The organism is Companilactobacillus suantsaicola, assembly GCF_004745525.1.
In the GTDB taxonomy this organism is placed as follows: domain Bacteria; phylum Bacillota; class Bacilli; order Lactobacillales; family Lactobacillaceae; genus Companilactobacillus; species Companilactobacillus suantsaicola.
On sequence record NZ_RKLY01000003.1, the window covers coordinates 57136 to 114806 of the forward strand.

The window sequence follows — 57671 nt, forward strand, 5'->3', positions numbered from 1 at the left end:
TGAGTGGGATATAAGTTCTATTCAAAGCTTAGTTAAAACTGATTTATAGTCTGGATACGTAATGGTAATTTGAATTTTTATTAGTAAAATTTTATAAAGAGATAGAAGATATTACTAGAGATGTAGAGGATTGAAGCAAACTAGTGACGTCTTCTTTTTTATACTTTTTATATTTCTATTTTGAATAGGGGAAGCAATTCAACTATAAAAACATCAAGCACTATATATGAATAGAATTGGTATTCCTAAATGAATGGAAAGCAAATATAAAATAGATCCATTATTCAGTCCGGAATAGCAAAGAAAATTGGCTCAGATGTGAAATTTTTGTTAATGCTTTAGCATTTACAAAAAGGCCAATCTTGGAAATGCCGCGTACTTTGCGGTAGTTTCAAGTTGTGCCCAGCACGTTGCCGCCAAATTTTCTTTGCTATGGAGGACGGCATACTTCCACCCACCATAAAAAAAGAATTTTCTACAAAAACCTTTTTATTTCAAAAATTATTCCATTTGTTATATTATTTTTGCGAGCGTTTATAAATGAGGGTATAAATATGGAAAAATTTTCGTTATTAATTGTTTTGTTTGCTGCTTTAGCCACACCGCTAATTACAGCCAAATTTCACTTGACCAGAATGCCAACGGCAATCTCTGAAATTTTGATGGGGATAGTAATTGGGAAGACTGGTTTGAATATCGTTCAACCAGATTCTAGTTTGCAATATGTGGCTAATCTGGGTGTGATCATGCTGATTTTCTTAGGAGGAATGGAGATTGATTTCTCCCTGTTGGAACCTAAAAAGGATCAATTCTCGCCATTAGGAACATCACTAGCAGGATTTGGCTCGATTCTTTTCATGTCCTTGATTCTAGGAGTAATAGTCTATAAAACAGGAATCTTTAATGAGTTTATCTTGGCAGTGATCCTGTTCAGTACAATTGCCATGGGAGTGATTATTTCCTTACTAAAAGAGGTTGGACTACTTGAGACGAATTACGGCCAGACGATTCTGTTGACTTCGGCTATGGGTGAATTTATTCCGCTGTTGGCTTTGACCGTTTATGCGGCGGTTAAACGTCAAAACTACTTGTCTGTTTTTGGTTTGCCAGTGATTTTTCTTATTGCCATAATCTTATTACGTCGTTTTAATCGGATTTATGTTTTCTTTGATAAGATTGACAAATCAACGACCCAATTGGACATTCGTTTAGCCTTTTTCTTAATTTTTACTTTGGTAACTTTTGCCGAACAAATTGGAGCCGAGAATATCTTGGGAGCATTCTTAGCCGGAGCCGTTATGAAATTATTGCGGCCAAAGGAAGACACTGAGGAAAAGCTCAGCTCAATGGGCTATGGATTCTTCATACCGGTTTTCTTTATTACTACTGGCGTTAAATTGGATTTGCGAACATTGTTGACTAACAAACAAGCTTTAATGTTGATTCCAGTTTTCTTTATCGCTTTTATCTTGAGTAAGACGATCGTCTATCTGGTATTCAATAAGAAGTTTGGTAAACGCTATTCAGTTGCGGCTGCGGTTTTAACTTCAACAACAATTACCCTAGTCTTGCCGATCTTGGAAGTAGGGCGTAATTTGAAATTGATCACTACGGCGCAGTCAGGTGCCATCACTTTGGCCGCAATTATCACTTGTCTGATTTGTCCGATCTTGTTCAATAAAATCCTCAATCATGAACCAGAAATAGAAGAATAATGATATTTTTTAGAATAAAATTGTGTATTTTTTTATAAAAAGCGTTACACTATACCTGTTAAACAAAAAGTAACAGATAGAGGATGATCTGATGAAAAAATATGAAGCAAGTACTGAAGAAAAACACATTGAGATCGTAAACATCGCTGGACTTGAAAAACGTGTTCGTGACCACATGAGCAATGAGAAAGGTGCTTTTGGCTACATTCGTGGCGGTTCTGAAGATGAATGGACGATGAAGCAAAACACTGAAGCCTTTAATAAGAAGAAAATAATGCCCCGTGTCTTGCAAGGTATCAATCACGCAGACTTGAGTACAAAATTATGGGATATTGATTTAAAAACTCCAATCATTGAAGCTCCATCAGCTGCTCATGGTTTAGCTCACGCTAAAGGTGAAGTCGACACTGCTAAAGGTGTAGCAGATGCAGGAACTATTTTTTCAATGAGTACTTACGGTAGTACTAGTTTAGAAGATGGTGCAGCCGCAGCTCCTGGTGCCCCACAATTTTTCCAATTGTACATGAGTAAAGATGATAAATTTAATGAATTTCTAATCAAAAAAGCAGTTAAAGCTGGCGTCAAAGCAATTGTTTTGACAGTTGATTCCACGCTGGGTGGTTATCGTGAAGAAGACGTCATTAGTAAGTTCCAATTCCCATTACCAATGCCAAATTTGGCAGCTTATTCAAACGGTGATGGTGAAGGTAAGGGAATTTCTGAAATTTACGCAGCTGCCAAACAAGGCATCGTGCCTTCAGATATTCAAAAGATCAAAGATTTGTCAGGTTTGCCAGTCTTTGTCAAAGGTATTCAATCACCTGATGACGCTGAACTCGCAATTGACTTTGGAGCTGACGGAATTTGGATTTCTAATCATGGTGGTCGTCAACTTGATGGTGGACCAGCATCATTTGATGTCTTACCAGCAATTGCTAGTGTCGTTGATAAGCGAGTTCCAATTGTCTTTGATAGTGGCGTTCGTCGTGGCGAACATGTTTTCAAAGCTTTAGCTAGTGGAGCTGATTTGGTTGCTATCGGTCGTCCGATTATTTATGGATTAAATCTTGGTGGTGCACAAGGTGTAACTGATGTGATCGAACATCTCAACATGGAATTATCAATTACGATGCAATTAGCAGGTACTAAGACAATTAATGATGTAAAAAACACCCAATTATTAGATTAATTTTTGTCAAACAGTTTAAAAAACATTAAATTAGCGGTATTCTTATTTAATTATGAGAATATCGCTAATTTTTGTAATTTTATTAGAAAAAATACAAGAAAGTTATTAACGTTTGACCTCGAGTGAACTTTAGGGTGTAAGCTATTAGTAATGCGTTATTTTTAATACAGTATTTTAGGATTTGAAGGTGAGATAAATATGGGGATTTTTTCTCGTTTAAAGTGGTTCTTTAAAAACCAATGGAAGCAATATTTAGTTGGTGTCCTGGCACTAGTTGTCGTAGCTATCTTCAACGTTATTCCACCAAGAATTATTGGGGATGTGGTTGATGCCGTTAGTAAGAAAAATATGACTGCTCGTTTCTTAGTCATCAGTATGTCAATTTTCTTAGTGACAGCGATTGCACAATATTTGTTGCGTTATTTATGGCGGAAGATGATTTTCGGCAGTTCTTTTGTTTTGGAACGTGAACTGAGAAGTCGACTGTATCGTCAATTTATGAAGATGGACGCAACTTTTTATAAAAAATGGCGGACTGGTGATTTGATGGCGCATGCTACCAATGATATCGATGCCGTTCGTGAAGTAGCTGGACCAGGTATTTTGACCTTGGCCGACTCAATTATTACTGGTACGTCAACCGTTCTAGCTATGGGTTTGATGATCAGTTGGAAATTGACGCTGTTTGCTGTTTTGCCACTTCTACTATTAGGTATTATGGCAAATATTTTGGGTGGAAAAGTTCACGATGCTTTTTCACGTTCACAAGCTGAGTTTTCAAATATTAATAACAAGACTCAGGAAAGTATCGTCGGTATTAAAGTTCTCAAGGCGCTAGGTCAAGAGCGTGAAGACGAAGAGGATTTTGATAAGTATGTGGCCGACAATATTACTGCTAATAAACGATCATATCGACTAGATTCACTGTTTGATCCACTAACAACTTTGATCATGGGGATTTCTTATGTGATCACAATTATTTTCGGTGGTTTGTCAGTTTTACATAATCAAATCACAATTGGTCAATTAGTTTCCTTCATTACATATATGACTCAATTGACTTGGCCAATGTATGCGGTCGGTAGCTTGTTCAACGTTTTGGAACGTGGTTCAGCTAGTTACGATCGAATCAGTGAATTGTTAGGCGAAAAATCTTCTTTAGTTCATCCAAAACACGAAGTGGAAGAGATTCCTGATGGAACACTCGACTTTAATATTCATTCATTCCACTATCCAGATGATGATCAGGCTACAGCTTTACAAGATGTGCATTTTCAGTTAAAGGAAGGGCAGACTTTAGGAATTGTTGGCCCTACTGGTGGTGGAAAATCAACTATCATCAGTCTTTTGATGCGTGATTTCGATCATTATGACGGCTCTATTAAAGTTGGCCAATATGATATTCGAAAATATAATCTTGATAATTATTTGAATACGATCGGTTACGTTCCGCAGACTAACTTCTTGTTTTCAACTGATATTCGTGACAATGTACGATTTGCCAATATCGAAGCTAGCCAAGAAGCCGTTGAAGCAGCTAGTCGTGTCGCCGATTTGGATGCTGATATTGAGAAGATGCCTAATGGTTACGATACCGAAGTTGGTGAACTTGGGGTCTCGCTTTCAGGTGGACAAAAACAAAGATTGGCGATTGCTCGGGCTATTTTGAGTAATCCTAAATTGCTGATTTTGGATGATTCCTTGTCAGCGGTTGATTTTAAGACTGAACGTAATATTGAACAACGGATTGCCCATAATCGAAAAGAGGCAACGACAATCATTGCGGCCAGTCGGTTGAGTTCGGTTGAAAATGCCAATCAAATTTTAGTCATCGACCACGGAACAATTATTGAAAAAGGTACTCATAAAGAATTATTGGCTCAAAAAGGTTGGTACTACAATACCTTCCATCTTCAAGAGAAGACAGCTGAGTTAGAGGGGAGGCTAAATAATGGATAATCATGAGCAAGAGAATATACTTAAAAAAGTTCGATCCCTATCACGCAAAGACCGTAATAACATTTTGAAATGGCTCTTTAGTTTTGCATGGGAGTTCAAGATTCAATTTGCAATTGCAATTGGATTTGCCTTGGTTTTAAGTGTAATCAACATCTTTTTACCAAGAATGTTGCAATACTACATGGATAATTATTTGACCGACCAAAGTACTGGTTTGAAATTAATCGTTGGCTTTGCAATTTTGTATGCTTTTGGAACGATCATTCAGGCGATTGTTCAATTCGTGCAAAACTTCTTCTTTGCGATGGGTGCTGAACGGACACTGGAAAGAATTAGAAGTAAATTATTTCACAAACTTCACACATTAGGCTTGAAGTATTTTGACGTCACGCCGGCTGGATCAATCGTGTCAAGAGTTACTAATGATACCAAGACTTTGTACAATTTTTGGACGTTGTTCTTGATGATCATTGTGGCCTTTTTCTCGATGATCTCAGCGTTTATTGCTATGGCTTCGGTTCACATTTGGTTAGCCGTTGTAACAGCATTATTTGTCGTCTTATTGTATTTGGTAGTTTGGGTTTATCAACACATTAGTTCGAAAATCTATCAACGTTTGCGTGAATACTTGAGTCAAATCAACACCAAATTGAATGAATCCTTAATGGGGATTAGTATTATTCAGCAGTTTGGTCAACAAGGTAGAAAGACTTCAGAATTTGAAAACAAGAATAACGCGTACTATCAAATGCGTCGACAAATGATCAACGTCAATTCATTCTTGTTGAATCCGATGATCAATTTGATGTTTACCTTGGCTGAATTGATTGCGTTGTTAGGCTTTGGTTTACAAAGTATGAATACTTTTGTGGCTGCTGGTGTGATTTATGCGTTTATTTCTTACCAACAAAACTTCTTTAATCCACTGGGAAATGTCATGAATTACATGTCATTTTTCCAAGATGGTTTAGTTGCTGGTTACCGAATTATGCGCATGTTCAATAATGAAACTTTGGCTCCAAAACAAAATGAGGATAGCACAGCTAAAATTACTGAAGGAAAAATTGAATTCCGTCACGTTACCTTTGGTTACAATCCCGATGAACCAGTTTTGAAGGATATTTCCTTTGTCGTTGAACCTGGTGAAAACATCGCCTTTGTCGGTCACACGGGTAGTGGTAAGAGTTCAATTATCAACATCATGTTGCGTTTTTACGAATTTGGTCAGGGGGAAATCTTGATTGATGACCATGATATTCGTGACTTTTCGACCCAAGAATTACGTCAAAAACTCGGATTGGTAATTCAAGAGCCATACTTATTCTATGGTGATATTGCCAAGAATATTCGAATGTTTGATGATTCAATTACCGATGAACAAGTTGAACAAGCGGGAAAATTTGTTGATGCCGATGAATTCATTCAGAAACTTCCCGCCAAATATCACTCTCCGGTAACGGAACGTGGTGGCAGTTTTTCAACTGGTCAACGTCAATTGATTTCTTTTGCCAGAACAATTGTTAGAAATCCGAAAGTCTTAATTTTGGATGAGGCAACTGCCAATATCGATCCGCAAACGGAACAAAGCATTACTAAAAGTTTGAAAAAAATGCGTGATGACCGAACAACAATTTCTATTGCGCATCGGCTTTCTACAGTTCAAGATGCTGATCAGATCTTAGTTTTAAGTGCTGGTCAAATTGTTGAACGAGGAACGCATGAAGAATTACTTGCTCTAGGTGGTAAGTATGCTGAATTGTATGCTTTACAATCAGTTGAAAATAATTAACTATAACTTATATGCATGAGAGGGTATTCAAAATAAGTATTTAACATATCAAGCAATTTAGTTAACAATAATATTTGTAAATAAAACAAAAAGGTTTGGTATTTAATGAAAAAACAAATAAATGAAGGATATTTTGATGGCGAACGCCCACTCTTTAAGGAACACGACGCTCAAATTTCCGATACAACTTTTGGTGAAGGAGAATCACCTTTAAAAGAAGCTCGTAATATTGATTTGAAAGATGTCGTTTTCAAATGGAAATATCCACTGTGGTATGCCAAGCACGTCGTAGTTGATAATACAATTTTTGAAACGATGTCACGTTCTGGTATTTGGTATACCGAGGATATTGAAATCAACAATTCGGCTTTGCAGGCTCCTAAGTTGTTCCGCCGTGCTAGTGACATTACTTTGAATAATGTTCACTTTGCTGATGCAGAGGAAACAATGTGGACTTGTAAAAATATCAAAATGAACAACGTTCAAGTCAACGGAAATTATTTTGGTAAAGATAGTGAAAACATTTATGCTGAGAACTTAAATGTTGTTGGGAACTATGTCTTCGACGGAGCTAAGAATATTGAAGTTCACAATTCTACTTTCGTCTCAAAAGATGCCTTTTGGAATTGTGAGAATGTAACAATTTATGACTCAAAAATCAGTGGTGAATATCTAGCTTGGAATACCAAGAATTTAACTTTGGTTAACTGTACGATTGAAAGTGACCAAGGACTTTGTTACTTAGATGGCTTGAAAATGATTAACTGTAAGCTCTTGAGAACTGATTTGGCCTTTGAATATTGTTCAAATATTGATGCCGAAATCACAACCAATGTCATGAGTATCAAGAATCCAATCAGCGGTTCAATCAAAGTTAAGTCTGTTGATAAGATTATCTTTGATGACCCAGAAATTGATCAGAATAAAACTATTATTAGTTATTAGTGTGTCACAAAAAGTTTAATGGAGGAAAATAATAATGAAGTATGATTTTGAAACTCTGAACAAATCACGTGCGGGAAATTCAGCCAAGTGGGATGTTGGTCCAAATGAATTACCAATGACGATTGCTGATATGGATTTCAAGACCGCTCCAGAGATTATTTCAGCACTCCAAAAAAAAATCGATATGGGTCTTTTCGGTTATGAAGAAATTCCTGACGACTATAAAGAAGCAGTCGCCAGTTGGTATGAGCGTGAACACCACGTTCGCCCCCAAACGGATTGGATGATTTTTGCCACCGGGGTAGTGCCTTCAATTTCTTCGGCCGTTCGTCGCTTAACTTCTTTAGGTGACAATGTTTTAGTGCAAGCCCCAGTTTACAACATCTTTTACAACTCAATCGTCAATTCTGGTCGTCACGTCGTTTCGAATGATTTAGTATACGACCAAACTGACCGCACTTATTCAATCGATTTCACTGATCTGGAAAAGAAATTGAGTGATCCATTGACGAATATGATGATCTTGTGCAATCCTCACAATCCTGTCGGCAAAATTTGGACGGTTCAAGAACTGACCAAAATTGCCCAATTGTGTTTACAATATGACGTTAAGTTGTTTAGTGATGAGATTCATGGTGATATTACTTTCAACGAAGCAGGTTATAACCCAATTTTTGGCTTACCAAAAGAGTTATTGAAAAATGTCGTAGTTGCGGTATCACCAAGTAAAACTTTCAACGTGGCCGCTTTGCATGCTTCAACAGTGATTGTCCCCGATGAAAATTTACGTGGACAAGTCAGCCGTGGTCTCAATAGTGAAGAACTAGCGGAACCAAATATAGTAGCAATCCCAGGAACAATTGCCGCTTACACACAAGGTAGCTCCTGGTTAAAAGCTTTAAAAGAAAAGCTATTAGCCAATAGAAAATTAGTTTTAGATTACTTGGCTACTAATGTGCCAGAATTCAAGTGGGTCAAAGGCGAAGCCACCTATCTATTGTGGTTTGACGTATCAGAATTAACCGAAAATGTAACAGAATTAACCAACTTCATTCGAAAAGATACCGGCTTGATCTTAACTCCCGGCAGTGTCTATCGTGGTGACGGCTATCACTTTGTTAGAATGAACATTGCAAGCCCAACAGAAATGATTCAAGATGGCTTGAGTCGTTTGCAAAAGGGTGTAAGTGATTATAAGAAATAGTGATGGTTCTTTTGTTTGAGTGGTGGTTAGATGCCGTCTTCCGCAACAACTCTGGGAAACGCTGGAACGCGGTGGGCAGACTTGGAGCCAATTCCAAAACCGGGAATTGTCTTCAAGCTCCACCTTTGACTAGGCGCTAAAGCGCCAAGACAAATATCGCAGCTGAATTTCCCCGAGCTGTTACTCCAGACTAGATTTCAGTTATTTGCAGTTATTTCTGTAAATTTTGAGTGGGATATAAGTTCTATTCAAATTTAGATAAAACTGATTTATGGTCTGGATACGTTATGATGTTTCACTGTTTTAATTAATTTAAACTGATATTAAAAAAGAGAATCTTACTCGAACAACAGGAATTTGCTGTATTTGATAAGATTCTCTTTTTTTGATTTTTTAATTATTACTTCTATTTAAAAAAGGAGGTAACACAATAACGAATTAAAATATTTAACTCCATTTTTGAATAGAATTGGTATTCCTGAATGAATGGAAAGCAAATATAAAATAGATCCGTTATTCAGTCCGGAATAGCAAAGAAAATTGGCTCAGATGTGAAATTTTTGTTAATGCTTTAGCATTTACAAAAAGGCCAATCTTGGAAATGCCGCGCACTTTGCGGTAGTTTCAAGTTGTGCCCACATCGTTCCAGCCAAATTTTCTTTGCTATGGAGGACGGAATATTACACCAACAATAAAAAAAGAAGCATGCCATTTCTGACATGCAACCTCTAATTCCCAATTTTAAAACTATTCAATTCGTTTAGGCTTGTAGTTTTCCGACAAAATCAAAGTGTAAGAGTTAACCCCGAAGAAAGCGACAATTACCATTAAACCAGTCATAAAGAAACCTAAAAACATAAACCCTAATCCAAGTGCCAAACCAAAAATAGCAAAACAGCACATTAAGATTTTTGAAACACTAACCAAACTATACTCAGATTTGAAAACATAGTGATAGAGTGTATCGATTTTTCTAATCTTTTCATTAGCCACTTCAGGTTGGTGCAATTCCAAAATGATACCGTAAGGTTCAACACCATCGACAATGATATCCTTGTCAAAGTCAGTTGGCACTACTTTTTTGAATCTACCACCCATAATGCGTACAGTAGGATAGGCACCTTGAGCAATGATTCGTTTCAAGTAACGGTTGATTGGATAAGTGCCAATTTTAACTGCGGACTGTCTGGGAAAGTCGGCATAGATTTCCAAATTTTTATTGGTTGTCTTGATGCTGAGATTAGCTGAATCTAAGTTAGCCAATTGGTGAATTTTAAAAATGAATTTATTTTTTAGAATTTGTTTATTTTTTTTACCCTCAAATAAATCTTGTGGGTTGATTGTATGAATGTAGTGGATATACTTTTCAAAAAATGCTGGAGCATCCTCACTCAGCATAATTTTTTTATCGAATAATATAGTCATGATTCCCCCAAAAATGTAACGACTAACGACAGTATACCAAAAATGTATGCGCTTTTGTGGAAATTATTGAAAACGCTTTAAATTATTTTTTAATTTCACGATTTAACCAATTTATTAAAAGTCTACTTACAATATTTTGCTGTTGACGATTGCTGATGGTTGCAGAATTGTCACCCTTTTGCTTACCGTAGCTTCCAAAGCCAGCGTGATTACCACCGGAGATCTGTTCATAAACTGTATTACTTGGCAGTAGTTTTTTGGCATTTTTGTAGTTTTTCCACTTCAAAACTCCATCTTTTGAAGCAGTAATTGATAAAACGGGGACGTTTGTTTTCCGTAAATCACCCTTAGTTTCTGGATAACTTGCTAAGAAAAAGACACCCTTTAAATTTTTTTGGTGGTTGTGCGCATAACGGCTGGCCATGGTTCCACCGAGGGAGTGACCACCAATTACATAACCGGGAGTTTTATCTACTTTGTCCGCGATGTTTGTTTTCAATACAGCCAGATCAAGTGGAAATCTGACGATGTAGACGTTGAAACCTGCTTGGGCAACTTTTTTGGCCCAGATGCTGTAACTCTTTGGTTCAACGAGTGCTCCGGGATAAAAAATTACATTTGGATTAGCATTATTTCCAGAAAATTTCGTAATGTTGTTAGTAGTAGTTGAGACTTTGCTTGCGGTCATCGCACTAGTACTTGGTTGATATTCTTTACCTTTGATCACAAAAAATGAGCCAGCGCAGATTACTAGTAGCGTGATCAGGATTGCGATTAACCATTTATATATTTTTTTCATACGTTTCCTCCTAAGTCTACCTATATTTTACTTTACAAAATGGCTAATTCTATGCTACATTTAAGAAAATTAAAATATCTAAAGATATTAAAAAGAAGGAGTACTGGATACTTTATCCACAGGGAGTTAAGGTGAGTGAAAACTTAACGTGTCGGTATGCAGGAAAAACATCTTTGTTTCTCTAGCTGAAATTTTTAAGAGTAGGACTAGACGTGACCAATACGTTACCATTGGAGAGTATATTTAATGTACTTTTGAGGTGTTTTTTAACAAAAAAACTTGGGTGGTACCGCGGAAAGATCTTTCGTCCCTTTTATTAGGGATGGAGGATCTTTTTTTGTTTACAGTATTCCGGAAGAGGAGAAAGTTATGCAAGAAGTTTTAGTTAAAGATTTATACAAAAAAGAATTTGCTGACGGTGACAAAATCACTGTTTCTGGCTGGATTCGTACTATTAGAGGTTCAAAACGAGTAGGTTTTATCGAATTAAATGACGGTTCATTTTTCAAGAACGTACAAGTAGTTATCACAAGCGACATGGAAAACTATGCCGAAGTAGTTAAGTACCCAATCAGTACAACAATCAAAGTTGTCGGTGAGTTGGCACTTACTCCTAAAGCTCAACAACCATTTGAAATCCATGCAACTGAAATTGTCGAAGAAGGTTCATCAGACGCCGATTATCCATTGCAAAAGAAAGCTCACTCATATGAATTTATGAGAACAGTAGCTCACTTGCGTCCAAGAACTAACACATTTTATTCAGTTTTCAGAATTCGTTCACTAGCAGCTTTTGCTATTCATGAATATCTCCAACACAACGACTTTGTTTACGTTCACACACCAATCATCACTAGCTCAGATGCCGAAGGTGCCGGTGAAATGTTTGAAGTTACTACTTTAGACATGAACAACGTACCAAAGACAGACGATGGCAAAGTTGATTACAGTCAAGACTTCTTCAAGAAAGAAACTAACCTAACAGTTTCTGGACAACTAGAAGTTGAACCATTCGCCTTAGCCTTTAGAAATGTTTATACTTTTGGACCAACTTTTAGAGCTGAAAACTCTCATACTGGACGTCACGCTTCCGAATTCTGGATGATTGAACCAGAACTTGCATTCGCTGACTTAAAGGATGAAATGGACTGTTCTGAAGAATTATTGAAATACGTTATTAACTACGTGATGGATCACGCCAAAGAAGAATTAGATTTCTTGAACGAAAACGTTGATAATACTCTGATCGACCGCCTGAAAGCAACTGCTGGTGAAGAATTTGCCCATGTTACTTACACAGAAGCAATCGATATTCTTGAAAAAGCTGACGTTGATTTTGAGGTTAAGCCTTATTGGGGATTAGATCTTGAATCAGAACATGAACGTTATCTATCAGAAAAAATTTATAAGAAGCCAGTCTTTATCACAGATTACCCTAAGGAATTCAAGGCTTTCTATATGCGTGCTAATGACGACGGCAAGACCGTTGCAGCAGCTGACTTGTTAGTTCCCGAAATTGGTGAATTGATTGGTGGTTCACAACGTGAGGAACGTTTGGACAAACTAGAAGCTAGAATGGCTGAACTTGATATGAACGAAGACGACTACAAATGGTACTTAGAATTGCGTAAGTACGGTGGTACAGTTCACTCAGGCTTCGGTATTGGTTTTGAAAGACTGGTAATGTATATCACAGGTATGGAAAATATCAGAGATGTCATCGCTTATCCAAGAACACCAGGAAACGCTGAATTTTAATACAGAGAGTGAAACAAGAGCGGTCAGCTCCCGGAGGATAACGTAATTTCAGGAATTGCTCGTCGCACTTTGCGAGTGATTCCTGAAATTTTGTTATCTCGGAGGGAGTTGCTCTTGTGTAGCTCGTTTCAATAAGAGAGTGAAACAAGCCTCTTTGTTCAAATTTATGATTAATCAAAATAAACGATAATCATCGTTAAACTAAAAAGAAGCTGAACTAATGCTATATGCATTAATTCAGCTTCTTTATTTGCTTTTAGAATTAAATAGAATTTATTATTTGTATACTTGTTAATTATATAGTAACATGTACTTGAAAGTTGAGGTAATTAAGATGAAATATATTATTACTGGAGCAACTGGTCACTTGGGTGGTCATATTTTTCAAGAGTTAGATAAACTAGTTCCTAGCAGCGACATAACGGCTGCCGTTCATACAGTATCAAAGGCAAAACACCTTGAGGAAACTGGAGCCAAAGTTGTTGGCATCGATTTTTTTAGTGAAGATTCATTAGTTTCTGCTTTTAGAGATCAGGATGTTTTAATCTATGTACCTAGTAAGAGTCACGATAGTTTTAGCCGGGTCAGCGAGTTGGAAAACGTCATTAACGCCGCTCAAAAGGCTCAAGTGGGGCATATTTTGGCGATGGGCTTTATCGCAGATCAAGTTAACAATCCTTTTGCTTTATCGGCCTTTTACGGATATTTGCCACGTCGTTTGGCAGAGTCGAATCTTTCCTATACCATCGTTCGTAACGCTTTATACGCCGATCCCTTGATTCCATATTTGCCCGAATTGGTCGAACGAAAAAATGTCATTTATCCAATGAAAGATCAAGCTTTGAGTTTCATCAGTTTGGCGGATAGTTCTAAAGCTTTTGCCAAAGTTGCCTCAAGTAAGGACTTACTCACAAACGGTCGAATTTATACGTTAACCCAAGACCGCAATTACACGATGCCACAACTAGCCGAAGTTTTGTCCAAAGTAGCAAACGCACCAATTGGTTATCAACCAGTCACGCTTGAAGAATTTGCCCAGATTTACAATGAGGGAAATGAAGGACATATGTTGGCTTCCATGTACGATGCCGGCGGTCGCGGATTATTGAATGAAGTCAGTGATGATTATCAAAAAATTATGGGACATCCAGCTACTGATCTATTTGACTTTTTAGAAAGTCAAAGGGATGAGTAAATCGAACTTTATTTTTTAAAATATTTAATCGATATACTTTATTTTATATCTCTAAATAAAATACTTTCTTCGTTATACTGTTCTAGTCAATTCGATTGAGGAGGAATTTTATAATGAAAAATAATAATGTTGGTTGGTTTGAAATTGGAACAGATCATCCTCAAGAAACAATGGATTTCTATGCTAAGATGTTTGGTTGGAAATTCCAAGAATATACTGATATGGAAAATGAATATTATAATATCATTGAGCCTGGAAACGAATATTTCACGGGAGGTATTTTAGGTACAGCAGGTAAGACCAGTGAATATTCAACTTTTTATACATTAGTAAGTAATGTAGACGAAGCTATCAAATCAGCTAAAGATAATGGTGCAAAAGTTATCTGGGGTCCTGTGACAGATAAAACTGGTTTAACTTTTGCAAGATTGAATGACAGTACTGGTCATCAATTTGGAGTCTTTTCAGCAGGACAATAAGAAAGGCGGTATTAATCTATGAAAGCAGTAGTAGTTTCTAAAGCTGGTGGCCCGGAAGTATTGGAGTACAAAGACGTTCCAACTCCCAAAACCAAACCGGGGTGGTCACTGGTTAAAATTAAAGGATTTGGAATTGTCCATTCAGAAATTTTCACTCGTCAGGGTAAATCACCATCAGTAAAATTTCCTCGAATTTTAGGAATTGAATGCGTTGGAATTGTTGAAGAAAGTACTGACTTGAAACGTTTGCCAGTTGGTAAAAAAGTGATTGCGATGAACGGTGAAATGGGTCGCGACTTTGACGGCAGTTACGCAGAATATGCCTTGTTGCCAAATGAGATAATCCATCCAGTTGAGACCAATATTCCCTGGTCAGAGCTAGCAGCTATTCCGGAAACCTTCCATACTGCTTATCGTGCCTTATTACAATTAAAGATTTCAGAAGCTGATACCTTGCTGATTCGTGGTGGTACGAGTGGTGTTGGTATAGCAGGCTTGAAATTGGCCAAAGCAATGAACCCTGATATTCGAGTTATCGGTACTTCTAGAAAAGAAGCTTCAAAAAAAGCAGTTATCAACTTAGGCTACGACGGATTTGTTGGAGATATTAATCAAAAATTGCAAATGGATTATCAAGTTGATAGAATCTTTGATTTAGTAGGAGCTGCTACGGCCATAGATTCTATGAACAATTTGAAACCCTTTGGCATTGCCAGCATAACTGGTGATATGGGAGGTATTTGGGATATTGAACATTTTGATCCCGTCACAGCCATTCCCAATGACCGTTATATGACCTCATTTGCAAGTTATGTGATTGATGAAAAACAATTGAATGATTTGCTGAAGCTGATTTCAGATAAGAAAATCGATGTTGCGCCAGTTAAAGTATTTTCTTTAAAAGAATTACCCGAAGCTCACAAGTTTTTAGAAAACCAGGTTAAACCTGGAAAAGTGGTTGTAATTCCATAAAAGAAATCTATAATTGAGAAACACATCGGGAATATGAGGACAATCGCGTCTCTTTTTCAAATTTTGATTGTGAAGGGTTAAAAAAAGAAGTTGTATTAGTGGTAGTGCAACCATTAATATAGCTTCTTTATTTGTTTAGAATTAAATGGAATAAATAATAGAATTTCTATTTAGTCTGGAGCAACAAACTCGATTTGGCTCAAACGTGCCCACATTGTTCCAGCCAAAATCGAGTTTGTTGCGGAAGACGGCATTCACACACTAACCAAACTTTAAAATTTAAAATATTTAGTCGATATACTTTATTTTTAGTATTCGGAAAATCCTTATTATCTAGTAAAATTATTAAGTTGCTTAAATCAGTTCGGAAATAACATCTAAAACTTTGTAATTAGCATACTTATTTAACTGTTCAAGAAAATCATTTAATTCATCATTTGAATGAAAAGCTCCATGAATCATGTAGTTCATTTCACCAGATATTTTATAGTGATGTCGGATGAAATTTCTTTGACTGTGAATAAATTCCAGATATTGCTTGTGACTGTAATATTCCATTTGCGTTTCGATAAAAACTTGGTGAGTGTAGCCCATTTTATCCAAATTGACTTCAATTGTATATCGTTCGATAATGCCTTCGTCTTCTAGCTGCTCAATTCGAGTATTTACGGCTGGAGGGGTCATATTTACGATTTTAGCTAATTCAGTTTTGGTGATGCGACAATTGCGATTAAGTTCTTTAAGTATTTTTTGATCAATATTATCCATGTTATTCCCCCATTAATGCATTTATATTATACGATAAATTTTTTGCGAAAAGGTGGTATTAGTATGAAAGCAGCTGTAATTACTAAAGCAGGTGGACCGAAATTATTAGAATATCGGGATGTTTTTACATCAAAAAACAAAACCAAATATTGAAATATTAATAGGCTAATTTTTTGTTTAAAAGCCAGAAGATATTTATCATTAAAGTAAGTGAATTTAGAGAGGGGAAATAAATTGATAACTTATAAGAACGTTGGGATGAGATATGGCCAGAATACAATTTTGCGTGATATCAATTTAACTATTAACGACGGCGAATTATTTGCCCTCGTGGGGCCTTCTGGTAGTGGTAAAACGACATTGTTGAGAATGCTGAACCAATTGACGGTTCCAACTGATGGGGATGTCTACTTTAATGAGCGTAAAATTAAGGATTATGACGTTCAGAAATTGCGTTTGGATATGGGCTATGTTCTCCAAGATAGCAGTTTATTTCCCAATCTAAATGTTGAGGATAATATTGCTATTCAACTCGAACAAAAAGGTGTTTCTAAAGCTAAACGTCATCAACGGGCGGCTGAACTTTTGGAATCAGTTGAGTTGGATCCTAAAAAATATGCTAAGCGGATGCCTTCAGAGTTATCTGGTGGTCAGCAACAGCGAATCGCTATCATTAGGGCCTTGGCAACTGAACCTAAATTAATTTTGATGGATGAATCTTTCAGTGCTTTGGACCCAGTTTTGAGAACGAAGTCACAAGATTTAGTTTTGAAATTACATCAACAATTTCAAACGACGATTGTCTTTGTGACCCATGATATGCAAGAAGCTTTGCGAATGGGTCAACGGATTGCGGTTTTAAATAAGGGTGTGATCCAACAAGTTGGTACACCTCACGACATCATGCAACATCCAGCCACAGACTTTGTTAGAAAGTTCTTTGATACGAAGACACCGCATTGGTGGGATATGGAATTTTTGATTGAGTCCGGATCGTTAAAGAAAATTCCTAGCGATAAAAATCTGCCAGTGGTAACTGGATTTAAACAGTTAATGAATCAATTGGGTGAAAAAAGTGATTTCAAATTTCAATATCGAAACGTTAGTTACGCGATGACTGCCCAAGAATTAGTTGCCTATTTAGGACAAGAAGGGGGTAGTCGTTAATGCAAATGTTGATGCAGACTATTGTTGAGCAGCGAGGGGAAATTCTGGAGTCGTTGTATCAACACATTGAAATCTCATTTATTTCTTTAATTATCGCGATGCTGATTGCGATTCCATTAGCAATTTTATTGCGAAATCATCGTCGTTTCGGTGAAATTGGTTTACAGATTGCCGGAATCATTCAAACGATTCCCAGTCTTGCTTTATTAGGATTATTGATTCCAGTAGTTGGAATTGGTACAGTTCCTGCGGTAGTAGCTTTGACGATGTATGCCATCATGCCGTTATATCAAAATACCTATTCTGGTTTGACTAATATTGATCCAAATCTGGAAGAGGCTGCGGTCGCCTTTGGTTTATCAAAGTGGAAAAGACTGCAAAGATTAGAATTTCCACTAGCCTTGCCAATGATAATCTCTGGTATCAGAATTGCCCTAGTTATGATTATCGGAACGGCTACATTAGCTGCCTTTATTGGCGCTGGTGGTTTAGGTGATTACATCATGTTGGGAATTCAGCAAAATAATAATTACTATTTAGTTATTGGTGGTGTTTTGTCAGCACTGTTAGCCTTTATTTTCAGTGCTTTACTGAAATTTATCGGTTCATCCAAGAAACACATTTATGCCGGTGGGATAATTGTCCTATTATTAATGCTTGGACTTGGTGGCAGTAAGATTTATCAAGCCGTTAAACCACAACCAGTTGAGATCACGATTGCTGGAAAACTCGGTAGTGAACCAGAAATCTTGATGAACATGTATAAAGATTTGATTGAACAAGACAATAAGAATGTTAATATCACTTTGAAGCCGAACTTTGGTGGGACGACTTTCTTGTACAAGGCGTTAAAACGAAATCAAGTTGATATTTATCCAGAATTCACGGGAACAGTTTTGGAGTCTTTAGTTAAATACGATAAAAAGACTCCTAAAGACTCAGAAAAAATCTACCAGATTGCCAAAAAACAACTGGCAACTCAAGAGAATATGAGTTTCTTACTTCCGATGAAGTATGAAAATGGTTATGATTTAGCTGTTACTAAAGAGTTTTCTAAAAAGTATAACGTTACTAAATTGAGTGATTTGGAAAGGGTTAATAGTAAAGTCCATGCAGCTTTTGACCCTGACTTTTCAAATCAACCAGACGGTTATTTAGGCTTGAAGAAGAAGTACAATCTAAACTTTGCCCAAATTACCAAGATGGAGCCAAGTTTGCGGTATAAAGCTATTGCAAATAAGAAGGTCAACTTAGTCGATGGTTATACGACTGATCCGCAAGTTGAACAATATGATTTAGTTGTCTTAAAAGACGACAAACATTTCTTCCCACCTTATCAAGGAGCACCTTTGATGAATGAAAAGTTTGCTAAGGATAATCCGGAAATTGTTAAGAGTTTGAATAAACTAGCTGGAAAGATTTCAACTGAAGATATGCAAGATATGAATTATCAAGTTACCGTTAAAAATAAAAAAGCTAGTGTCGTCGCAAGAAATTATCTTGTGAAACACGGCCTGTTGAAATAGAAAATGGAATCAATTAGGACTTTCTTCCTAAATTGATTCCATTTTTTCTTTTAAAAATTGAAAATTGCTGTGATAAATGTTGCAGCTCCAAGAAAGATTCCAGGGATATTAGCCCAAATGATTGGCCAATCCTTTTCTTTTTTGAGTAAGCCATAGGCTGTCCAAATGGTGCAGTTTATAAAGGCAACGAGCGGTTGGATAGGATTCCCCTTACTTCCCGACAAGTTAGAGATAATCTGTGGAATGTATGAAACATACATTAAAACGGACATGGTACTAGCAATCGTTCCAATTCTATCTACTTTTTCTGAACTAATCCTCTGCAAATAATTGACTTCCTTTCTGAGTTCTCAGCTTTTTTTGTCATCAGGACAATTTTGACCAAGTCATTATTTTGGCAATTAAATTCAATAAATTGACTACACCATGCAATATAAACTAGACGTATCGTATTGTCAATCGAGACGATGTTTCATGAAACAAAAGTGTAGTTAACTTTTGAGCATTAAAAAAGGCCATGATAATCGTGTTTTGATTAACATGGTCTATTTTGTTCTGTATTATATCAAATATTAATTTCTTTATTGTATTTCAGCAACTTGGCGAACCATCATTAACTCTTCATCAGTCGGAATTAACATAACTTTAATGGTCGAATCCTTGCTACTAATGATACCTTCGTCGTTGGCTTCGTTTAGTTTGTCATCGATTTTTACTCCAAAGATTGCGAGTTCATCAATAACAGCTTTTCGTAACCATGGGTTGTGTTCAGCGATTCCACCGGCGAAAACTAAGGCATCGGCTTGATGTAATTCAGCTAGAAAACTTCCGGCATATTTGACTACTCGGTTGACGAAAACGTCGATAGCTAATTTGGCTTGAGGGTTAGTGTCTTCTTGGGCTTTAATGTCACGCATATCAGAAGAAAATTCGGAAATTCCAAGTAAGCCAGATTTTTGATTGAAGATGTTCATCACTTCTTCAGGATCATTTAAGTTTAATTCTCTCATTAAATAAGGAATCAATGCTGGGTCGACGTCTCCGGAACGAGTTCCCATCGTAACACCATTTAGAGGCGTGAATCCCATTGAGGTATCATAAGCTTTTCCATTTTTTACAGCAGCTAGGGATGCACCACTGCCCAGATGCATTGTGACTAAGTTGATCTTGTCTGATGAGATTTTCAATAATTCAGCGGCACGTCCAGTCAAGTAAGTGTGAGAAATTCCGTGTTCTCCGTAGCGGCGGATTTGGTATTTCTGAGTCAATTCGTAAGGCAAACCGTAAATAGCATTTTTTTCGGGTAAGTCGGTAAAGAATTGACTATCGAAAACGGCGTATTGAACGGCATTAGGCAAAGTTTGAGCCATTGTTTCGATTCCTTTAGCTTCCATCGGATTGTGCAATGGGGCAAAGTCACTGAGTTGTTTGATTTGTGTTAAAACTTCAGGAGTAATTTCGACGGCGTGCTTGAAGACTTGACCACCGGCAACTACTCGATGAGCGACGGCTGTTATTTCGGATAAGTCGTGGATGATCTCTAACTTTTGTAATTCATCGAAGACCAATTGAGCGGCCTGTGTTTGAGTTAATTTATCTTTGGTCATTTGGCTTTTCTTGCCATTATATTTAATTCTGAATAATGACTCGGGTAGGTTGATTCTTTGCACATCACCACTGGCGAGGACTGTTTCAGAGGGCATTTCAAACAATTTCCATTTTAGGGATGAACTACCGGCATTGACGATTAAGGTTTTTTGCATTACAAAACCACTCTTTTCTTTTATTTAATGAAATCTAACCAGTAATTATGTTATATAAATCTCTTCATCTTTGCAACAATTGTTGTCGCTGAAAAAAATTCAACTTTCGAACAAAATCGCTTGCTAAATTTTGCCAAAGTTTATTATAGTTAAAATTGCGTTATAAAAAGTTATCTTGGGAGATTTAAAATGAAAACCGCAGTTTTTTTCGTACTAGATGAAAATGTCGACTGGGAGGGACCATATTTGTCTAGTCGTTTGAATCAAAATTCAGAATGGGCAGTTAAAACAGCCGCTGCAAGTTCTGAAATAGTTTCAACCGAAGGCTTCAAAACAAAAGTCGATTATACGATTGCAGATTTACCGGCAGATTGTGACTTGTTAGTTTTAATCGGTGGCAAAGTCGATCCTACTTTGAAGGAAATAATTGATACTAGAATCAAAAAGCAACAACCATTAGCAGCAATCGGGGAAGTGGTTGATTACTTATTTAGCAATCACCTAGTGAGTGAACGTTTACTAACAGATGAATTGTATACGGAATCAAATTTAGTTGCAGCAAGAACGTCCACAGGAACAGAATTTGCGGACGCCGTCTTAGAGATGATCGAGTTTACTTCCGATAAGACGGTTAAAGCTTTAGCAGAATTTTATAACAATGGCTATTTTGAATATTGTCAAAAGTATGGCATTACTGTTTAAATGTAAAGCAAAAGACTAGTTTACAGAAATTTATTAATATTCTATTATAAGAACATTGAGGAGGCTGAAATTATGCATTGGTTATGGGTTTTGATCGTTGGTGCTATCATTGGTGCCATTGCTGGCGGAATTACTAATCGTGGCGAATCGATGGGCTGTTTTAGTAATATTCTAGCTGGTATCGTTGGATCGGCGTTAGGTGAGTGGTTACTCGGTTCTTGGGGACCACAGTTGGCAGGGATGTACTTGATTCCTTCGTTGATCGGTTCAATTATTTTAGTGGCGGTTGTTTCTGTTATCTTTGAAAGGAAATAGTCTTTGTTCTATTGTTTGGGGGATTTAGATGCCGTCTTCCGCACAAGTCCTGTGATGGACTGGAACGCTGCCGGCACTATTTTGAGCTTTTGCAAAGTACGCAAAATCTCAAAACTAGGCCTTTTTGTAGGTGCTAAAGCACCAACAAAAATATGGCGGCTGAGCCATCACAGGACTTGTACTCCAGACTAGGTACGAATCTATGCTGTTATTGCGATGGATTCTGATTAGGATGTAAGTTCTATTCAAAATTAACATAAAATTGATTTATGATTTGGGTACGTTGTGATGAGTCGGTGTCTTAATTAATTTAAACTGATTTTTGGATTAATCGGAGTAAATAAAAAGCATCTTTTTCTTAGTATGTAAGTTTTTGCTTACTTACTAGAAAAGGATGCTTTTTTTTAGATACTCTCTAAACGTCCGACATAGCCTAAGTATGCATGGTGGGTTTTGTCGGAAATTTTAATTTTAGTTACGGAAGCGTTGGGAACTTCTAGGAAATCATCGATGTTTGGAGCTTCACTTACTAATTGCACGAATGAGCGAGTTACGAATCCGTGACACGAGACTAGAATTTTCTCGCTATCTTTTTTTGCCATATCATCGAGGAATGATTTCAATCGATCTAAAACTTCTTGATACGTTTCGGCATTTTTAGTGTAGTCGGAATAGTTGCTCTTGAAATAACCATTTTCACTGAAGCATTGTGGATAATCTTTTTCAACTTCGGCAGCGACGGCCCCATCCCAGTCACCATAGTTGATTTCGCGCAAACGGTCGTCGGTTTGAATCTTCAATTTTCCTTGGTTCAAAATTTCGGCTGTTTCTTGGGCGCGCTTGAGTGGACTGGCGATAATCTCGTCAAAGTCCGCAATGTTCAATTGTTCTTTCAAGTAGTTAACTTGTTTTTTCCCGGTTTCGTTCAAGCTCAAATCGGTTGCTGAGCCGTTGATTCGACCGGTGTAATTGGTGTCAGTTTCACCGTGTCTGACAATGTATAATTCGACCATGTTACCTCTCCTTAGTTAATATGGTTTAAGTATTTCATTAATACGCTTACATTGCAAACTTCTTGGCAATTAAATTATTAATTAGAAATATTTTTGATGGCGACGACTGACCCTAAAAAGAAGAGTGCGGCCAAGGCGGCGGTGATTGGTAACATCGCAAACATCTTGGCTGGCAAAACTAAAGCTAGCAATGGAAAGGCGAAGGCAGCTGGTAATTTTATTTTCAACAATTGTAATAATAGAAAGACTAATGGCAAAGCAATAACAGTCGCAAGTAGCCAGGAAGCAATCACGCTATGCACTAAGAAGCCGATACTTGCAGCACCAACTAGGGCGACAAAGTGTTTGCTTCCCATTTGCCAGCTGTATGAAGGTTTCTGTAAGACCTCAAAGAAAACCACCATTACTGGCGGAATTGCAGCCATCTGTGAGAAACCAAAGAACCAAACACCACCGACCCAAATGATGGCCATTACGGAAAAGAGTGCCATGTGGTGCTTTTTGATAGCAGCACTAGGATCAGCTTGTTTGTAGTTTCCTTGTAAGAAGACTCCACAAGTCAATATTAAGGTAAATAACAAAATAGCTACGATAAATGACCAGTGAGTAGCGTTGATAATTATAGGTAGTAATCCGGTCGCAAAAGAAGGGGCTAGATTAGATTTCAATACTTTCAATAATAAGAGCATCAAAATTAATCCTAGGAGGACTTTTTGAGCATAGGAAATTGCCAGTTGATTGATCAAGAAACCGATGATAGCCGTTCCTGATGGAGCAAAGAAAATTTTTGAAGGTTGATTGATCCAACCGCCATTTTGGTAGATCCAAGTACCGGCTGTCAATGCGCCTATTTCTGGCAAAATTATTTCTAAATCATTTAAAAAGGTTGCACTGGCAACCATGAAGATAATTAGTAAGAATCCAATTAGATAGTTTCTTTTTTCAATTTCGCTTAATTGCATATGTGTTGTGACTCCTTATGAAAAAATAATGAAATTACTGATATTTTTTCAGCAAAACTAGATAAGTTTAACACATGAATATAATTTTTAAAAATATTTAATATATAATTTAGGCATATTTCAAAGACTATACAATCAGGATAGGTGATAGACGTAATGGAGATTAGGGTATCTTTAATTTTCCAAGCTATTAAAATGACAATATAGATACAAGCTTGACAGGAGATGATGCAATGTGAATTTAGTTTGGTTTGATGAAGATAATTTATAAAGGGGAATTTATTATGGACTGCAAAGAAAAAAATCAAATTAGAACTTACGACATGGATCAAATTGACGACGTATTGTGTGAATTGGATGATTCGAGAATCCGCATCAACGCTTTAATGGATTACAATTTAAAGTTAAAACGGGTCAATGAAGATGCCAACAAAAATCTCTTGTCACACGAATATCAACGATTGGGACCAATTATCGAATTGTTGAATACTGAAATATTTGAATACTGAAATATTTGAATCACTTGATAAATCAATTAATATTCTTGAATCAAGCGTTGAAGAATTAAAAGTAGTCGACGAAAAATAAGCAATTGAGGTTCATTTCGATTTGTGAAAGTTGAGATGTTCCTTTTTTGTGACAAAATTGGCGAAAATACAGGTATATTTATATTAGATACTTGATTTCTATTGACATTGAAGTGTTTTTTTTATAACATTTTATTGTTAATGGGCATTCGCCAAATGGTAAGGCAGCGGACTCTGAATCCGCAATTTATTGGTTCGAACCCAATATGCCCAATATATACATCAAGAAACCCCAGTGTTATCAAGGGTTTCTTTTTTTGTCTTATTTCATTTTAAATTTTTAGATCTGATAAAAGGCTCGGTATCACCAGTTAAATCGGCGAATTTAAGTTTTAGGGGTTTCACCAAAAAAATTATTGATTCCTTTTCGCCCTTTAGGTAAACGGTCAGCTTATACTTGCCAGCATTAGATAGTGTTAAAGTTTCATCTCCAGATTCCGCTATTTTTGTGCTCTTCTTTTTATTATTTGCTAATTCAGTCACAGTATATTTGTTACCTTTATTAGTTTTGAAAGCAAATGTTGCAGTATTTTTTTCAGTTAAAGTAGTTACATTTTTGTCTATTTCAAGAAATAATCTCTCTTGCGGCTTAAACAGAAAATAGAGAAAGACAATAACGACTATCACAGTAAGCCATAGCCACCATTTTTTATAAAAAGGCTTCTTTACTATAGTATTTTTCATATTATTTTCCCCAAAATGTATTTGTGGGCTAAGTATATCAAATGGAAAATATTTAAATTGCAAAATTAGAAGTTTTTTTTCGTCACTTACACAAATTTTAAAGAGCTAAAAATATGTGAATAGGATTGTTATAGTATCTCAATCTAATTTGTAGAAATTTTTAAGCTTTCTTTAAAAAAGCACCGTTAAAATATAACTATTATAAAATGAAGTTGTATAAGGAAAGCGGGTGTGGCAGGTGACTAGAGTTGATAGATTACACCGCAGAAGAAAAGCGGAGAGACTCAATTTTAATTTAATGATCGTCAAAATTTTTATTGTTGTCGTGGTAGTTTATTTCATTTGCCAAGCTGTCCTGACAATCAGATAAATCTGTGCGGAAACTTTGCGCGTTTTACCAGTAACTTGATAAACTTTAATCATCAAGATATGAGAGGAGTTTTATTATGAGTATCGAAAGCAAAAAGGACTTAGTTAAAGGTAAGACGAATCAAGTAGTAGGTAAAGCTTCTGGCGATGATAAACAAGAATTAAAGGGTAAGGCTCAAGAGGCTATCGGCAAGGTTAAGGAAAAAGCTGATGAGGTAGTCGATAAAGTTGCCCAAAAAGTTAATGAGAAATAATTTTAAAAGTAATTAAATATGGATTATCTTCTTTTGGATTAATCTGTTATGCAATAAAGCAAAAAAGCCGTATTAATGAAGTTTATTAGTACGGTTTTTTGTTTTCCATTAAATTAATTTAGGCACAAATTATGAATAGAGTCGAATCCATTTAGAAATTTACTAATTAATTGCAAAGAAATAGGATTTAGTCTGGAACAACAGCTCGGGGAAATGCTCAGCCGTGAAATTTCTTGTTAATGCTTTAGCATTTACAAGAAGGTGGAGCTTGAAGACAATTCCCGACTTTGGAATTGGCTCCAAGTCCGCCCATGGCGTTCCAGTCATTTCCCCGAGCTGTTGCGGAAGACGGCATCTAACCACCACCCCCAAATAAAGAACAACAAGTTTTGCTTGTTTTTTCATGATACCGCTCATAAAATCAAAAGATTGTGTTACATTATTAACTGGAGTGAAATAAATATTTTTGTGAGGTGAATAAATGGAGAAAAGCGAGATATTAGTGACTACAACTGAACATGTTCCAGGCCAAGAATACGAAATTATTGGTGAAGTGTTTGGACTAACAACACAATCCAAAAATGTTGTAAAAAATATTGGTGCTGGATTTAAAAACATTGTCGGTGGCGAAATCAAAGCTTACACAGAATTACTAACTGAGGCCCGTGATATTGCAATCAGTCGTTTGAAAAAGAACGCACAAGATATGGGAGCTGATGCCGTAGTAATGATGCGCTTTGATTCTGATTCGATCAGTGCAGATATGGAAACAGTTGCAGCATATGGTACCGCAGTAAAATTTAAGTAAGGTGATTGAATGGCTCTAGAATATAATAAAAGTTCTTTGTCAGCTTGCACGAGCATTTTAATAGGTAAGAAAGCTACAGTTGATGGTTCGACTATTATCGGTCGAAACGAAGATGCTAAAGCTTCTTGGCCTAAACATTTTGTTGTCCATGCTCACAAAGAATATACCGATGAACATAAATTTGTTTCTAAAGCCAATGATTTTCAAATGGACCTGCCTAAAATTCGCAATAAATATTCTGCCACTCCTGAATGGACCTTCAAAGAAGGATTGTTTGAAGAGGATGGATTTAACGAATTTGGCGTTGGTATGAGTGCGACCGAAAGTGCTTATTCGAACCAACGTGTTTTAGGCGTTGATCCTCTTGTTGAAAATGGTATTGGTGAGGAAGCAATGATCACGGTAGTTTTGCCTTACGTAAAGACTGCAAGACAAGGCGTTTTGCGCTTAGGTAAGATTATTGAACAATACGGAACTTGTGAAACTAACGGAGTCTTATTCTCAGATAAAGATGAGGTTTGGTACTTCGAAAGTGGATCAGGTCACTATTGGGTAGCACAGCGTATTCCCGACGATAGCTACGCTGTGGTAGCCAACCAATTAGCTATTCAAGAGATTGATTTTGATGATGAAAATAATTTCTTGTATCGTCAAGATATTAAAGAATTTGTTGAAAAGAATCATTTGAATAGTCGTCCAGATACTTTCAACTTCCGTGAAATATTTGGCACACATGATTTATCCGATGAGATCTATAGCACGCCACGTGTTTGGTGGGGACAACAGGAATTTTCTGGCAAGACGGATGAAAGTCCAGAGAGTGAAAACTTATCTTTCATCAAGAAAGCCAATCGCTTGTTGAGTGTCGACGATGCTCAATACTACCTGTCTTCCCATTTCCAAAAGACGCCTTATGATCCATTGAATGAATCAAAAGATAATAAACGTTTTCGTCCAATCAGTTTGGCTAAAACTCAAGAATCACACGTCCTACAAATCAGACCTAATCTGGCTCCTGAAATTGGATGTGTGCAATGGTTAGCCATGGGTGTAGCTTCGCAAAGTGTCTACGTTCCATTCTATATGGGAATCACCGACACACCAGAAGAATACAAACTAGGTGAGTTGCCATACGACAGTAAGTCAGCTTATTGGACATATAAATTGGCTGGGGTTTTATTGGACGGCCACTATAAAGAACTTGGAAAAATGTTCCAAGATAAGCAAGCGGAAATCAATATCACGCTTCGCAAGAAGTTGTTGGATTTTGATAACCAAAGCTTAGAAATAGATGATGATAAATTACCTAATTACTTAACTAAGGCTTCATTTGAGATGGCAAAAATCTCACTTGATGGCTATAAAGAGCTTATTGCTCAGTTAATTACGGACTCGACTGATTTTTCACCTCTTAACTTTAAAACAGATATGAATCTATAGATTCATACATTTAAATAAATGAGGGGTTTAAAAAAATGAATGATAGTGTTTCGCCAAAAAAATCAATCACACTATTTAGTTTGATCATGATGATTTTCACGGCAATCTTTGGTTTCGCTAATACAACTGTTGCTTATGAACAGATGGGATTGGCAAGTATTATTTGGTACGTTTTCGCGGCCGTATTCTTCTTCCTACCAGTAGGATTTATGATGGCCGAATATGGTTCCGCTTTTAATGAAGCAAAAGGTGGAATTTATTCTTGGATTGATGGAGCTGTCGGTGCAAAATGGGCTTTTATCGGTACATTCATGTGGTTAGCTTCATGGGAAGTTTGGCTAGTTTCAACTTCTTCTAAAGTTTGGATTCCATTGTCTACAACTTTTGCAGGCCATGATACAACGCAAACTTGGGGGATGTTTGGTCTTAGCGCCACACAAGTTATCGGTATTTTAGCCGTTCTTTGGATCATTTTTGTTACTTTCACAGCTACACAAGGAATCGAAAAGATCACGAAAGTTTCTAACTTTGGTGGTATTATGATGATTCTATTACAAGTTATTTTCTTCGTTTTGAGTTTGGCAGTATTGTTCATGTCAGGCTTTCACACTGCAGAACCAATTCAAGGATTAGATACATTTATCCATTCGGCTAATCCTGCTTTTGCCTCACCACTCGGGATGGTCTCATTCATCGTTTATGCAATCTTTGCATACGGTGGTATGGAATCAGTCGGTGGTGTCACTGATAGTATGAAGAATCCTAAACGTGATTTTCCACGTGGTGTTTTGATCTCAGCTATTATCATTACCGTACTTTATTCATTGACAATTCTTTGTTGGGCGATGAGTGCCAACTGGAGTTCAGTTATTTCTAAAGGTAACGTTAACTTAGGAAATATCACTTATGTTATGATGAGTAATCTTGGATATCAATTTGGTATCCATGCTGGAATGGGAACAACTGCTGCCTTAACACTTGGTAAGTGGTTAGCACGTTTCACAGGTTTTGACATGTTTATCCTTTACATGGGTTCCTTCTTTGTGTTGATTTATTCACCATTGAAGTCATTCGTGTTAGGTACACCAAAAGACTTTTGGCCTGAAAAGGTTACTAAATTAAACAAACACGGTATGCCAGCTTACGCAATGTGGATTCAAGCTATTGTTGTTATCGTCTTGATTTTGATCGTTGATATGGGTGGTAAGAATGCTAAAGCTCTATACAACGTCTTGACATTGATGGCTAACGTTTCAACAACAGTTCCATATTTGTTCTTAGTTGGTGCCTATCCATTCTTTAATTTAAACAAAGATATCGAAAAGCCATATTTGTTCTATAAGAACAAAAAAGCTATGTGGACCGTAAGTATTATCGTGTTCTTAGTTCTCGCATTTGCTATCATCTTCACCTTGGTACAACCAATCGTTGAAGGAGCTTATACAGATGCCCTTTGGACAATCATTGGACCGGTAGTATTTGGATTAATTGGGTTCATTTTGTATTACAGATATGAACATAAAACTAAAGAAAAAGCATCCGAAACTGCGGATGCGACAAATTAACCAAGATATATAAAAAGACTCAGAAATCGTTTAGATTTCTGGGTCTTTTTTTGCTTTTAAAAACTATTTAGCAATTTTTTTGATTTTTTTTAAAAAAAATTTCATTTTGATTTCCAAATGTCATATAGTGACGACCCTCAATGCTAATATCTTATTGTAATTTAAATGATTGGAGGATTAAGTTTTGGATAAACGTATTAAATATGCAGGGGTTGCGGCTGCAATGTTGTTATCAATTGCACCTATTATAACACCGATAACAAATGTTTCCGCAGAAACAATTACGCAAGCCACTAACACGGGCGTGAAAAGTTATTTGGATTTTAATTTTGATGTTGATGAACACGGGCCGGCTAGTTTAGGATTTTATGCCTCGACAGATGGCGGTGATAAAAAAGTTTGGACGCAAGATTTGGTTTACACTTCAAAAGTTGGTCAAATTGACAGTGTAATTACACCAACTATAAATGGATACGTACCAAATTTTGAAAGAATCGGTTTTCTCAGAACATCAAGAGGATATTCGTTAATAACTGATCTTTATTATACGAAAGTCGGTAACGTGTCTACTACTAGTAATTCTGCAACTGGTATCAATTTTACTTTTGAGCTTGCCAGGGCTGCTAAAGTTTATGACGATAATGGTAATGTAACATCGCAAACTTTATCAAACTCAACTATGTGGCACGTTGATCAACAAAAACGTATTAACGGCGTTACGTATTACAGAATTGCTACAAACGAGTGGGTCAAAGCTAGTGATGGTGTAATTATAAATATAGAGAGACGCGTCGTGGAAACTAAATGGCAATCTGCTCTATACAATTCATTTGGCCAAAAAATTTCAAATCGCGCTTTAGCGGCTAATACTAAATGGAAGTATGATCGCTACGCATGGATTAATGGAAAAGAAATGTATCGTGTCGCTACCAATGAATGGTTAAGTCGTAATGATATTGCTAGATTCTTTTAAAAAAATTATTAAGAGTTAATTTGGGGGATTATTTTTATGAATAAAAGAGTTAAATATGTAGGAATCGCAGCTGCAACATTATTGGCAGTTGCTCCAATCGCTGCACCAGTTATGACAGTTTCCGCTGCTGATAATTCTGCTGATACAACAGTAAATACAACAAAGAAGGGGGATACTGAAACTAAAGCAAATGCAGATGATAGTTCAAAAATAACAACAGACGTTAATAAGTCTACTAATGGAATAGATTCTACTAATGATGAAACGACAAATATAGATGGCGTAGAAAACAAATCAAAAGAAAACACTGAGACTGGTGAAAGTACTAAAGGACTATATAAGGTTACTGTAAGCGAAGATGGAGATGTAATCTCAGGATCAATCCCGGCTATTAAAGATGGTAAAACTATTGAGATTTCCTTCTCAACATCTGTCGAGGGTAATAAGCTTTTTGGTGATGATGAATTAATGATGCCAACCTATCAAGGCTATACTGTTGATAAAGCATTTGTAAGTCCGTACGTTGAACGAGATGATCAGAACAACAATATTATTGGTATAAAATTACCAAATGGTATCCCAGTATATACAAAAAATGGAACTGCTGTTTCAAGTAAAGAAGAAAGTAATCAAGCTATTGCGATTGCCCCAGTCTTTCCGGGTGGAAAGGGACAACAAGATTTGAAGAATTCAACAGATATTACTGCCAGTCAAAAAGTGGATGCTAAAAAATGGGAAAGCCAAATGAAGGACAAGATCCAACTTACCAAGAATTCTGCATTGTTAACAAGTTCTGATTCAACGTGGACTTACGCTCTAGGAACAGATGGTTGGTTCTCAATGCCTGCTTCGGGTTTAACGCCTCAAACAGATTTGATTGATAATGAAAATAAAGATGATTTCTTTGCTCATTTTAATGCTAATTCAGATAGAAGTAATCTTTTCTTTGATTCTACTCATTACCGAGTTTCTGCGACTGTAACAGCTAATGACGGTACGTTTAATAGGAACTTGTTATTTGACGAGGTTAATTCTTACTTACAACAAAAAGGTGGCAAAGGAGTTACTTTCCACTTCGGAGTTAGATACGTAGCAAATCCTAGAAACGATAATGATAATGGGGTGGCTTTTGGATCACCATGGTACCTATATTTTGAAAATGGTGCTAAACAAGTTGCTTCTAAAGATGTTGTAGTATTACCATATAATGAAAATTCAGAAGAAAATACTAATACAAATACAGGTAGTTCTACAGGAACAACTACAAACACAAATAACAATACTAATACAAATACAAAACCAACAACAGACAACAATAAAAATGAAACAACAGAAACAAATAAAGATGAACACAAGACAACCCCAGCTGTAGAACATCATGCAGTATATGCAACGATCTCAAGTACAAAATTGTACACAGCTGATGGTAAATTGATTACTAACCGTCAACTTGGTGCAAATTCAACTTGGAGAGTTGACCAAGAAAAGACTATTGATGGTGAAACATATTATCGTGTTGCAACAAATGAATGGGTCAAAGAAGAAAAAGGTCTAGAAGTAAATGTTATCAATTCTGTTATCAAGACTAAGAACGATGCTGCTTTGTACAATTCACAAGGTAAGAAGATCACAAATCGTATCCTTGCTTCAAATAGCGCTTGGATAACTGACAGAACAGCTACAATCAACAATCAATTGATGTATCGTGTTGCAACTGACGAATGGATTGCTGCTAGAGATATCAAATAATAAAATTTGTGAAAAGGGGATAACCATGAAATTTAATAAACTAATCACGCTTGCTGCATCATTAACAATTGCCTTAACCGGAGCATTGTTTGTTTCACAACAAGACGCTTCTGCTGAAGTAACTAAAGTTACAAGTACTGGAAACAGTACTTCAAAACTTTATACCAAAGATGGCGACTTGATTACTAATAGAGCTTTAGCACCAAAGACAAATTGGTTAGTTGATCGAATTTTTACACACAATGATGTTACTTATTATCAAGTAGCAACAAATGAATATTTAAAATCCACTTCAACAACACGTTTGTATGACAAATCGAATCCAAATTTTAAATACGTACCAAATGTTAAGCGGATTAATGAATATTTTATTAAATATTTAAACGTCCTACATGCTGCAAATGGAACTCCAGCTGTTTCAACTAGTGAAGAGATGTTTGAATATGCCAATCACCGTGCTTATCAACAAGTTGGTGATACCATGGACCATTCAACAAGACCTAGAAATACTGCAGAAAATCTTTATGGATTTGGATTTAATTTCATATTAAAAAATGGAATTTACAAAGGGATGACCTCAGATAGAGATGTAGCATGGTATTTAATAAAGGGTTGGTATGACGACAACAATAATGCAAGTGCTGGTCCAGGAGAAATTGGTCATTTTGGGCATCGTGCAGAACTAATTTATACGGGTACACCTGCTGCTATTGGTATGTCGGATAATAGTACGTCGTTAAGTTCAGAATGGACGAATGATTTTGATGGGTATAACAGTATTTATGAATACACTGGTACAAATCCAAATACTAATTTCATTTCCAAAGATTCTGTAAAATAATTAAATTATTTTTCTCCAATGACAAGTAGTGTCGTGGTCAAATGTTATCTTTAATGTGTTAATAATTTATATAGTTATGGGGGAATTTCATTATGAAGAAATTTGTTAAATATTTAGGAGTTACTGCAGCCATGCTTTTAACAGCCGCACCATTAGTTGCACCTGTTGCAGCAACAACAACTACAGTACAAGCTTCTAGAGAAGAAGACGGTTCTTTAAATAGACCGGATGCAACTTATACTGACAATGGTGATGGAACTTATACTTTACATGGAACTATTAATGCAGAGATTTGGACTTCAGAAGATAGTCTTGAAAGTGGAAACGCAATTCCTATTTCTGTTGAAGGATTGAAAGCAAATTCAAAAGGCATTGTTAGATTTGCTGCACCAACGATTGATGGTTATAAAAATAATTCTGATGGGTATTTTGAGCTAGACCTTGATGACGATGGTGCCTACGTATATTCAATACCAACCTATATACCAACTACTACCGAAACTATTAATAAAAATAAAACATTTGGTACACCTTATTCAGCCACTATAACTTTGACTCGTAAAAGATTTGCTTGGGATGATAAAGGAAATGGAATTAATATACCAGGAACAGATGAGTATACATACATTCCAGCTGGATCATCTTGGAAAGTAGATCGTAAGATGTACAGAATGGGTGAAACATATTACCGTATTGGTACAAACGTTTGGATTGATAGTCGAAATGGAGTCCAAGAAAAAAATAGTAAAAACGTTGTAACTACAAAATGGGATTCCGCTTTGTTTACAAAAGATGGTCAAAAGATTAATAATCGTGCCTTAGCCGGTAATACATCTTGGTTAACTGACCAAACTGCTACTATTAACGGTAAGACAATGTATCGTGTTGCTACAAACGAATGGCTTTCATCATTCGATGTTAAGTAATTAATGTTTAGAGTTTAAAAGTCAAAAAAATCCCAGTTTATCCAATTATTTTCGGATAAACTGGGATTTTGACATATCGTGACGAGGGCGAGTCGTATACTGTTAATGGAATCAGATGATTCCGAATATTTCCTCTATATCGTTTATGACTATGTGACATGCCCGTGTCCGTAGTACAGGTAAAAAGTTCAGAGATCAATTGATTTCTGGGCTTTTTTGTTGTGTTCAAAGTATTAAGTTGTCAACAATCTAGTTTCGAAAACTAGATAATGTGGTTTACATAACTAAAATAAATGGTATTATTAGTCGGTGACCTATTTAGCTTAAATGAACTTAATTTTAAGAGGTGAAAAGATGTATCAAATACTGACAGATTCTGAATGTGATTTACCATTGGCAACTTTGAAAGACAGTGGGGTAGACGTAATTTACTTTCATACCAAAGTTGGTGATCGAGATCTCGTCAATGACTTGGGTCAAAGTTTAGACATTAATGATTTTTATCAAGAAATTTTATCTGGAGCAATGCCGACGACAACGCAAGTAAATGTTGGGGAATATTTGGAGTTCTTTAAAAAGTACGTCGAAAAAAATATTCCGATTGTCTATGTAGGATTTTCGGGAGGTTTGAGTGGTTCATTGTCCAGTGCTAATCAAGCCAGAGAAATTCTTTTGGAATCAAATCCACAAGCTGATATTAGAATTATTGATACTTTGGCCGCTAGTGGGGGTGAAGGACGATTAGTAATAAGTGCAATCAGACTTCAAAAAGCTGGTGCCACGTTGGATGAATTGGTTAACTGGTTTGACTTGAATAAACTTCGTTTGCAACAGTGGTTTACTGTCGACAACTTGAATTACCTGTACCATGGTGGTCGTATTTCAAGAACCTCAGCTGCCTTGGGGACTTTGTTGAAAGTTAAACCCATTTTGGACGTTGATGCCGATGGCAAGTTACGGATGGTTTCAAAGACGCGGACACGGAAGAAATCGTTACTTGAATTGGCGGATAAAATTGTTAACGCTATGCAAAGTGATCAGGAACAACCAGTTATTATCACAACAAGTGGCGATTATGATGCTGCTAAAATCGTTAAAGATCGGATTATTGAACAAATCAGCCAAGCTGATATTCAGATTTATCCAATTGGGATGACAATTTCGAGTCATACCGGAGTTGGGTGCGTAGCGGCTTTTGCTATGGGACCTGAATTTAGAAATTAAATTATTTTGTTATTATTATAAAAAAGAGATTGGGACATAACTACTTTTTACTCCTAAACTTGCAGCATAAACGCGGAACAGGACATAACTCTCTCCGCTTAAAACAAATAAGCCAAGGTTATCAAAGTACGATTACCTTGGCTTATTTGCCTTAATGCTCAAGAGTTGACCATGTCCTGTTCCGCTCTCTAACTGAAACGAGTTGCACAAGAGCAACTCCCTCCGAGATAACAAAATTTCAGGAATCACTCGCAAAGTGCGACGAGCAATTTCTGAAATTACGTTATCCTCCGGGAGCTGACCGCTCTTGTTTCACTCTCTGTTGTTTTTTAATCCAAATTTTGGATTACTAACTTAGCAACAGCTCGAGCTGAAAAAGGATTTTGACCAGTGATCAATTGGTCATCTTGGATGGCGAATTCCTTGTATGCTCGTTTCTTTTGGAAATTAGCACCATGTAATTTGGCTACATTTTCATTGAGAAAGGGTACGACTTTTCTTTTACCAGCTAGAATTTCCTCGGCAGTTGTGAAGCCGGTAATGTTTTTGCCAGCAATTAAGTATTTGCCGTTGTCATCTTTAACGTTTAGAAGACCAGCGATTCCGTGACAGACTGAGGTTACTAGACCGCCTTGTTGATAGATCTTTCTAGTGATCTCTTGAAGTTTCGGATCAGTAGGAAAGTCCCACATCACACCGTGACCGCCAGTGTAGTAAATAGCTGAATAATCTTGAGGATTGATTTGTTCCGGTTTGAGGGAATTAGTCAGTGCTCTTTGTTGAAAATCTGAACTAGCGTAAATATCCATTGTGGATTTATCGGTATATTTGAAACTGCGGGGATCTAGAGGAACGAATCCACCTTTAGGGCTAACGTAATCGACGGCAAAGTTGGCGTTAGTTACTTCATCAACGAATTCAGTGGCTTCACCTAACCAGAGTCCGGTTGCTTGTTGTGTGCCGTGATATCTGATGGTGTTAGTTAGGACAACTAAAATTTTTTTCATAATTTACTCCTTATCACGCTGTGGCATTAAAGCGGATATTCCTTGATGTTTCAAGGAGAATAATAAGGCGCCCCAAGCGTTAGTGGTATTTTGAATTTTTTTGTTCTCGGCGATTCTAAGCATTTGTTGCTGATAAAAGCTGAGGCCAATCAAAGAACCGACCTTTTTGTCTAATTTCTTTGATCCGGTAGTCAGATGATGCAACCTTACAGAAGTAAAGTTACCCCATTTCAGTTGGTTAGGCAAATCGGGAATCATAACGAGTGGTCGTGCCAAACCAATAAAATCTGTTTCATTATTATTAATAGCTTTTTCCATACCATTTGCGGTATTAAAGCCACCGGTGACGATGATAGGAGTGGAGATCGTTTGTTTAATTTTTTTAGCATAATCGATGAAGAAAGCGCCTTTACCAATACCTTGCATCTTTGGATTTTCATAGTTACCGCCGGAAATTTCAATCAAGTCGATACCTAATTGATCCATTTTTTGAATTACCGTTAAGGAATCTTTTTCAGAGAAACCATCGGGACGAAAATCTGAGGAGTTGATTTTTAAAGCAATGGGGAATTCAGAACCGACCTTTTGACGAATACCGGTGTATATTTCAGTTAGGATGCGCATGCGATTTTCCAACGACCCACCATATTCATCATTTCGCCGGTTATCGTGGGGTGAGAGAAATTGGTTTAATAAGTATCCGTGAGCGGCGTGAATTTCTACACCAGAAAAGCCAGTTTCTTTAGCGATTGCAGCAGCTTCAATGAATTTGTTGATGATCTGTTTTATTTCGGAATGCTCCAAAGCTCTTGGGGAATTGAAGGCAAAGGCATTACTTCCGGACATGGGTACGGCACTGGGAGCAACGGGATATTTGCTGATAGTTTTCGGTGATTGTTTACCTGGATGATTTAGCTGCATAAAAATCTTGGTGTCATTAGCAGTGGCTGCTTGTGACCACTTTTTTAAGAGTGTTAAATCTTGATTTCTATCGACGACAATATTGCCAAATTCTCCTCGAGCGTTAAGGTCGACCATTACATTTCCAGTGATGAGTAATCCAGTCCCACCTTGGGCCCATTTTTGATAAAGGGCAATTAATTCATCTGTTGGTTGATATTGTTTATTTCCGAGAGTTTCACTCAAGGCGGCTTTGACGAAGCGGTTTTTAATAGTTGTACCATTTTTTAAAGTTAAGGGTGTAAAGATGTTAGTCATAATATTCTCCTGATTATAGGTTTAAACATTTAAACATATTAGGCAAAAATAAATTCCATCTTATTTCGATGAAATACTTTTTTCCAGTGAAACGGTCAGATCCTTTAACAACTGGACGGTATCATCTAAAGAAACACGATAGAAACGTTCCTTACCAAGTTTAATGACGGCAATGACACCAGCGTTTAGCATCAACTTTAAATGATGGGAAACAGCTGGACGTGACAGATCCAATTGGTCGGTGATTTGATTGACCGTCAATTCTTTATTTTTGCATAATAGTAAAATGATTTTTTGGCGGTTCTCATCTTGAAAGATATTGAAGATGGGCATGCCTTTTCTGAATAGTTCCATAGTTTCTTCTGCCATAGCGATGTCTCCATAGGTTTAAATGTTTAAACGTATAATAATGTATCTCTGAGTAAAAGTCAACAAAAAAAAACAGAGCGAAAGCTCTGTTTTTCTTGTTTAATTAAATTCAACTGGATGTTTGTCAGTCAATGCTTTTGTTCGAGCATCTAATTTCTTTAATTCTTCGGGATTATCGTGATTCTTGATTGCGTCAACGATAATATGTGCTACTTCTTTACAATCTTCTTCGTTAAAGCCTCTTGAAGTGATAGCAGGTGTACCTAGACGCAAGCCAGATGTCAACTTAGGAGGTAGTGGGTCGTTAGGGATAGCTTCCTTGTTAGTTGTGATGTGGATCGTATCAAGTAAGTTTTGTACTTCCATACCGTTTAGACCACTTTCTGTTAAAACGACATTTAACAGGTGATTATCTGTTCCACCAGTCAAGACTGATAAGTTGTCCGCTTCGTTAATTACTTTCGCCATGGCCGCAGCGTTCTTAACAACTTGTTCCATGTAAGTTTTGAATTCAGGTTGAAGATCTTCACCAAAGGCAACCGCTTTACCAGCAATGACGTGTTCCAAAGGACCACCTTGTGTTCCAGGGAAAACAGCTGAGTTGATTTTCTTACCTAGTTCAGCTTTAGCAATGATCATACCGCCACGTGGACCTCTTAAAGTCTTATGTGTAGTAGTTGTAACGATATCAGCCACACCAACTGGAGTAGGGTGAAGACCAACGGCAACGAGTCCGGCAATATGAGCCATGTCGACCATCAAATATGCACCAACTGAATCAGCAATTTCACGGAATTTCTTGAAGTCAATGATACGACTGTATGCTGAAGCTCCAGCGACGATTAAATGTGGTTTAACTTCTGTGGCAATTCTTTGAACGTCGTCGTAATCAATTAGGCCGTCAGCGTTAACTCCGTATGAGTGAAAGTTATACATCTTACCTGAGAAATTCACTTTTGAACCGTGAGTTAAGTGTCCACCAGCATTTAAATCCATACCTAAAACGGTATCGCCGGGCTTCAAAACTGCTTGATAAGCGGCGGCATTAGCTTGGGAACCTGAATGTGGTTGAACGTTAACGTATTCGGCGTTGAACAATTTCTTAGCGCGGTCGATTGCAAGTTGTTCGACTTGGTCGATGTATTCGCAGCCACCATAATAACGATGCCCAGGATATCCTTCAGCATATTTGTTAGTTAAAACTGATCCTTGAGCCTTTCTAACATTATCAGAAACAATATTTTCAGAAGCAATCAACTCAATATTTCTATTTTGTCGTTCTTCTTCTTTTTTGATTAGATCAAAAATTTCTGTATCGCCTGTACTATATTGCACTGCAATCACTCCTTAGTTGTTATTTACTACACTTGTACCATCGCTATAGTTAATCTTGACACCTTGTTCAATGTTGAAAATGTAGACGTTGAAGTAAATTTGTTTATCTACTTGGCCGTCACTAGTCAACGATTCAGCCATCATTTGCACACCACGAGCGACTAATTCATCATTGCGATAAATCGGTTTGACCCGGTAACGAATGAAATTATTAGGATTTTGCTTGAGGTAATAAGCAATATCGTTCTCATGTTTGAGCATTTCGGGTGAATTCAATGAACGTGTACCAGTCATCAAATTTTTCGGATTATTGTTCTGTCCGGTCAATTGAAAACCAATTAGGTGTGATCGATTGTATAGCCAGCCACCTTTGATTCGTTTGTTGTGCCAACCAGTTGGGTTAACATATAAAGCTTCACGTTTCTCGGTAGGCATTAAGCTTTTGCTTAATAGTGCATCAGCTTGAATTGCTCGATTCAGATGATCCAAATCAGCGAATTCTTGCCAAGGACCATTTGAGACGTTTAGTTCGGATTTTGTGAAAGTAGGTGTATTATTATTGACCTCAATTTCTTGAGTTCCATTGTAGTCGAGATTAGCTAAGTTGGATGTATCATACGTCTTAGTTTTCTCAACTTGCTTTGGATTATCACCAGTTTGGCCGGTGTTTTGTAAACTCTCATAAACTCCAGAACCTCCGGCAATTACCAAAACAATTCCCAATGAAACTAACTTTCGATGCAGTCGTTTTTTTGGCTTGACCATAAAGGTCGTGAACAAGACGATTGCTCCCAAAACAACGAGTAATAACATATACATAAAAATCTTTCCCCTCACTATGAAGACCTTTTGGAATCTCCAGTTTTCATTTTATCATAATTTTTCAGAAAACTTGAACAATATCCTTGGGTTTAGAGATATTTATTCGGATATAATATTTATCATAATTTCTTTTATATCTTTTCATGATAAAATTTAGACAATAACTATTATAAGTAATGAGGAGAGAAAATTACATGAATTTGGCCGAAAAATTTAAATACATGGCAACTGGGAAACCATATGATGACGTTGCTCCAGAATTAGATGATTTACGTGATCAAGCGACAGAAAAGACGACGCGAATTAATAACGAAAACAATAAAATTAAAAAGGAAAAATTAATTCGTCAATTATTTGGTAGCGTTGGGAAAAAGCCATTTTTGAATCCTAATTTTCGCTGTGAATTCGGCAGAAATATTCACGTCGGCGATAATTTTTATGCGAATTATGATTGTGTAATTTTGGATGGAGCTCCAGTCAAAATTGGCAATTCGGTTTTGTTTGGACCAAAGGTTGGTTTATATACTAGTAATCATTTGTTTGACCCAAATGAAAGGGAACTTGGTGGCTGTATTGCTAAGCCCATTACAATTGGAAATCGAACTTGGTTGGCCGCTAATGTGACAGTTCTCCCAGGCGTTACGATTGGAAATGATGTTATTATTAGAGCTGGCAGTGTTGTGACCCATGATATTCCTGATGGAGTGATTGCAGCTGGCAATCCTTGTAAAGTGATTCGTGAAATTACCGATGCTGATAAGACGGGTTTTGTTGGTAAGGATTTTATTTAGTGCAAATAGTTCTGTGGTAATCGAAACTTGATTATCATGGGGCTTTTTTAATGTTCGAATGACCTGGTAGATGTATGCATTTTTCAATAGACAAGATGTCGAATTAAGGAAAAATGATTTTTTGTGTGAATTTTAAATTAAATGTAATTTAATTTAATTTTTTTTAATGTTTGTTACTCTACGAAATTTATTGATAAGATAGTTATTTTTTATTTGTGAAACAATATACAAAATGTCGGAAATTCAATTGTGATTAAGCAAGAATGCTGTTAAATGCGATATACACTTTTGTGAATGAAATTGCAAACCATTTGCTTATATGATAATATTTTGCTCATACATAAGTAAAGGTGATGATATGATGCGTTACGATTTTGATGGAAAAAATATAATTGTTACAGGTGGAGCTAAAGGAATTGGCAAAGAAGTTGTCAAAGGAATTATCAACGGTGGCGGAAAAGTTGCCTTGTTGGATATTGATGATGAATCTGCTAAAAAAACAGTTACAGAAGTAAGTCCAGAAATTAAGTTTTATCATGTTGATCAGGCTAATCGAGAGGAAGTAAACAAACAGTTTGCTCAAATAATTAAGGATTTTGGAAGAATCGATGGTCTAGTGAATGTCGCCGGAATTATCAGTTCAAAGTCATTTGATGATTTAAGCCCTGAAGAATGGGACAGGACGATTAAAATCAATTTGACTGGGCAATTCAATACAGTCAAAGCACTTTGGGAACATTTTAAAGAAATTGGTGGAGGAAGAATTGTTAATGTTTCTTCCGTTGCCGGAAAACTGGGTGGTGGGTTACTCGGAACAGTTGCTTACGCTTCTTCAAAAGCCGGAACCAATGGCTTTACTAAAGCCATAGCTAAGGAAGGTGCTAAATATGGAATTTATGCAAACGCTGTTTGTCCATCATTTACACATACTTCAATGACAACGGCTCTTTCTGAAGATCCAGATAAGAATTCAAAGGTGATCGGTATGATTCCTTTAAAGAGAGCTGCTGAACCAGTAGAAATCGCACAAATGATTCTGTTCTTTGCTTCAGAAGCCGCAAGTTTCATTACTGGCGAAATTGGTGATTGTGATGGCGGAATCGTAATGGATGGTTAATTAAATATTGACTGGAGATAATATTATGGCAGGTAAAGAAGGTAAAAAGAAGAAATTTTCTATTCCCGGTGGTAATATCATTATTCCGATGTTTATAGGTGCTACCATTAATTCATTTTTTCCAGATCTTTTAAAAATAGGTGGTTTTACAACTCCGTTTGCTCAAGGATCAGGTGCTTTGGTAGGAGCTTTCTTATTTATAATTGGTGGAACAATTTCATTTAAGATTGCTGGGCCAGCTGTAAAACGTGGCGGTATTATTATTTTAACCAAGGTTGTTTTGTCAATCGTTTTTGGATTGATTGTTGGAAAATTAATGAATAATGATTTTCTCGGGCTTAGCGCATTAGCTATCATTGGGGCAATGTCTGGGGCTAATAATGCTATGTATGCTGGAATCGTCCACGACTTTGGCGATTCTGTTGATGAGGCGGCTGTCGGTATTACAATTTTAAGTGTTGGACCTTATGTGACGATGATAGCATTAGCATCTTCAGGCTTAGCATCATTTTCCGTAGTCACACTATTAGCAACGATTCTACCTTTATTAGTAGGAATGATTTTGGCAAATCTTTTCCCAGCTATTAAAACTATTTTGAATAATGGGATGAATGCCATTATTGTCTGTGTTGGATTTGCACTTGGCTGTACAATGAATTTCCAACAAATATTTGTTGGTGGGGCAAGTGGAATTCTACTAGGGGTGATTGTTACCTTAGTTGGTGGTGGAATTACGATTGTTGTCGATAGATTAACTGGTGGTTCAGGAGTTGCTGGTGCAGCAATTTCTAGTACTGCGGGAGCTGCGATGGCAACACCGGCTGCAATGGCTGCTGTTGATGAATCTTATGCAGCTGTTCAAGCAACTGCGACGGCACAAATTACAGCGGCAGTAGTTGTCACAGCTATCTTGACACCTATGTTAACTGCTTGGGTGGCAAAAAGATTTAAGGGTAAGTCTAAAAATAAAGACAGTAAAGATATAAAAGCAGAAAAACTAGATCCACAAGTATAATCCAATAAAAAAGAACCTCGAAATTTTTCGAGGTTCTTTTTGTGTTATTCAAAAGTTTTTTTCAAAGCAGCAATTCTTTTATCCAGTGGTGGATGAGTATCGAATAATCCAGAAAAATGTTTTTTTTTGTTGGGATCATCGATATAAAGGGCAGCACTGGCGTCATCAACTCGTTGCATTGGTTTGGTGCTCTCTTTTAATTTTTCCAAAGCATTGATCAGACCTTGAGGATTTCTAGTTAATTCAGCTCCTGAAACGTCAGCCAAATATTCTCTGTTTCTGGAGATAGCCATCTGGACTAAACTGGCAATTAAAGGTCCAAGGATTGCAAAGACTAAACCAACTAGCCACAAGACGATTCTTACTGCACCAGAGTTATTGTTGTCACGGTCGTCACGATCAACTGGAAGCCACCAACGATAAGCGTTACCGATAATGGAACAAATTAAGATGATAGCCGAACTCAAAGCTACTGAGATAGTAGAAACACGGATATCATAATTTTTTACGTGAGAAATTTCGTGAGCTAAAACACCTTCGAGTTCTTCACGATTCATCATTTTATATAAACCACTAGTTACCGCCACAGCAGCGTGTTTAGGATCACGTCCAGTCGCAAAAGCATTAGGACTTGGATCATCAATGATATAAATATCAGGTAAGGGGATGTCCGCTACCATAGATAAATCTTCGACGATATGCCAGAGTTCAGGTGCATCTTTAGCTGAATTGAGTTTTTTAGCTCCATTCATTTGCATGACGATACTGGTCGATTGAAAATAAGTTATCAGTGTATAAACAATTGCAATCACTAAGGCAATAATTATTCCTGAATAAATATTGTCAAAAAAGTAGGCACCAATAAAACTTCCTAACGCTGCTAGTAACAGAAAGAAGAAAAAGAAAATAAAGTAAGTCTTACGTTTATTACGATCGATTTGTTCGTAAATCATGATAGACCCCTAAAATTTAACTTTAGGAGCTTCTTTGTCAGCATCAGGAATTTGCAAGAAGTCCATTTCTTTAAAGCCATGGATTCCGGCAATAATATTCCGTGGGAAAGTTTGCAATGCAGTATCATAAGCTTGCACTTGGCTGTTGTAAGCTTGACGAGCATAAGATACTTTATTTTCTGTATTGGAAAGTTCTTCCATTAGTTGTGAAAACTCTTGGTTGGCTTTCAAATCAGGATAATTTTCTGCCAATGCGAAAACCTGTCTCAAGGCACCAGTCAAAGCACTATCAGCTTCAACTTTATCTTGTAGCGAACTCGCATTGTTGATGCTATTTCTTAAATTAACAACGTTGCTAAGAGTTTCTTTTTCGTGTTTAGCATAACCTTTGACAGTTTCAACCAAATTAGGGATCAAATCAGTCCGACGTTCGAGTTGGACGTCAATTTGTGAACTGAATTCACGCGCACGATTACGGTACTTGACCAAACTGTTATACATACCAGCATAGGCGACAATTACTACTAAGATAATGGCGATGATAATTAATGTTTTCATTTAAATCTCCTTCTTTTCTTATTGGCTATATTTTACCATATTAGCGATTTGCAAGTATCAAAGTTACTTCAGAAAAAAATGAGTAAATCAGTATTACTTTTCTGAAAAATAAATTATACTTGAAGAATAGAGGAAGGTATTTGAAGGTTCTTAGGTGAATATTATGAAAAAAATTTTTCTACCCGTTTTAATGCTCTCAGCTGCACTTTTAGGTATTATCCCAACAACCTCCAACGTAGGCGGTTCAGTTGATTCACATTACAACAGTGAATTTGGTCAAAAAGCCAATGACTTGATCAACAAGTACGATTATTCTGGCAGTATGTTGATAATAAAAGGTGGCCGACCAATTTATTCGACCAGTCGTGGTTATGCCGATTATGGCACGAGTCTTCACAATACCATTGATACAACTTATGAAATCGATTCGATTCAAAAGTCAATGACAGCGGCAATGATAATGAAGCAAGTCGAAGCCGACAATTTGAGTTTGAATGATCGCTTAGCAAAGTTTTATCCTGAAATTCCTGGAAGTAAGAATGTCACTATTAGACAAATGCTAGATATGACCTCTGGTTTGATTCTAGTTGGTGGCGTCGGTCCAACCAAAGTGATGTCAGATCCAGATATTGTCGATGCTGATATTAAAAATATTAAGTACGTCAATTTGTTACATGGCAAGTGGAATTATTCCGCCGTCAACTTCAATCTATTGTGCGGCATTTTGGAGAAGTTGACTGGCAAATCATATCGCAAGTTGTTCAATGAAACTTATGTTGATAAATTAGGTTTGAAAGAGACAATTTTTGCCTATGATACTTCACCAACAGTTGTTAAATCGACCGGTTATAATGAGCCCAATCCGTTAGTTAAGAAATTAACTTATAAGAATCCCTTCAATATTAAACGGTATATGGAGTATGACGAATTAGGCACTGGTCAAGTTTACATGAGCGTTTATGATCTCTTTAAAGTTGAGCAATATATTAACGGGCCAATGCTGAGTGAGCAATCACGCAAGGAATTATTCGCACCCGGCAGTATCAGTACATATGGTGGCGGCTTGTATCATCGTCAAAATGATAACTTTGCGAATGGTTGGGGCTACGGTTTCCAAGGAGTATTCCATATTTCTGACGATGGAAAGACGGCAGTAGTCGCTTTACAAAATTATTCTAGACGAGGAGCCGACGTCAAACCACTTGTTAATCAACTATATCAACTAGCTAATGAATAATAATTATGTTAATATAAGTAGTGCAGATATAGCCTATCTGTATTAATGACTATTTCATACATTCCAAAGTTTTCTATGGAATAGTCTGAAGCCTTACATCACGGATTGATGTAAGGCTTTTTCTTTTTGTCCAAAAAACCTCAGCAATCGAATGATTACTGAGGTTTTTTAATCGAATTTTGTTTCCCAATTTTTTGAATGATGACAATCAAAGACCATTTGAAAATCTTCTCGTAAGTTTCTGGCCAAAGACAAATTCAGTTTTAATGCTTCATCAAGTGTAAAGTAGGCCACATCAGAAGTCTCCACACCACTGTGAATGTCGGTTTCAGTGGGGGTACATTCGAAGAACAATTTGTAAATATAACTGAGATTTTTCTTAGGATAATGGTTCTTTTGCATGTCCCGAATAGCAATCAAACGTTTTGGCACAACTTGAATCCCAGCTTCTTCAAAAGTTTCCTTCGTAGCAATTTCACCGGCCGAATAACCAATATCGGCCCAACCGCCAGGAATTGACCAAGTGCCGCCACGTTTTTCCTTGACCAGCAATATTTTATCGTTAGAAAAAGTTGCCGCACGAACATCGACTTTCGGTGTCACGTAACCCGAATCAGCGTCAAAAAAGAGATCCAGATTTTTGGGTGTGGCGTTGTGAACCAAATGCGTACTGAGTTTTTTGGCGACATCTTCCAATTGTTGATAACGTTCCAAATCAAAGACATCTTTACCATAATGTTTGCCACTCTGGGCGATGGCTTGTAACTGCTCAAGTAATAGTTCAATTTCGTTCATATAATGACCTCCTTGAAAAGCAGTATAACACCCAAAATTAGATTGAAGGCATTAATTCTTGGCGGAGGATATTGGCCACGAGATACTCGTAAATAGTTTCCTCTTTGAAATCCTGGTGAGTTTGCAGGGTCTCAGAAATATGTGTCATTAAATAAAAAATATTGATCAACATAAAATTTGATTTGTATCTTGAGGCACGATTGAGACCTTGTTCGATAATTTTTAAGGCTTCATTATAATTATTGAAATGGGAGTAGATCATGGCACCAATGAAAAAGAGTGTATTTTGATTACCGTCATAATTGTCTTTGTCTAAATCGTATAAAGCTAGTTTGTAGTAAGTATAAGCAGAATTTCTTAAATCGAGTTTGGCGTAAATCAAACCCAAAGTGGCATTTCCTAGTCGAGTTAAAGTTGAACGTTTGTGACGTTTACCAGAACTTGCTAAGGATAACTTTAAAAAAGCCTTGGCATTATCAAGACTTAGATCAAGTTGGATTGAACAGATTGCCAAATAAAAGTAATACGCTTGTGTCTGCTTTGAAGTTTGGACGCTGTTGAGTACGGTAGGACGGTTTAAAAAATTTCTCAGTCCGCGATAGTCTCTACTATTGTATAGTTGATTGATTATTCGATTGAAATCGGCAGTTTTACTAACTTTGTAATTTTGTTGTAAACAAAGGTCACTGGAACTGATTGAAAGACGTTTACATATTTGAATTAAAAGTTGCTTACTTGGTGCGTACTTGTTAGCTTCAATCTCTGAAAGAGCTGACTGCGAACAAAGACTGTCACAAAGCTCTTTTTGTGAAATCAATTTATTTTCGCGAGCTTCTTTAATAATTTTACCTAAATTCACCATCGTGATAACGTACCTACTTCTCATAAAATAATGTTTTTATGCTTATTATGATATAAAAGTAGTGTGTATTTTCTGTTCAATTATTGTAAAGTTTTGTAAACATTTATGTAAATTTTCAAACAAATTTCAATAAGATTTGTAAAAAAAATACCACAAAATTGTGGTATTAAAGGTTATAGTGTAAAGCCCTGTTCCTTCAAGAAACTAGTAACTTCGGGACGTCTGATCTGTTTGAAAATAGCTAAATTTTTCTTTGACCAGTCAGTGTCAGAGGCATTAGTTTTGCGTTGAGCATAATAGTCGTGAACGACCGCGTCATAGTCAGATAGATCCGTGAATTTTTGATTGTCGTAAGAATTTGTTGCGACTTGATTAACTTTTGGGAGTCTAGGTTTAGGCTGATTTTTAACTGCTGGCACACCAATTGTCATACCGAAGATTGGCAAAGTAAGTTCAGGTAGTTTCAATAGTTCGGCGACACGCTTGATATTGTTGCGCAGACTGCCGATGTAACAAATACCTAGATCCATTGATTCAGCGGCAATTGCCATGTTTTGAGCCGCAATCGTCGTGTCTACAATGCTGACAATCAGTGATTCCATATTTTTTAAACTATCTAGATCTTGATTGTGAGCCTTTAAAATACTAGCTTGACGATTCAAATCTGCCACGAAAACGTAAAACGTATCAGCTTTTTTGACGTGGGGTGAACTGATAGTAATGTCAGCTAATTCATTCCGCAAAGTTTGATCAGTTATTTCAATAATTGAAAAAGCCTGGACAAATTCTGAAGTCGAACCACTTTGGGCCGCAGCGGTTAAAGCTTGTTTTTGTTCAGCAGTGATTTTTTGTTTGGTAAAGTCACGAACGGAAACGTGTTCCGTCATTTTTTTGATAGTTGGATTCATGTTATGCCTCTTTTTTGAATGGTCGAAAAGTTTCACGTTTAGATTGATATTCGGCGACGCTACTAATTTTATGATGCTTAAATTCAATTACCGACACGCCGTCAAAATCGTATTCAGTATGTTCAACCGCATGAAAATACCATAACACGGTATAGGTGTTTTTGTCCGTTGGTAAAATTTGGTCGATTCGCCAATCTAAAACTTTTTGGCGATCTAACATGTTGTCGATCCATTGATGTAGCTCGTCTAAACCAATATAAATCGGTCCATAGGATTCGCGGTAAATTATTTTTTCATCAAAATATTCATCAAGGTTAGAGAAATCTCTAGTAAGCCATGATTGAAAATACTTTCTAATGATGTCTGTGTTGTCCATTTTGATTCTCCATAATTAATGAGTTAATAATCATTATAAAAATTTTGAATTGCTTTTTCTAGTATAAATGACAGTCCTAGCAGGTTTTAGGCTTTAATCTATAAGTCGTATCTTGGCAAATTCAATCATAAGTAGAGTAAAATTTATTCCGAGTAGTAAAAATATTATGAATCGAGGGCTTATATGACTGATTTATTCAAAGATGGTGCCATCAGTATTCATGGCGCAAGGGAAAATAATTTGAAAAATGTTGATTTAGACATTCCTAAACATCAAATTACTGTTTTTGCGGGTTTATCTGGTTCGGGTAAGTCATCATTAGTATTCGACACTTTAGCTGCCGTGTCGCGAAGAGAGTTGAATGAAACTTTCCCTAGTTTTACCCAACAGTACTTACCAAAGTACGGCCAACCAAAGTTTGATCGAATCGATAATTTGCCAGTCGCAATTGTAGTTGAACAAAAGCCAATAGGACGAAATTCTCGTTCGACTCTAGCAACTTATACCGGCATTTATTCAGTTTTACGATTGATGTTTTCACGAATTGGTAAACCTTGGGTCGGCTATTCAGAGTGGTTTTCTTTTAATCTGCCGCAAGGGATGTGCCCTAATTGTCAAGGCTTAGGCTTTGTGGACGATGTTGATGAAAGTCAGTTGATCGATCCGAATAAGTCACTCAATGAAGGTGCAATGACCTTTACCGGCTTCCAACCAGGGACTTGGCGTTGGAAAGAGTACGGTAACAGTGGTTTGTTTGATCTCGATAAAAAAATCAAAGATTATACAAAAGAAGAGTACGATTTGTTCATGCATGCTCCCCGACAGAAACTGAAGAACCCACCTAAGACTTGGGCAAGAACCGCACAATATGAAGGCTTAGTTCCACGAATGTTACGCTCAGTGATTCACAGTGCTTCCGGCCGTCATCATCAAGCAGCTTTGGAAAAAATTGTCACCAGAAAAGTCTGCCCTGTGTGTCACGGAACTAGATTGAACCAGGATGCTTTGAAAGGCAAAATCGAAGGGAAGAACATTGCTGAAGTTGGTGAAATGGACCTCGTCAATGTTTTAAAATTTTTGGACAGCATTACTGACCCTAAAGCTGAAACGATGGTTCGTGAATTGCGGAGTAAAGTTCAATCACTAGTTGATATTGGCTTAGGTTACTTATCACTAAATCGCGGCACCGATACCTTATCTGGCGGCGAAGCTCAACGAATCAAAATCGCTAAATATCTAACAAGTTCACTGTCTGATTTAGTTTATGTACTCGATGAACCAAGCGTCGGTTTACATCCACATGATATTAAGATGATTACCAAATCTTTAAAGAAATTAAAAGAGCAAGGCAATACGATTGTCTTAGTTGACCACAATCCAGCAATTATTTCAGCCGCCGATTATGTTGTCGAAATCGGTCCCAAAGCTGGTAAAGGCGGAGGAACAGTTACTTTCAAAGGAACCTATCCCGAATTGTTGAAGTCGGATACGATTACCGGAAAAATGTTACGGACACCAATTGAATTTCGTCAACCACGTGTTGCCAAGGATTGGATCAAAGTTGAAAACGTCAATTCTCATAATTTAAAACAAGTTGATGCAAAACTTCCGAAAAAAGTTTTGACCGTTGTTTCTGGCCCAGCTGGTTCAGGGAAGAGTACATTAGTTAATGCCTTTAAAAAGCAAGTGTCAGACCAAGACTACATCGACTTGAGCCAAGATGCTGTCGGAATCAATATCCGTTCGACACCGGCTACCTATTTGAACATCTTAAATCCGCTGCGAAAACTTTTTGCTGATGAAAATAAAGTTTCAACACAATTATTCAGTTATAACGGCAAAGGTGCTTGTCCTCGTTGTAAAGGCAAGGGGGTAACAATTACTGAGATGGCCTTCATGGATCCAGTTATTCAAGTTTGTGAACTCTGTGGGGGCAAACGATATAGTCAAGAAGCCCTGCAATATAGTTATCACGGAAAAGATATTTCGCAAGTATTGAATATGTCGATCGATGATACCTTAGAATTTTTCCAAGATGTTCCTAAAATTTATAAAAAAGTAAAGTTACTAGAAGAAGTAGGCTTAGGCTATTTGAGTTTGAGTCAATCAATGACGACCTTATCCGGTGGGGAAGTCCAACGAGTTAAATTAGCAATGGAATTAGACCACACCGGAAGTATCTACTTTTTAGATGAGCCAACTACTGGCTTACATTTGAACGACACTAAACGTTTGATTGATTTGTTTGAGAGTTTGGTTGATAAAGGCAATACTTTGATTTTGATCGAACACAATTTGTCGCTGATCCCTCAGGCTGATTGGTTGATCGATATGGGACCTGATGCCGGTAAGTACGGTGGTCAAGTTTGTTTCGAAGGAACTCCGAAAGATAGTATGAAAGATTCAGAATCGCGTACTGGTGTGGCTTTGAAACAATTAATAGAAAAATAAAAAGAGTCTAGCTGAAATGAATTCAGTTAGGCTCTTTTTTTGCAACTAAGTTTACCTTTTTCTAGAGAAACCTAACCGTCAACAATTAGGTCGGTATCTTCACTAACAAAGTTATGATAATCATTAAAAATCAAATTCTTTTTGGATAGTTAACGTAATTTAATTAGAGACTGAAACGAGGAGGAATGTGTATGAATATTCTTAGGGATTCTTTTATTAATGTTGGACCGCAACTAGACACGAGTTAAATGATGGTCTTGTTTGTTGAAGAGGATAATTTCTGATGATATTATGTAGATATGATAGGTTGTTGTTTGTAAGAAGTGACATAGGAGGATAGTACTGATGTCAACAAAAAGCTTTCAGACTGAATTTTCATTTAACCAAAAAACGGGTAAAAACTTAGCCATTGCGTTAGATGGATCGCGTAAGACGGACACCAAAATTTTAAAACCCGTTAAGTTTTTAACCAACAAGAATGATAAAGAAAAAATCGAAGATATTATGAGGAATTTTGATTAATGGCCTATAATATTATTCAATTGAAAGAATTAATGGATCAAGAATACGATTTAAGCAAGCTGTTCTCTACGTTTTCATCAATAAATGAAGATGTAGAGAATTTTTTATTAAATAAATCTGAACAGTTCGAGACCATGGATTTAGCACGAACATATTTAATTTTTTCAAAATACAGAGGAGAGAATATTTTAGCTGGATATTATTCAATTACGAATAAACCGCTTATGATGTCAAAAAAGAATTTTTCAAGGCTTTCAAATACATTAAGAAAAAGATTGTTAGGTATGGGACAAAAAACAGAACGTGAAAATTATGAGATTAAATCCATATTGTTAGGTCAAATTGGCAAAAATTTTAATTATAAAAATTCTATATCTGGAACGGATATTCTAAAATTGTCTTATATTACTATCAGTCAGGTTTATCAATTGATTGGTGGAAGAATTATTTATTTAGAAGTTGATAATAATGATAAATTGAGAAGTTTTTATACGAATAATGGTTTTAAAGAAATTGATAATTATCGAACTCCAAATGAGCAATGTTTATTTATAAAAAGAATTAGTGATATTCTTTGAAATTAAAAATATACGATATTCTAAATAGGAAACACCTTTTATTTACCGTGGATTAATAAAGGTGTTTTTTTTATTTTTTTCAGGTCCTTTACTTAAATTGTCCAGCGATAAATTATGGAAATTTCACCTAAAGTTAGAAGGATTCTCTTGAAAATTGTTAGGGGTTTGGATTTATTAAGCTATAAATTAATACGTGGGTTAAAAGACTATAATGAAGCTTATCATGATAACAAGGATATTTTATAAGTATTGGTTATGATTAATCTAAATGGTAAGAATTTCTGAGTTAAGATAAAAAATTTTAGGGATCTTAGATGCTAATTTTTGAAAGTAGGTTTAATGAGTCAAAGAAACTTTAAAATTATTTTAGGTTAAATGAATGGTATAAATTAAAAATAGTTGTAAAAGAGGATGAAAAAATAGCAGAGGTTTCATCATCCGATGTTGCCACTGCTGAAGGGTACTCCATTAAAATGTATCCAAGAATTAATTAACCCTTGGGTGGAAAGTTATCTTTACCATAAGTGTTTTTTAAATTGATTTGGCCATTTTTCTTTTGACCAATTAATTCTGAGTGCTGATTTTTGGCGATATCCTTTGCAAAATTTATGGCATCCGATTTGTTATCAAATAACTTTGTAGCTTTACTATTGCCCTCTCCTTTAACTTTCCATCCCTTAGTAGTGGGTGATACCCATTGATTTTTTCCAGACATAAACTGTCTCCTTAAAATATATTTTGAATAACACATTCATTCGTCCAGGGGGGGATAAAGTAATGTGAAATTCAATAATAATATTTTATAAAATATATTTATTTATGTCAATATATTGTATGGAACTTAAGTTCGCATACAACATAGAGTGTGGAATGCATAGAATAATTGAATACAAGTATTTTAAATGTTCCTCTGATAAATATTGTTGCTATCATAAATAGTAATATAAAGATTCCAACTATTGGATGAGTGATTAAGATTGCTGATGCGTTGTAGATTGGTTTAGATGTGATAAAAATGATTAACAGTGTTGTGTTGATAGAACGACTGAAAAGAAATCTATAATTATGATATACGATTAATGGGCAGTTTAATTTAGTGTTAAAAAATCCCTTTCGCTATAATTATAAAAGGCTACCAACCGAATTATAATGCGAAAGGGATTTTTTATGTCTAAATCAAATGACGATATTAGTTTAGCATACACAGGATGGATATTCATTATTTCAAAATAGCAGTTGCTAAGGCTTGTTGAATCAAGGTGATGTTTTTATCTTTTCGAAATTGTAAGACTTGGGCCGGTTCCACAGCTCCAGAAATCCAAATTTTTAACTCAGCATCCAAGTCGAAATGACCCGAAGTCTCAACTGAGAATCTAGAAATACTTTTATATGGAAAAGTTTTATAATCAGATTTTTTGCCGGTGACGCCTTGTTTATCGACCACGATTAATCGAAGGTCAGTGAATACGACTAGATCACGAACTAATGTGAATGCTAAATCCACCTCTTCATTAGGAATTAGAACATCCTGTAATTGGCGCCTAACAGAATCATGATTAACTTCAGTTGCGTTGCCGATTAATCCATTGAATAAACCCATTTACTAGCCCTCCTTATTTGCTTGATAAATCAATTATTCTACATTTACGGGGATGAAAGCAAATGTAATTTGTGGGGGTTTTGTGGGACAAAAATATAATTCGCGTTATTAGATGTTTTTATGGAAAACAAAAAAGCCATAAACTCAACGTTTATAGCTTTTTTAATCATAGAATATAAGAAGATTTGGTTCAAAATCACCCGTATGGGAATCGAACCCATAACTCCACCTTGAGAGGGTGGCGTCTTAAACCATTTGACCAACGGGCAAATTTAACAACAAACACAATTTTACCTGTAATTAGGGTTCGCTGTCAATATGGTTTTTCAAATATTTTTATCTTTTGTTTTAATTATTAAAATGTAGATCATCATACCAATCAAGATAATCGTATAAATCGCACTGATAAGGCCGGCATACTCCATGATGATCCAACCAGTCACACGGGCAGTAGCTATTAGTAGCATTGATAAGACACCAAACATGACTACCTTACGAAGTAAGCTCTGATAAATCTCGTTGAATTTTTTTTGGTTCTTGTTCATTGTAAAATCACTCCGAGAAAATTATTCAAAAAGTGAACGGTAATATTGGCTTTAATATTTTTAGTACGATAGTAGACACCCGCTAGCACGACACCTAATAAAATTTTTGAGAGAGCGTAAAACCAGTCGGTACCGGGACCAAACGGTGCGTGAATGTAACCAAAAATTATACCACTGACAATAATTGCTACTAAAGGGCGGTCAACAAAGAACCAATTCATAAACAATCCTCGAAAAATTATTTCTTCCAAAATCGGTGCGACGATGAGACTGAAGAAAATTAAAATTGCCATATTATTTTGACCAATTAATTCGAGTGCTTCGACGTTAGAATTAGTTGGTTTCATGAATGGTAAGGTTGCGTAATTTACTAATGTGACTAAGATCAAGGCGACAATGATGACTAGCCAAGTTTTCTTAGTAAATTTTTGCGTAGGAAAGATCTGAACTTTTTTGAAAACAAAAATAATTATGGTAGCCGCAACAATTAGTAATATAATAGTTACAACTGGCGCTATTTTTGTATAAGATTGATAATGTGACCCTAGTTGCTTTTTGGTCAAAGTTAGAACACTTAATGGAAGTTGTTCCAGTATAAATAGAAGTAAAAAGGCTATAATATGAGATATGGTTTTTATAGGTTGATAATTATTCTTGGATTTATTCATTAAGAAACCACCTTTTCTGGGATAATTATTAGAATTTTTTGAGAATAAGTGTTTTAATACTATAATGCTATGTGAGTTTTTAAAGGGAGTGAATAGATGCTAAAGATTGCTCGAGGTAGGATCAATATGTGGCAAGTTCTTGCGGCGGTCATTTTTATGATTTTCCAAGTTATTGCCACATTGTATATCCCGAATCTAACATCCGATATTGTTAATAAAGGTGTTATTACGGGTGATACTGATTTTATTATACATGCCGGAATCCAAATGGTCGTCGTGTCATTAATTAGTTTTGTTGCCGCTTTTGGTAACGTATTGATGGCTTCACAAGCGTCTCAAGGATTAGGTAGAAAATTAAGATCCGATTTATTTAAAAAGGTTTTATATTTCACACACGATGAATTTGATAAGTTTGAAACTTCATCACTGACAACTAGAACTACTAACGATGTTGTGCAAATTCAAAATGTGATGATCATGATGTTAAGAATGATGATCATGGCACCGATTATGTTGATTGGTGCGAGTTTCATGGCATATCAAAAGAATGCTGAAATGACAAAAATTTTCTTGATCTCAATTCCTATTTTGCTAGTTTTAGTGGCTGGTGTCATGTATTTTGCTGTGCCACTTTTCAAAGCTATGCAAAAGAAAACTGATCGTTTGAATTTGGTCTTTCGTGAAGGATTAACCGGAGTTCGTGTTATTCGTGCCTTTAGACAAGATAAATTTGAACAAACTCGTTTCAATGATGCTAACCAAGATTATACCAATAATGCGATTAAAGTTTTCAGTATTGTGGCTTTGATGTTCCCAATCGTAACTTTGATCATGAGTGGAACTAACGTTGGTATCACATGGTTAGGGGCACATTATATTGCTAATCAGTCAATGCAAATTGGTAATATGATTGCCTTTATGACTTATGCTATGCAAATTTTGATGAGTTTTATGATCTTATCAATGGTCTTTGTCTTCGTACCACGTGCTTCAGCTTCAGCCGCTCGTATTCAGGAAGTTTTTGAAACTAAGAGTCGAATTGATGTTATTGCTAAGCCAGCTAAGGTTAAAGATGAACCGGCTTTGAGTTTTAATGATGTCAACTTTAGATATCATGGTGCTGAAAAGTTGGCCTTGTCAAATTTGAATTTCAATATGAAGAAAGGCCAAACTTTAGCTATTATCGGTGGTACTGGTTCTGGTAAGAGTACTTTGATCAATTTGATTCCACGTTTTTACGATGCTGAAACGGGTGTTGTTAGCTTGAATGGAACCGATGTCAAAGCTTTAAATACCGAAGATATTAACCATAAAGTGGCGATGGTTCCCCAAAAAGCTTATTTGTTTAAGGGAACTATTCGTGACAATATGCGTTACGGAAAAGATGACGCGACCGATGACGAAATTTGGCATGCTCTAGAAGTTGCTCAAGCAGCTGACTTTGTTAGTGAACTCGACGGCAAGTTGGATGCACCTGTTGAACAAGGTGGCGAGAACTTCTCTGGTGGTCAAAAACAACGTTTGGCAATTGCTCGTGCCTTGGTTAAAGACGCTTCAATTTATGTCTTTGATGATTCATTCTCTGCACTTGATTTCAAGACTGACTTGAATCTAAGAACAGCTTTAAAGAATGATGAGAAAATTAGTCAGAGTGTTGTTGTTATTGTCGGGCAACGTATCTCAACAGTTGCTGATGCCGATGCAATCGTTGTGCTAGATGATGGTAAGATGGTCGGTTTAGGAACTCACGCCGAACTAAAAGAAAACAATAAGACTTACCAAGAAATAATTGAGTCTCAATTAAAGGAGGGTAAGTAATGGCTGAGAAAAAATCACAATCACCTTCTGTCGGACATGGTCCTGGTAATCATGGTCCTAATGTTGTTGTTAAACCTAAGAATTTCTGGAAGACGACTGGACGTTTGGCAAAATACATGTCTACTTACGTCTTCGGAATCATCTTTGTTTTGGTTTTGGCAATCGCTTCAGCCATTTTCCAAATTAAGACTCCTAAAATCTTAGGTGAGGCGACAACTGAAATTTATAAAGGTTTGATGACCGGTGTTGCTCAACAAAAAGCCGGAATTGAAATCAATGGTCTACCAATCAACTTTGGTAAGATCGAACACATAATATTTATTGTAATTTTGATGTACGTCGCTTCAGCGGCCTTCAACTTCATTCAACAATTTGTCATGACACGTATTTCGCAAAATACTGTTTACAAATTAAGACGTGATTTGAAGTCAAAGATGCAACGTTTACCAATCGTTTATTACGATTCACATTCAAACGGTGATATCATGTCACGTGCTATCAATGATATGGATAATATTGCCGGAACGCTGCAACAAAGTTTGACACAATTCGTTACTAGTACAGTTACTTTTGTCGGTGTGATTTGGATGATGCTGACAATCAGTTGGAAAATGACTTTGATTGCTTTAGCAACCGTTCCTTTGAGTTTGATCGTAGTCGGAATCATCGCTCCACAATCACAAAAGTTTTTCAAGCGTCAACAAAATTCGCTTGGTCTTTTGAATAACCAAGTTGAAGAAAACTATGCTGGACACGTGGTTGTTAAGAGTTTTAACCATGAACAAGATTCTATCGACGATTTCGAAAAAGAAAATACTAAATTGTACAAGGCTTCCTGGAAAGCACAAATGATTTCTGGTATTGTCATGCCTTTGATGATCTTCATCAACAATTTGGGATACGTTTTAGTTGCCATTTACGGTGGTATTCAAGTTGCTAATGGTCGAGTTTCCTTAGGTAATATCCAAGCTTTCTTACAATACATGAATCAATTCTCACAACCAATTTCACAATTGGCTAACTTGACGAATACAATTCAAGCTACGATTGCTTCTGCAGAA

General features: G+C 36.5%; 57 protein-coding genes, 2 tRNA genes and 1 other annotated feature (1 of these 60 running past the window's edge). Of the genes, 34 read left to right on the forward strand and 25 right to left on the reverse strand.

Annotation, left to right across the window (positions count from 1 at the left end):
* The first annotated feature begins 554 nt into the window (after positions 1-554).
* The 6 genes from EGT49_RS01820 (at position 555) to EGT49_RS01845 (ending at position 8801) form a co-directional block, all read left to right on the forward strand.
* Complete coding sequence (locus EGT49_RS01820) at positions 555-1715, forward strand: cation:proton antiporter (protein ID WP_135371251.1); 1161 nt, start codon at positions 555-557, stop codon at positions 1713-1715.
* 91 nt (positions 1716-1806) lie between these two features.
* The gene (locus EGT49_RS01825; protein WP_135371252.1) at positions 1807-2904 is read left to right on the forward strand and encodes a lactate oxidase; all 1098 of its coding nucleotides are present in this window, start codon (positions 1807-1809) and stop codon (positions 2902-2904) included.
* Between the two features lie 198 nt (positions 2905-3102).
* Positions 3103-4863: an ABC transporter ATP-binding protein gene (locus tag EGT49_RS01830; RefSeq protein ID WP_135371253.1), complete on the forward strand. Its 1761-nt coding sequence runs from the start codon at positions 3103-3105 to the stop codon at positions 4861-4863.
* Positions 4856-6652: an ABC transporter ATP-binding protein gene (locus tag EGT49_RS01835; protein WP_135371254.1), complete on the forward strand. Its 1797-nt coding sequence runs from the start codon at positions 4856-4858 to the stop codon at positions 6650-6652. The genes EGT49_RS01830 and EGT49_RS01835 overlap by 8 nt, the downstream gene beginning before the upstream one ends.
* A 105-nt stretch (positions 6653-6757) precedes the next feature.
* Positions 6758-7597: a DUF3737 family protein gene (locus tag EGT49_RS01840; protein WP_135371255.1), complete on the forward strand. Its 840-nt coding sequence runs from the start codon at positions 6758-6760 to the stop codon at positions 7595-7597.
* 34 nt (positions 7598-7631) lie between these two features.
* A complete protein-coding gene (locus EGT49_RS01845) occupies positions 7632-8801 on the forward strand; it encodes a MalY/PatB family protein (RefSeq protein WP_135371256.1) in 1170 nt (389 codons plus the stop codon).
* A 747-nt stretch (positions 8802-9548) separates the two neighbouring features.
* Here EGT49_RS01845 and EGT49_RS01850 read toward each other — a convergent pair.
* Together EGT49_RS01850 and EGT49_RS01855 are read right to left on the reverse strand one after the other, a co-directional pair.
* Positions 9549-10226: a hypothetical protein gene (locus tag EGT49_RS01850; protein WP_135371257.1), complete on the reverse strand. Its 678-nt coding sequence runs from the start codon at positions 10224-10226 to the stop codon at positions 9549-9551.
* An 82-nt stretch (positions 10227-10308) separates the two neighbouring features.
* Positions 10309-11025, reverse strand: coding sequence for an alpha/beta hydrolase (locus tag EGT49_RS01855; RefSeq protein ID WP_135371258.1), 717 nt, complete (start codon positions 11023-11025; stop codon positions 10309-10311).
* 78 nt (positions 11026-11103) lie between these two features.
* Positions 11104-11340, forward strand: a binding site (T-box leader).
* 54 nt (positions 11341-11394) lie between these two features.
* Here EGT49_RS01855 and asnS point away from each other — a divergent pair.
* The 4 genes from asnS (at position 11395) to EGT49_RS01875 (ending at position 15429) form a co-directional block, all read left to right on the forward strand.
* On the forward strand, positions 11395-12783 hold the full coding sequence (asnS, locus tag EGT49_RS01860; RefSeq protein ID WP_135371259.1) for an asparagine--tRNA ligase: 1389 nt from the start codon (positions 11395-11397) through the stop codon (positions 12781-12783).
* A 334-nt stretch (positions 12784-13117) separates the two neighbouring features.
* Positions 13118-13978, forward strand: coding sequence for an SDR family oxidoreductase (locus EGT49_RS01865; RefSeq protein ID WP_135371260.1), 861 nt, complete (start codon positions 13118-13120; stop codon positions 13976-13978).
* A gap of 113 nt (positions 13979-14091) precedes the next feature.
* Positions 14092-14457, forward strand: coding sequence for a VOC family protein (locus EGT49_RS01870; protein ID WP_135371261.1), 366 nt, complete (start codon positions 14092-14094; stop codon positions 14455-14457).
* 18 nt (positions 14458-14475) lie between these two features.
* Positions 14476-15429 carry an alcohol dehydrogenase catalytic domain-containing protein gene (locus tag EGT49_RS01875; protein ID WP_135371262.1) on the forward strand — a complete coding sequence of 318 codons (954 nt, stop codon included), beginning with the start codon at positions 14476-14478 and terminating at the stop codon, positions 15427-15429.
* Positions 15430-15783: 354 nt separating this feature from the next.
* Here the strand turns inward: EGT49_RS01875 and EGT49_RS01880 are convergent, their stop codons facing one another.
* The gene (locus tag EGT49_RS01880) at positions 15784-16197 is read right to left on the reverse strand and encodes an Lrp/AsnC family transcriptional regulator (protein WP_135371263.1); all 414 of its coding nucleotides are present in this window, start codon (positions 16195-16197) and stop codon (positions 15784-15786) included.
* 234 nt (positions 16198-16431) lie between these two features.
* Here EGT49_RS01880 and EGT49_RS01885 point away from each other — a divergent pair, with 234 nt between their 5' ends.
* Together EGT49_RS01885 and EGT49_RS01890 are read left to right on the forward strand one after the other, a co-directional pair.
* On the forward strand, positions 16432-17364 hold the full coding sequence (locus EGT49_RS01885) for an ATP-binding cassette domain-containing protein (protein ID WP_135371264.1): 933 nt from the start codon (positions 16432-16434) through the stop codon (positions 17362-17364).
* Positions 17364-18890 (forward strand): ABC transporter permease/substrate-binding protein, encoded by a 1527-nt coding sequence (locus tag EGT49_RS01890; RefSeq protein ID WP_135371265.1) that lies wholly within the window; start codon positions 17364-17366, stop codon positions 18888-18890. The genes EGT49_RS01885 and EGT49_RS01890 overlap by 1 nt, the downstream gene beginning before the upstream one ends.
* Positions 18891-18940: 50 nt before the next feature.
* On the opposite strand, the gene EGT49_RS01895 is transcribed toward EGT49_RS01890, so the two are convergent.
* Positions 18941-19216, reverse strand: coding sequence for a SemiSWEET family transporter (locus EGT49_RS01895; RefSeq protein ID WP_281275440.1), 276 nt, complete (start codon positions 19214-19216; stop codon positions 18941-18943).
* A 255-nt stretch (positions 19217-19471) separates the two neighbouring features.
* Complete coding sequence (locus EGT49_RS01900; RefSeq protein WP_135371266.1) at positions 19472-20653, reverse strand: acetate/propionate family kinase; 1182 nt, start codon at positions 20651-20653, stop codon at positions 19472-19474.
* 189 nt (positions 20654-20842) lie between these two features.
* Here EGT49_RS01900 and EGT49_RS01905 point away from each other — a divergent pair, with 189 nt between their 5' ends.
* Together EGT49_RS01905 and EGT49_RS01910 are read left to right on the forward strand one after the other, a co-directional pair.
* Positions 20843-21355, forward strand: coding sequence for a DJ-1/PfpI family protein (locus EGT49_RS01905; RefSeq protein WP_135371267.1), 513 nt, complete (start codon positions 20843-20845; stop codon positions 21353-21355).
* A 72-nt stretch (positions 21356-21427) separates the two neighbouring features.
* Complete coding sequence (locus EGT49_RS01910) at positions 21428-21670, forward strand: GlsB/YeaQ/YmgE family stress response membrane protein (protein WP_135371268.1); 243 nt, start codon at positions 21428-21430, stop codon at positions 21668-21670.
* Between the two features lie 404 nt (positions 21671-22074).
* Here EGT49_RS01910 and EGT49_RS01915 read toward each other — a convergent pair whose 3' ends face one another.
* Positions 22075-22683, reverse strand: coding sequence for a histidine phosphatase family protein (locus tag EGT49_RS01915; RefSeq protein WP_135371269.1), 609 nt, complete (start codon positions 22681-22683; stop codon positions 22075-22077).
* 77 nt (positions 22684-22760) lie between these two features.
* Positions 22761-23645 (reverse strand): hypothetical protein, encoded by an 885-nt coding sequence (locus tag EGT49_RS01920; protein WP_135371270.1) that lies wholly within the window; start codon positions 23643-23645, stop codon positions 22761-22763.
* Positions 23646-23929: 284 nt separating this feature from the next.
* Between EGT49_RS01920 and EGT49_RS01925 the strand changes: the two genes are divergently transcribed.
* Both EGT49_RS01925 and EGT49_RS01930 read left to right on the forward strand, forming a co-directional pair.
* Positions 23930-24154, forward strand: coding sequence for a hypothetical protein (locus EGT49_RS01925; protein WP_135371271.1), 225 nt, complete (start codon positions 23930-23932; stop codon positions 24152-24154).
* A 220-nt stretch (positions 24155-24374) separates the two neighbouring features.
* A tRNA-Gln gene (locus tag EGT49_RS01930) sits at positions 24375-24446 on the forward strand.
* A 53-nt stretch (positions 24447-24499) separates the two neighbouring features.
* Here EGT49_RS01930 and EGT49_RS01935 read toward each other — a convergent pair.
* A complete protein-coding gene (locus tag EGT49_RS01935) occupies positions 24500-24916 on the reverse strand; it encodes a hypothetical protein (protein WP_135371272.1) in 417 nt (138 codons plus the stop codon).
* Positions 24917-25362: 446 nt separating this feature from the next.
* Here EGT49_RS01935 and EGT49_RS01940 point away from each other — a divergent pair, with 446 nt between their 5' ends.
* Positions 25363-25539 carry a CsbD family protein gene (locus tag EGT49_RS01940; RefSeq protein ID WP_135371273.1) on the forward strand — a complete coding sequence of 59 codons (177 nt, stop codon included), beginning with the start codon at positions 25363-25365 and terminating at the stop codon, positions 25537-25539.
* 162 nt (positions 25540-25701) lie between these two features.
* On the opposite strand, the gene EGT49_RS01945 is transcribed toward EGT49_RS01940, so the two are convergent.
* Entirely contained in the window at positions 25702-25944 is a 243-nt protein-coding gene (locus EGT49_RS01945) for a hypothetical protein (protein WP_135371274.1), read from the reverse strand.
* A 76-nt stretch (positions 25945-26020) separates the two neighbouring features.
* Here EGT49_RS01945 and EGT49_RS01950 point away from each other — a divergent pair, with 76 nt between their 5' ends.
* The 8 genes from EGT49_RS01950 to EGT49_RS01985 all read left to right on the forward strand — a co-directional run bounded on the left by EGT49_RS01950 (position 26021) and on the right by EGT49_RS01985 (position 35065).
* Positions 26021-26347, forward strand: coding sequence for a heavy metal-binding domain-containing protein (locus EGT49_RS01950; protein WP_135371275.1), 327 nt, complete (start codon positions 26021-26023; stop codon positions 26345-26347).
* Positions 26348-26356: 9 nt separating this feature from the next.
* Positions 26357-27787 (forward strand): C69 family dipeptidase, encoded by a 1431-nt coding sequence (locus EGT49_RS01955; RefSeq protein ID WP_135371276.1) that lies wholly within the window; start codon positions 26357-26359, stop codon positions 27785-27787.
* 35 nt (positions 27788-27822) lie between these two features.
* A complete protein-coding gene (yjeM, locus tag EGT49_RS01960) occupies positions 27823-29352 on the forward strand; it encodes a glutamate/gamma-aminobutyrate family transporter YjeM (RefSeq protein WP_135371277.1) in 1530 nt (509 codons plus the stop codon).
* A gap of 184 nt (positions 29353-29536) precedes the next feature.
* The gene (locus EGT49_RS01965) at positions 29537-30325 is read left to right on the forward strand and encodes an SLAP domain-containing protein (protein WP_135371278.1); all 789 of its coding nucleotides are present in this window, start codon (positions 29537-29539) and stop codon (positions 30323-30325) included.
* Positions 30326-30361: 36 nt separating this feature from the next.
* Positions 30362-32074 carry an SLAP domain-containing protein gene (locus tag EGT49_RS01970; protein ID WP_135371279.1) on the forward strand — a complete coding sequence of 571 codons (1713 nt, stop codon included), beginning with the start codon at positions 30362-30364 and terminating at the stop codon, positions 32072-32074.
* A 25-nt stretch (positions 32075-32099) separates the two neighbouring features.
* Positions 32100-32915 (forward strand): hypothetical protein, encoded by an 816-nt coding sequence (locus EGT49_RS01975; RefSeq protein WP_135371280.1) that lies wholly within the window; start codon positions 32100-32102, stop codon positions 32913-32915.
* Positions 32916-33007: 92 nt separating this feature from the next.
* Complete coding sequence (locus tag EGT49_RS12600; RefSeq protein ID WP_135371281.1) at positions 33008-33841, forward strand: SLAP domain-containing protein; 834 nt, start codon at positions 33008-33010, stop codon at positions 33839-33841.
* A 354-nt stretch (positions 33842-34195) separates the two neighbouring features.
* The gene (locus EGT49_RS01985) at positions 34196-35065 is read left to right on the forward strand and encodes a DegV family protein (RefSeq protein WP_135371282.1); all 870 of its coding nucleotides are present in this window, start codon (positions 34196-34198) and stop codon (positions 35063-35065) included.
* A gap of 329 nt (positions 35066-35394) precedes the next feature.
* On the opposite strand, the gene EGT49_RS01990 is transcribed toward EGT49_RS01985, so the two are convergent.
* From EGT49_RS01990 to EGT49_RS02010, 5 genes are all read right to left on the reverse strand, one after another.
* Complete coding sequence (locus tag EGT49_RS01990) at positions 35395-36072, reverse strand: type 1 glutamine amidotransferase domain-containing protein (protein ID WP_135371283.1); 678 nt, start codon at positions 36070-36072, stop codon at positions 35395-35397.
* Positions 36073-36075: 3 nt separating this feature from the next.
* A complete protein-coding gene (locus tag EGT49_RS01995) occupies positions 36076-37290 on the reverse strand; it encodes an NADH:flavin oxidoreductase/NADH oxidase family protein (RefSeq protein ID WP_135371284.1) in 1215 nt (404 codons plus the stop codon).
* Between the two features lie 60 nt (positions 37291-37350).
* On the reverse strand, positions 37351-37659 hold the full coding sequence (locus EGT49_RS02000) for an ArsR/SmtB family transcription factor (protein WP_135371285.1): 309 nt from the start codon (positions 37657-37659) through the stop codon (positions 37351-37353).
* A 99-nt stretch (positions 37660-37758) separates the two neighbouring features.
* Complete coding sequence (gene glyA / locus EGT49_RS02005; protein WP_135371286.1) at positions 37759-38994, reverse strand: serine hydroxymethyltransferase; 1236 nt, start codon at positions 38992-38994, stop codon at positions 37759-37761.
* Positions 38995-39006: 12 nt separating this feature from the next.
* Positions 39007-39813 carry a DNA/RNA non-specific endonuclease gene (locus EGT49_RS02010; protein WP_135371287.1) on the reverse strand — a complete coding sequence of 269 codons (807 nt, stop codon included), beginning with the start codon at positions 39811-39813 and terminating at the stop codon, positions 39007-39009.
* 197 nt (positions 39814-40010) lie between these two features.
* Here EGT49_RS02010 and EGT49_RS02015 point away from each other — a divergent pair, with 197 nt between their 5' ends.
* From EGT49_RS02015 to EGT49_RS02025, 3 genes are all read left to right on the forward strand, one after another.
* Positions 40011-40607, forward strand: coding sequence for a sugar O-acetyltransferase (locus tag EGT49_RS02015; protein WP_135371288.1), 597 nt, complete (start codon positions 40011-40013; stop codon positions 40605-40607).
* A 361-nt stretch (positions 40608-40968) separates the two neighbouring features.
* Positions 40969-41724, forward strand: coding sequence for an SDR family NAD(P)-dependent oxidoreductase (locus EGT49_RS02020; protein WP_135371335.1), 756 nt, complete (start codon positions 40969-40971; stop codon positions 41722-41724).
* Between the two features lie 25 nt (positions 41725-41749).
* Positions 41750-42739, forward strand: a complete 990-nt coding sequence (locus EGT49_RS02025; RefSeq protein ID WP_135371289.1) for a 2-keto-3-deoxygluconate permease — start codon at positions 41750-41752, stop codon at positions 42737-42739.
* Between the two features lie 44 nt (positions 42740-42783).
* Here EGT49_RS02025 and htpX read toward each other — a convergent pair whose 3' ends face one another.
* Entirely contained in the window at positions 42784-43692 is a 909-nt protein-coding gene (gene htpX / locus EGT49_RS02030) for a zinc metalloprotease HtpX (RefSeq protein ID WP_135371290.1), read from the reverse strand.
* A gap of 9 nt (positions 43693-43701) precedes the next feature.
* Positions 43702-44250: a LemA family protein gene (locus EGT49_RS02035; RefSeq protein WP_135371291.1), complete on the reverse strand. Its 549-nt coding sequence runs from the start codon at positions 44248-44250 to the stop codon at positions 43702-43704.
* Positions 44251-44413: 163 nt separating this feature from the next.
* On the opposite strand from EGT49_RS02035, the gene EGT49_RS02040 reads away from it, so the two are divergent.
* Positions 44414-45487 carry a serine hydrolase domain-containing protein gene (locus tag EGT49_RS02040; RefSeq protein ID WP_135371292.1) on the forward strand — a complete coding sequence of 358 codons (1074 nt, stop codon included), beginning with the start codon at positions 44414-44416 and terminating at the stop codon, positions 45485-45487.
* A gap of 168 nt (positions 45488-45655) precedes the next feature.
* Here the strand turns inward: EGT49_RS02040 and EGT49_RS02045 are convergent, their stop codons facing one another.
* The 4 genes from EGT49_RS02045 to EGT49_RS02060 all read right to left on the reverse strand — a co-directional run bounded on the left by EGT49_RS02045 (position 45656) and on the right by EGT49_RS02060 (position 48428).
* A complete protein-coding gene (locus EGT49_RS02045; protein ID WP_135371293.1) occupies positions 45656-46282 on the reverse strand; it encodes an NUDIX hydrolase N-terminal domain-containing protein in 627 nt (208 codons plus the stop codon).
* Positions 46283-46319: 37 nt separating this feature from the next.
* Positions 46320-47168 (reverse strand): helix-turn-helix domain-containing protein, encoded by an 849-nt coding sequence (locus EGT49_RS02050; RefSeq protein ID WP_135371294.1) that lies wholly within the window; start codon positions 47166-47168, stop codon positions 46320-46322.
* A 149-nt stretch (positions 47169-47317) separates the two neighbouring features.
* The gene (nfsA, locus tag EGT49_RS02055) at positions 47318-48052 is read right to left on the reverse strand and encodes an oxygen-insensitive NADPH nitroreductase (protein ID WP_135371295.1); all 735 of its coding nucleotides are present in this window, start codon (positions 48050-48052) and stop codon (positions 47318-47320) included.
* A 1-nt stretch (position 48053) separates the two neighbouring features.
* On the reverse strand, positions 48054-48428 hold the full coding sequence (locus tag EGT49_RS02060) for a nuclear transport factor 2 family protein (protein WP_135371296.1): 375 nt from the start codon (positions 48426-48428) through the stop codon (positions 48054-48056).
* Between the two features lie 183 nt (positions 48429-48611).
* On the opposite strand from EGT49_RS02060, the gene EGT49_RS02065 reads away from it, so the two are divergent.
* The 3 genes from EGT49_RS02065 to EGT49_RS02070 all read left to right on the forward strand — a co-directional run bounded on the left by EGT49_RS02065 (position 48612) and on the right by EGT49_RS02070 (position 51979).
* Positions 48612-50879 (forward strand): ATP-binding cassette domain-containing protein, encoded by a 2268-nt coding sequence (locus EGT49_RS02065; protein WP_135371297.1) that lies wholly within the window; start codon positions 48612-48614, stop codon positions 50877-50879.
* A gap of 345 nt (positions 50880-51224) precedes the next feature.
* Positions 51225-51401: a hypothetical protein gene (locus tag EGT49_RS12390; protein WP_167849719.1), complete on the forward strand. Its 177-nt coding sequence runs from the start codon at positions 51225-51227 to the stop codon at positions 51399-51401.
* Positions 51401-51979: a GNAT family acetyltransferase gene (locus tag EGT49_RS02070; RefSeq protein WP_135371298.1), complete on the forward strand. Its 579-nt coding sequence runs from the start codon at positions 51401-51403 to the stop codon at positions 51977-51979. The genes EGT49_RS12390 and EGT49_RS02070 overlap by 1 nt, the downstream gene beginning before the upstream one ends.
* 490 nt (positions 51980-52469) lie before the next feature.
* Here the strand turns inward: EGT49_RS02070 and EGT49_RS02075 are convergent, their stop codons facing one another.
* From EGT49_RS02075 to EGT49_RS02095, 5 genes are all read right to left on the reverse strand, one after another.
* A complete protein-coding gene (locus EGT49_RS02075; RefSeq protein ID WP_135371299.1) occupies positions 52470-52694 on the reverse strand; it encodes a DUF2188 domain-containing protein in 225 nt (74 codons plus the stop codon).
* A gap of 504 nt (positions 52695-53198) precedes the next feature.
* On the reverse strand, positions 53199-53579 hold the full coding sequence (locus EGT49_RS02080; protein WP_135371300.1) for a PH domain-containing protein: 381 nt from the start codon (positions 53577-53579) through the stop codon (positions 53199-53201).
* A 196-nt stretch (positions 53580-53775) separates the two neighbouring features.
* Positions 53776-53848: transfer RNA gene (locus EGT49_RS02085), tRNA-Glu, on the reverse strand.
* A gap of 57 nt (positions 53849-53905) precedes the next feature.
* On the reverse strand, positions 53906-54124 hold the full coding sequence (locus tag EGT49_RS02090; RefSeq protein ID WP_135371301.1) for a hypothetical protein: 219 nt from the start codon (positions 54122-54124) through the stop codon (positions 53906-53908).
* Positions 54121-54792, reverse strand: a complete 672-nt coding sequence (locus EGT49_RS02095; protein WP_135371302.1) for a CPBP family intramembrane glutamic endopeptidase — start codon at positions 54790-54792, stop codon at positions 54121-54123. Before EGT49_RS02095 ends, EGT49_RS02090 begins: the two co-directional genes overlap by 4 nt.
* Before the next feature lie 96 nt (positions 54793-54888).
* Here EGT49_RS02095 and EGT49_RS02100 point away from each other — a divergent pair, with 96 nt between their 5' ends.
* Both EGT49_RS02100 and EGT49_RS02105 read left to right on the forward strand, forming a co-directional pair.
* Positions 54889-56610, forward strand: a complete 1722-nt coding sequence (locus tag EGT49_RS02100) for an ABC transporter ATP-binding protein (RefSeq protein WP_135371303.1) — start codon at positions 54889-54891, stop codon at positions 56608-56610.
* Positions 56610-57671 carry the 5' portion of an ABC transporter ATP-binding protein gene (locus EGT49_RS02105; RefSeq protein ID WP_135371304.1) on the forward strand. It continues 810 nt past the right edge of the window, so the window shows 1062 of its 1872 coding nt (coding positions 1-1062); the start codon lies at positions 56610-56612; the stop codon falls past the right edge of the window. Before EGT49_RS02100 ends, EGT49_RS02105 begins: the two co-directional genes overlap by 1 nt.

Coding starts and splice junctions, on each gene's coding strand:
- EGT49_RS01820 (WP_135371251.1), top strand. CDS start 555: ATGGAAAAATTTTCGTTATTAATTGTTTTGTTTGCTGCTTTAGCCACA.
- EGT49_RS01825 (WP_135371252.1), top strand. CDS start 1,807: ATGAAAAAATATGAAGCAAGTACTGAAGAAAAACACATTGAGATCGTA.
- EGT49_RS01830 (WP_135371253.1), top strand. CDS start 3,103: ATGGGGATTTTTTCTCGTTTAAAGTGGTTCTTTAAAAACCAATGGAAG.
- EGT49_RS01835 (WP_135371254.1), top strand. CDS start 4,856: ATGGATAATCATGAGCAAGAGAATATACTTAAAAAAGTTCGATCCCTA.
- EGT49_RS01840 (WP_135371255.1), top strand. CDS start 6,758: ATGAAAAAACAAATAAATGAAGGATATTTTGATGGCGAACGCCCACTC.
- EGT49_RS01845 (WP_135371256.1), top strand. CDS start 7,632: ATGAAGTATGATTTTGAAACTCTGAACAAATCACGTGCGGGAAATTCA.
- EGT49_RS01850 (WP_135371257.1), bottom strand. CDS start 10,226: ATGACTATATTATTCGATAAAAAAATTATGCTGAGTGAGGATGCTCCA.
- EGT49_RS01855 (WP_135371258.1), bottom strand. CDS start 11,025: ATGAAAAAAATATATAAATGGTTAATCGCAATCCTGATCACGCTACTA.
- asnS (WP_135371259.1), top strand. CDS start 11,395: ATGCAAGAAGTTTTAGTTAAAGATTTATACAAAAAAGAATTTGCTGAC.
- EGT49_RS01865 (WP_135371260.1), top strand. CDS start 13,118: ATGAAATATATTATTACTGGAGCAACTGGTCACTTGGGTGGTCATATT.
- EGT49_RS01870 (WP_135371261.1), top strand. CDS start 14,092: ATGAAAAATAATAATGTTGGTTGGTTTGAAATTGGAACAGATCATCCT.
- EGT49_RS01875 (WP_135371262.1), top strand. CDS start 14,476: ATGAAAGCAGTAGTAGTTTCTAAAGCTGGTGGCCCGGAAGTATTGGAG.
- EGT49_RS01880 (WP_135371263.1), bottom strand. CDS start 16,197: ATGGATAATATTGATCAAAAAATACTTAAAGAACTTAATCGCAATTGT.
- EGT49_RS01890 (WP_135371265.1), top strand. CDS start 17,364: ATGCAAATGTTGATGCAGACTATTGTTGAGCAGCGAGGGGAAATTCTG.
- EGT49_RS01900 (WP_135371266.1), bottom strand. CDS start 20,653: ATGCAAAAAACCTTAATCGTCAATGCCGGTAGTTCATCCCTAAAATGG.
- EGT49_RS01905 (WP_135371267.1), top strand. CDS start 20,843: ATGAAAACCGCAGTTTTTTTCGTACTAGATGAAAATGTCGACTGGGAG.
- EGT49_RS01910 (WP_135371268.1), top strand. CDS start 21,428: ATGCATTGGTTATGGGTTTTGATCGTTGGTGCTATCATTGGTGCCATT.
- EGT49_RS01915 (WP_135371269.1), bottom strand. CDS start 22,683: ATGGTCGAATTATACATTGTCAGACACGGTGAAACTGACACCAATTAC.
- EGT49_RS01920 (WP_135371270.1), bottom strand. CDS start 23,645: ATGCAATTAAGCGAAATTGAAAAAAGAAACTATCTAATTGGATTCTTA.
- EGT49_RS01925 (WP_135371271.1), top strand. CDS start 23,930: ATGGACTGCAAAGAAAAAAATCAAATTAGAACTTACGACATGGATCAA.
- EGT49_RS01935 (WP_135371272.1), bottom strand. CDS start 24,916: ATGAAAAATACTATAGTAAAGAAGCCTTTTTATAAAAAATGGTGGCTA.
- EGT49_RS01940 (WP_135371273.1), top strand. CDS start 25,363: ATGAGTATCGAAAGCAAAAAGGACTTAGTTAAAGGTAAGACGAATCAA.
- EGT49_RS01945 (WP_135371274.1), bottom strand. CDS start 25,944: ATGAAAAAACAAGCAAAACTTGTTGTTCTTTATTTGGGGGTGGTGGTT.
- EGT49_RS01950 (WP_135371275.1), top strand. CDS start 26,021: ATGGAGAAAAGCGAGATATTAGTGACTACAACTGAACATGTTCCAGGC.
- EGT49_RS01955 (WP_135371276.1), top strand. CDS start 26,357: ATGGCTCTAGAATATAATAAAAGTTCTTTGTCAGCTTGCACGAGCATT.
- yjeM (WP_135371277.1), top strand. CDS start 27,823: ATGAATGATAGTGTTTCGCCAAAAAAATCAATCACACTATTTAGTTTG.
- EGT49_RS01970 (WP_135371279.1), top strand. CDS start 30,362: ATGAATAAAAGAGTTAAATATGTAGGAATCGCAGCTGCAACATTATTG.
- EGT49_RS01975 (WP_135371280.1), top strand. CDS start 32,100: ATGAAATTTAATAAACTAATCACGCTTGCTGCATCATTAACAATTGCC.
- EGT49_RS12600 (WP_135371281.1), top strand. CDS start 33,008: ATGAAGAAATTTGTTAAATATTTAGGAGTTACTGCAGCCATGCTTTTA.
- EGT49_RS01985 (WP_135371282.1), top strand. CDS start 34,196: ATGTATCAAATACTGACAGATTCTGAATGTGATTTACCATTGGCAACT.
- EGT49_RS01990 (WP_135371283.1), bottom strand. CDS start 36,072: ATGAAAAAAATTTTAGTTGTCCTAACTAACACCATCAGATATCACGGC.
- EGT49_RS01995 (WP_135371284.1), bottom strand. CDS start 37,290: ATGACTAACATCTTTACACCCTTAACTTTAAAAAATGGTACAACTATT.
- EGT49_RS02000 (WP_135371285.1), bottom strand. CDS start 37,659: ATGGCAGAAGAAACTATGGAACTATTCAGAAAAGGCATGCCCATCTTC.
- EGT49_RS02010 (WP_135371287.1), bottom strand. CDS start 39,813: ATGTATATGTTATTACTCGTTGTTTTGGGAGCAATCGTCTTGTTCACG.
- EGT49_RS02015 (WP_135371288.1), top strand. CDS start 40,011: ATGAATTTGGCCGAAAAATTTAAATACATGGCAACTGGGAAACCATAT.
- EGT49_RS02020 (WP_135371335.1), top strand. CDS start 40,969: ATGCGTTACGATTTTGATGGAAAAAATATAATTGTTACAGGTGGAGCT.
- EGT49_RS02025 (WP_135371289.1), top strand. CDS start 41,750: ATGGCAGGTAAAGAAGGTAAAAAGAAGAAATTTTCTATTCCCGGTGGT.
- htpX (WP_135371290.1), bottom strand. CDS start 43,692: ATGATTTACGAACAAATCGATCGTAATAAACGTAAGACTTACTTTATT.
- EGT49_RS02035 (WP_135371291.1), bottom strand. CDS start 44,250: ATGAAAACATTAATTATCATCGCCATTATCTTAGTAGTAATTGTCGCC.
- EGT49_RS02040 (WP_135371292.1), top strand. CDS start 44,414: ATGAAAAAAATTTTTCTACCCGTTTTAATGCTCTCAGCTGCACTTTTA.
- EGT49_RS02045 (WP_135371293.1), bottom strand. CDS start 46,282: ATGAACGAAATTGAACTATTACTTGAGCAGTTACAAGCCATCGCCCAG.
- EGT49_RS02050 (WP_135371294.1), bottom strand. CDS start 47,168: ATGAGAAGTAGGTACGTTATCACGATGGTGAATTTAGGTAAAATTATT.
- nfsA (WP_135371295.1), bottom strand. CDS start 48,052: ATGAATCCAACTATCAAAAAAATGACGGAACACGTTTCCGTTCGTGAC.
- EGT49_RS02060 (WP_135371296.1), bottom strand. CDS start 48,428: ATGGACAACACAGACATCATTAGAAAGTATTTTCAATCATGGCTTACT.
- EGT49_RS02065 (WP_135371297.1), top strand. CDS start 48,612: ATGACTGATTTATTCAAAGATGGTGCCATCAGTATTCATGGCGCAAGG.
- EGT49_RS12390 (WP_167849719.1), top strand. CDS start 51,225: ATGTCAACAAAAAGCTTTCAGACTGAATTTTCATTTAACCAAAAAACG.
- EGT49_RS02070 (WP_135371298.1), top strand. CDS start 51,401: ATGGCCTATAATATTATTCAATTGAAAGAATTAATGGATCAAGAATAC.
- EGT49_RS02075 (WP_135371299.1), bottom strand. CDS start 52,694: ATGTCTGGAAAAAATCAATGGGTATCACCCACTACTAAGGGATGGAAA.
- EGT49_RS02080 (WP_135371300.1), bottom strand. CDS start 53,579: ATGGGTTTATTCAATGGATTAATCGGCAACGCAACTGAAGTTAATCAT.
- EGT49_RS02090 (WP_135371301.1), bottom strand. CDS start 54,124: ATGAACAAGAACCAAAAAAAATTCAACGAGATTTATCAGAGCTTACTT.
- EGT49_RS02095 (WP_135371302.1), bottom strand. CDS start 54,792: ATGAATAAATCCAAGAATAATTATCAACCTATAAAAACCATATCTCAT.
- EGT49_RS02100 (WP_135371303.1), top strand. CDS start 54,889: ATGCTAAAGATTGCTCGAGGTAGGATCAATATGTGGCAAGTTCTTGCG.